Consider the following 55937-nt stretch of genomic DNA (forward strand, 5'->3'; position numbering starts at 1 on the left):
TCCCTCTTCGTATAAGGCGGAGACCAAAGAAACACCATTGCCGTAAGAACCGGCGTATCCTGGGAGACAGTATTGAGCAACGCCCACAAGTCGTTAATGGCCGGCAGGAGTTCGGCCATTGGGAAATCGATACCATTGTGGGAAAACGCAAAGCAGGGGAAGTCCTTCTTTCCCTAGACGAACGGATGACACGCTGCCGCCATGTCATCAAAATATCGGGAAAGACAAAAGAAGGTGTTAGGAAAGGACTTGAAATATTGCGACACCAATACGGCAGCTTATTCCCCAAAGTATTCCGGAGTATTACCAGCGACAACGGAAGTGAGTTCAGTGGTTTAAGCAAATTATTTAAGGAAGGAAAAGTCTATTTTGCCCATCCATATTCTTCAGGGGAGCGTGGAACGAATGAGAAGCATAACTCCCTGGTACGCCGCTTCATCCCCAAAGGGAAGGATATAAGTGCTGTACCAGAATACGTGGTACAAAAAGTGCAAGATTGGATTAACAGACTTCCACGGCGTCTACTTGGTTATCACACACCGGAAGAGCTTTTCAAGGAGCAGATTGCCCGATTTTCATCCGCTACATAATTTTTCTGTGTGACTGTCCGATTTGATATTGCAATTTAGTATATGTCCGTACGGTACTGGATTGCAAACGCATTATTATCTATCTTGATCATCCCTTCGATATGCATATCATTACCAAGCATTTCCTCATTTTTTACTTTTTCAAGAAATGCACCGTCTGCCTTGTCAAAGACGTAAAATAAATTATCAGACACTGCCACAATGAGATATTTTGGCAAGATATTTTGGCAAAGTCACAAGATGCGGTCATTGGAATCTATAATAAAATAAGATCTATCCCTATTTTTATCATACAGGAAAATAACCTGTAATAAGTTTACAGGCTTTCAATTTCGTAAATAACTATTTATATTATGAAATAAATTTTATTATTATCAAAATTATTATCTATTATCAAAAATAAGTATTCATTTTCTTAACCGATTTATTTCAATAGCTTTGTGGCAGGAAATACATGGGATCCACTGCTTCTCCATTAATACGGACCTCATAGTGGCAGTGAGGACCGGTACTGTTTCCCGTGCTCCCCATAAGGGCAATCATGCTGCCCTGGTCCACATGCTGTCCTTCATAAACCAGAACAGCGGAATTATGCCCATACCGCGTAACAATACCATCGGCATGTTTTACTTCCACAAGGTATCCGTAGCCGCCGACCCAGCCTGCCTGCGTGACAGTCCCCGCAGCAGTCGCAGAAATAGGTGTGCCGTAATCGCCGGCAATATCTACTCCTTCATGAAAAGTAGATCCGATACCGCCAGGGCTGGTTCTGTATCCGTAGTAGCTGGAAATAGGACCCGCAACTGGCCATATGTTCGGCGTTTCCGCCGTGGGATTCAAAACAGAGCTGACTGTTCCATAGGCTTGGTTCATAAATTCAGAACGGAGCGCGACGACAAGACGTATCTGCTTATCTAAACGTTCATCAAGGCGGCGCATTTCTTTCAAAAGTTCCCCCGGCGTTTCCGAAACAGCAATTTTCTCATCATCTTTTTTCTTATTGCCTGCCGTTTTTGCTATGTCAGGAACAGTGGAAGCGCCGCCAATACCGCCGGTCCCTGTATTTTCAGGCACGGTTCCGCCATTCGTACGAACGAGCTCCTGCAATTGTCCGCTGATTTTTTCTACGGTTTTGGCTTTATTTTCAAGGGCCTGCATTTTCTCATCCGCCATTTTAAGCTGGCTTCGATAAAGTTCATTTTCTGCGTGAAGCGCATTCGTGCTGTATCCCGCCCATCCCGCCAAACTGATGGAAAGAATGAGAAGTACCGCTGCCGCACCACCAAAAATTTTCAGTTTTTTAAATTCTTCAGATGAAAATATGACTTTCACTTCACCTGTTTCTTCGTTTTTTTCTTTAATCATCCACACACCTGCCAATCTATTTCAAGGAAATATCCCTATTGCCTTTCATTATTTCTTTTCTGTCCGGTCGATACGCCGGGCAGATGGATTTTCATCATTTTTCTCTTTGTCGGCATGGACTGCATCTTCTGCCTTTTTCGCCACATCAGGCATAAGCGTATTCAGCGCTATACCGATACTTTCCGCTTCTTCTGCGGAAAGTGCTTCCCTGCATTCACCACCGGTCACAGCTTTTGCATAAATGCGGGACGCATCATGACCAGCCAGAGAAGAAAGGACGACGCCATTATTTTTGCCGTCCAGAAGGGTAAGAGAAAAGGAAAGTTTATCTCCTGTTTCATCAAAAGCATCATACCGCACCAAACCAATTTTCTGAAAAGATTTCAGCTGCATCGTAGCCAGAAGCTCCTGCTGATGAAGCATACCCTGGGAAGATTCCACCATATCCCGAAGTTCCCGCACTTCTGTGGACAACTTCATTTCGATGGAACCGCCGTCTTCACCCATCATAAAATATTTATATTTCCTATACAGACGATTCACCTTAGCCCGGAGCCAAAAAAACTGGAGAATAAGAAATACCAGTAAAACCGCAAGAATCGTGCCGATTACGGAAAGTATGAGCTGATAATTGATATTGAATTCTAAGATATCCATGGATTCATTTATTCTCCCTGTTTGAGAAGTTTTGTAATACGTTCAAATTCTTTGTCACTTTTAAAAGAAATGGAAATGGTGCCTCTGTGACTGTTTTTCCCTTTTCCCACTTTAATTTTTACACGGGATCCTACGGCATTCACCAGATCTTCTTCCAGCGCACGGAGATACGCATCCGCTTTATCCGCAGGCTTCCGCTTTTGTCCGTCTTTTTCACGGCGGAGGATTTCCTCGATACGCCGTGCAGAAAGATCTTCTTCCACAATTCGGCGCGCAAGCGCGATCTGCTCGGCAGGTGTTTCCAATCCTAAAAGGGGACGCGCCTGTCCCGCCGTCAATTTCCGCTCCAAAAGAAGGCTTTTTACCTCTTCAGAAAGCTCCAGAAGCCGCATCATATTCGTCACATAGGAACGGCTCTTACCGATAAGGTTTGCCATCTTTTCCTGTGTAAAATGATATTCACTGATCATCCGCTGATAGGCAAGTCCTTCCTCAAGAGGATTCAGATCTTCACGCTGCAGATTTTCAATGAGGGCAATTTCCGCTGTTTCCTGATCGCTGTAATCGCGGACAAGAGCAGGTATTTCCACAAGCCCCGCCAGCTGGGCCGCTCTTAAACGACGCTCGCCGGCAATAAGTTCATATCCGCTGTCTTTTTTTCTTACAATAACCGGCTGGACGACGCCGTGTTCCTTGATGGATTCCGCCAGAGCATTTAAAGATTCCGGCTCAAATTCACGCCGCGGCTGCCATTCATTGGGAACAACAAGGGAAATGGAAATACTTTCGGTATTCTTTTCTTCCATCACTTCTTTCCCGAGCAGCTCTCCCAATCCTTTTCCCAATCTTTTGGTCTTAGACACGTTTAATCACCTCACGGCACAACTTTTTATATGCTTCCGCCCCCTTGGATTTCGGCGCGTATGTAAGTATAGGTTCACCAAAACTCGGCGCTTCCGATAACTTCACTGATCGGGGAATTACTGTACGGAAAACTTTATTTCCAAAATATTTCTTCACTTCATCAGCTACCTGAAGGGATAAATTCGTCCTGCCGTCAAACATCGTCAGCAATATCCCCAATATGGACAAACCCGGATTCAGCTTACGTGTCACGACCTGTACTGTCTTCACCAGCTGGGAAAGTCCTTCAAGCGCATAAAATTCTGCCTGAATGGGAATAAGTATTTCCTGTGATGCTACAAGAGCGTTCAGCGTCATAAGACCTAAAGAAGGAGGACAGTCAATCAAAATGAAATCATATTTATCGCATACCTGATCCAGTTTTCTTTTCATAAGAAATTCCCGTTTTTCCATGGAAACCATTTCAATTTCAGCCCCTGCCAAATCAATGGAAGCGGGGAGAATGGATAATTTCTTTATGTCTGTCTTGACGACGGCTTCTTCGATGGAGACATCATCTAAAAGCACATCATACAGCGTTTCCTCAAACTCCACATCTTTGCTGAGTCCGCTGGTGGCGTTTCCTTGGGAATCCGCGTCCACAAGCATCGTCTTATATCCTTTGTCCGCCAGGAACGCAGCCAGATTTACCGCTGTTGTGGTTTTTCCCACGCCGCCCTTCTGGTTAATGATACTGATGATCTTCCCCATAGCTTACATCCTTTCACAGATAGTTCATATTATTATACCATAAAGAGACGATTTATTTTATCTCCTTATGTTTCACGTGAAACATATAAAGCATTTTTCCAATCTTATTCTGTATTCTGTTATAATCTATCTATACTTTTGAAATAGGATTACAAAAATACTTACGAAAGGGCCGATTCTTATGTCTCTGACCTTTTTACATATACTGATCATCTCCGCCACGGTCTTTGCCGTCATTGGAAGCGGATTTTATGTTTCCCGTTCCGTAAGATCCTCTGCAGGGTACAGTGTGGCAGGACGAAGCGCCGGGGCCTCTCTTGTCGCCGGAAGCATCGCGGGAACGGTCGTCGGGGGAGGCGCTACGGTAGGTACGGCACAGCTGGCTTACTCTTTTGGCCTTTCTGCGTGGTGGTTTACCCTGGGAAGCGGTATCGCTTTCATCCTTATGGGTATTTTCTATGCCAAACGGCTTCGCAATACAGCACTGGAAACAATTCCTCAATATCTGGAACTTTATTACGGAAAGAAGGCCGAGATGCTTTCTTCCATTATTTCTTCCATCGGTATCCTTCTGTCCGCTGTTGCCAGTTCACTGCCGGGCATAGAGATCATTTCCGCCCTTTTCGGGCTGACGCCTTTTCTGTCCGCCCTTCTCCTTATGGCTCTCGTTATCGCCTATACTTTTTTCGGAGGCATGAAAAGCGCCGCCGTCAGCGGTATCCTGAAAATGGTAATTATCTGGATTTCTCTATTCATATCCGGCGCCATTGCTTTTCTGCTGTTACAGGAAAACAATACCCTTTCTTCATTTCCCGCTTCTCATTTTGATCTGATGGGGCAGGGCACAGATTCCGCAATGGCCCATTTATTTTCCGTCATCGTTGGCGTACTCTGCACACAGACTTATATCCAATGCATCTTTTCAGCAGGTACCCCTTTGAAAGCGGCTTCCGGCTGCTTCATTGCAGCACTTATCGTCATCCCCATCGGGCTGCCGTCAGTAGCTGTCGGTATGTACATGCACGCCGCAGAGCCCGGAACCTTACCGATCTTAGTCTTGCCCACCTTTCTGGTCAATCATGTGCCGGTCCTCATCGGCGGCCTTGCCATGAGCGGCATCATTCTTTCCCTACTGGGAAGTATCGGGGGACTGTCACTGGGTATCGGCACTATGATTTCCCATGATATTCTTTCACCCCTGCTGAAAATTACTGATGACAAAAAGTTTCTCCGCCTGACAAAGCTGACCGTCCTTGCCGTCATGATTCTGGCATCCCTTATCGCCATCATGAACAGGGGGACAGAAATACTTTTCTGGAATTATCTTTCTATGGGACTCCGGGGAGGAGGCATCTTTCTGCCTCTCACGCTTGCTGTTTTCTGGCCGGGCCATCTCAATGCGGACTGGGCAGTGTTCTCTATGGCGGGAAGTACCATTGCCGCTATCACCGCCGCATTGGTAAAGCTTCCTTTTGATCCGCTCTTCATAGGACTTGCCGTAATCTTCCTTTTCATCCTTCCCGGACTCCGTTTGAAAAAAACTTTCTAAACTCATATTTCACGTGAAACATTTATAAGGAGATAAAATGATCAAAGCTGCTGTTTTTGATATGGACGGTACCATTTTAAATACCATCGGCGACCTCACTGATTCTCTGAACTACGCACTTGTAGAAACAGGACATAAGGGGGGACACTCCGAGGAAACAGTGAAACTCTGCTTCGGCTGGGCCATGCGTCTCGACATGATCAAAGCCATCGCCATGGCAAAAGGATTTTCAGCAAAAGATCTGGAACTGGCGGGGAACACGATTCCGGTGGAAGACATTCCCGCCACTGAAGAAGAAATAGACGAACTCATGGACGTCTTTACTTCTTACTATGGAACCCATAACCAAATCAAAACAAAACCTTACAGCGGTATACCTGAAGTTATTCGCACCCTCCGGAAAAAAGGTATCCGCTGTGCCGTAGCATCTAATAAAGACGATGAACATGTGCAGAGCCTATCAAAAAATCTGTTCCCCGGTCTTTTTGATATTTCCATCGGAAGAAACCCGGAAATGGCCATTAAGCCGGATCCGGAAATGATTTTATCAATAGCCCGCCATTTAGGAATAAAGGCAAAAGAAATCGTTTACATCGGTGATTCGGAAGTGGATATCATGACAGGAAAGAAAGGGGGATTCCCAAGCATTTCCGTTGCCTGGGGGTTCCGCACCGGAGAATTTCTTAAAAACCACGGAGCGGAACGGATCGCTTTTTCACCTGATGAACTTATAGAAATGATTCTTTCTTTATAAGCCAAAAAGGGAGGTAATAATGACTATACAATATCTGAAACTGGAAATATTTATTCCCACTACCCATTTCCGCATCCTGCAAAAAGCACTCCAATCGGTGGATGCCGGGCATATAGGAAACTATGACAGCTGCCTTTCTTACAGTCCCGTCAAGGGAACATGGCGTCCTTTGGAAGGAACGACTCCTTACATCGGCAAAAAAAATGAAATCAGTGAAGAAGAAGAATATAAAGTGGAAGTCACCATAAAAAAAGAAAATTTGGAAAAAACGATGGCCGCTGTCAAAGAGATCCATCCTTATGAGGAACCGGTCATTAACATCATTCCGCTCTATGCCGCCGGGATCTGATCAGAGTTCTTATAAATGATCCAGCACAGACAAAAACAGCCTTATCCTATAAAAGATAAAGCTGTCTTTTTTCGTGCCGCAGAGAAAGGGGAGGGGATACTGCTGACAGTCCGTCATAGACACTCCGGGGCAAAAAGACTCCGCCCGGAAAAAACAGCCTTGCCCAAAGAAGAGCAAAGCTGTCGGCTTATCCCTTATTTATGTTCAAATATATCTACGCGTCTGTTGTTCGCACGGCCGGCTTCCGTATCATTCGTATCTACCGGTGCTTCTTCCCCTTTGTACATACCCACCAGATGACTCAGATCTACGCCGTGAGCCACCGCATAGTCCGCCACCTTCTTTACACGGCGGATAGCAAGATCATCATTGTACTCTTTAGACCCGTTGGAATCTGTCCGTCCTACAAGCTTGAAAGTATGACCTGTTTCTTTTGCCGCCTTGACAAAAGCATCCAGATTCGCCGTCTGATCAGCGCGGGGAGTATCGGAATCATTTCCGAAATGAATACTGATAAAGTAATAATCATTCTCCGGAACCGCCGTCTCTTCTTCTGCCGGAGTGATGGTCACCGTGTCCGCCTCTTTTTTATTTCCTTTATTGTCCAATGCGGAATAATCGATATCATCTCCAGAATAAGCGGCTTTTCTATCGCTGCCTCCGCCGAAGCGGTAGGAAACACCTGCCAGCCACCCCTGATAGGAAACATTTTTATCTCTGCTCCCTTCTGTATTCAGGTAACGGTATCCCGCATTAAGGTCGATGTTTTCATCAAGAGCGAAATTCACACCGGCTTCCCAGATGGATGTATTCTTTGAGCCGAGCGCGCCTTTTGCATATAAATCAAGAACTTCATTGATCGGCTGGCGGGCGATGATACCGATCTGGGCAATGTCATTTTCCCGTTTTTCCGCCCCGAAAACACCGGTAGGAAAATCGGACATAGTGATATGGTTATACCCGGTATATAAAGCCACCTGAGGATGAACACTGTAAAGCAGATTTAATTCATGGCTGCGGCCGTCCGTATCATCGCTGTTAAGACCATAGTACTGGAACTGCGCCGCCGCCTTGTCGTTCAGTCCGTATGTCACTCCGCCGTTGAAATTCCATGCGCCGTTATCTTTATATGTACGGGTCTTCGCTTTTGTATTCCACATCCCTGCATTAATTTCCCACTGCCCTTTTGCAAATTCTGTCTGAGGAGACGCATAGACACTTATAGTAAGCGCCATTGCAGCTGCCAGAACCGCCGCTGTCTTTTTCATATATTTTCCTCCTTCATACTAATCAACTTAATTTATTTCATTATAGCATAAACATTCTTTTCTTAATTAAAACGGAGATACCCTCTTTGTTCATATTCAAAAGTACTATTCTGTAGAAAAGGAGTATGCAAAGAAAGCCATGACAATGATAAGGAAAAACCTTCCCGACTTGAATAATCATTAAACAGCTTTCTCCTCGCTTTTTTGAACTGCTATTTATTTCCTCCTTTCATTACATCCTGCATTTCCTCAATCATTCCTATATTTCCGCTTTCAATCAGCTTTTTGAATTCTTCCAGCTGGTCCTTAATTTCTTTCGACATCTCGGGGAACTTCGGCGCGATATCTTTCATTGCTTTCAAAACGATCTGAGACACCACATACCGGGTGAACCATTTATTATCTGCCGGTACGATGTACCACGGCGCTTTTTCTGTTGATGTTTCTTCAATCATTTCACTGTACAGATCCTGGTACCTGTCCCAGAAACGGCGTTCATTGATATCGGCAATAGAAAATTTCCAATTTTTCTTCTTGTTTAAAATACGTTCCGCCAAACGGTCACGCTGTTCATCTTTGGAAACATGAAGGAAGATCTTGATTATATGGAATCCGTTTTCCGCCAGGTATCTTTCCCAGTCACGGATCTGGCGATACCGGGTTTTCCAAATATTTTTATTTACCAGATCCTTGGGAATCTTATCATTTTCAATCAGATCATGGACACGGGTAACCACCACATCTTCATAATGGGAACGATTAAAAATACCGATATTTCCCCGGCGGGGCAGTGCCTTATTGATACGCCACATGTAATCGTGATCCTTTTCTTCCGTTGTCGGCTGCTTAAAAGAAACGACATGGACACCGTTCGGATCAAGATGAGAGAATACATGCTTAATCGTGCCGTCTTTCCCTGCCGCGTCCATCGCCTGCAGTACGATAATAAGCCCATATGTATTCTGGGCATACAGCTTCGCCTGGTACAGAGACAATTCTTCCAGTGCTGCTGTCATAGAAACAGTCTTCACATACTCCTTGTCCACATCCATATCACAATTCGTGGGGAACTTTTTCAGACTGATTTTTTCTCCTTCTTTTGCACGATACCGGTCGATATCAATTTTTACTTTCTTTTCTGTTTTTTCAATTTTCTCCGTATTTATGCGTTCTTCTTCCATTTTTTCCCCCTTAAAGAAATACAACCGTTTCTTATTTTTCTTCTTTTTCCATTTCTTTTCTTATTTCTTCCAACGGCTTGTCTGTTTCCTTTTTTATCATATCCCTGAACCGTTCCAGCTGCTTCTGTTCCTCAGGAGATAATTTCGGAAACTTCGGATCTATCTTTTTCAGCACACCAAGAGTAATGAGCGCCACCACATAACGGGTAAACCATTTATTATCTGCCGGTACAATATACCAGGGAGACCTATCCTTGGACGTATTTTCCAAAAGCTCTTCATAAAGCTCCCGATATTCATCCCAATGTTCTCTTTCATGAATATCACCCATGGAAAATTTCCAGTTCTTTTCATGGTTAAAAATACGATCGATAAGCCTTTTCTGCTGTTCTTCCTTGGATACATGAAGGAAAATTTTAACCATGTAAAAGCCATTCTGGTGAAGATACTTTTCCCAGTTATTAATCTGCTCATACCGCTCCATCCAGATATTCCTGTCAATCAAATCTCTTGGCAGCTGGCCAGTGCTGATTAAATTATGAACACGCGTTACAATGACATCTTCATAATGGGAACGATTGAAAATACCGATATTTCCCCTCGGCGGAAGTGCTTTATTGATGCGCCACATATAATCGTGATCTTTTTCTTCCGTTGTCGGCTGCTTAAAAGATGCCACGGAAACGCCGCCGGGATCCAGATTCGCAAAAACATGATTGACCGTACCGTCTTTCCCTGCCGCGTCCATCGCCTGCAGTACGATAATAAGCCCGTATGTATTCTGGGCATACAGTTTTTCCTGATATAATTTCAATTGTTCAATCACTTCAGGAAAAAAGGCGCTCTTCACTTCTCCTTTATCGATATTCACATCCCGCTTCGTAGGAAACTTTTTCAAATTCACTTTTTCATTTTCCTTTACGCGATACCGATCAATATCAATTTTTCCTTTTTTTATGTTTTCCATGGCGTCCTCCTTTACGAAAGATATCTACATCTTTATTATATTCCTTTTGAAGCGTTTATATGAAATAAAATTGAATTATCTAGTATAATAGAAAAAACAGAAAAGGAGGATTGGATTGATGGAAAGAAAGAATAATGAAAAAAGAACAGGCCGTCTGTCAAACCTGTCGGAAGTATTCCAACTTTCAAAGGAAGGAAAAACTCTCTTTTCCAATCCGTCATTTCGTTTCTGGCAGCTGCAAAACAAATGGAAACATATCGCCGGTTCCATGATCGCACGGGAATCTTACATTTCTTTTGAAAGGAAACAGACACTTTATATTACCGTCACCAATTCCGTCTGGATGAACCACCTCTATATGATGAAAGCGGATCTTCTCAAACGGATCAGAGAAGACGATTACGGGAAAAAGTACACAGATATACGCTTCGTTGCAGGCCGGGCGAAAATCGAACGCCCCCCGGAATCCTCTCTTGCCCCTGTAAACAACCGGCGGGAAAAAGAAGAAAAGATATATTCCGTTCCCCTTTCAGAAGAAGAGCGGAATTCTATCGATAAATGGACCGGCTTTTACATCTCTGACAATAATACCCGCAACCTTTTTACAAAAATGATGAAAGCCGCCGCAGCAAAAAGGAAAGGAGAAATCCGGGCCGGCTGGCATCCCTGTGCCATCTGCGGTGACCTTATCCCTCCCGGCATAAATACCTGCACTGTCTGCGAAAATAAAAAAGAACAGTCCCAAATAGGAAAAATCATGCTTCTTTTAAAAGAAACCCCCCATCTTTCCTACAACGAAATTTACAAAAAGATTCCCTGTGAATATACAGCTTACGAAGAAGGCAGAGAAACACTCATACAGAGAATACGGGAAAATATTTACAGGAAAATTGACAGTTCTCTTAACAAACGGATCCTCCTTTCCATGATTCTTCACAAACCGCTAAAAGATATTTCCTTAAGAGAAGCGGAAACCGCCCTCCGCAATATGCCGGAAACAAAATTTGACATTATCAATAAAAAATAATTATTTGAAACATCTTTCTTTTCATCCCCTTTTCATCCCATAATCCCTGTTTCAAACAAAATAAAACTGAGTAAAAAAGATAAGCTTCCATAAAAGGCTTATCTTTTTTCTCAGTTTCACGTGAAACACATTATCCTTCTATTTTTATTTCTTTTCCATAAGCACCAAGAGATTCATCGGCCGTTGTGATGATAGTCTGAATTTCCTTTTCAATGAGATAAGAGAAAAGAGCATCTCTTCGTTCTTTATCAAGTTCGCTCCCCACATCATCCAATAAAAGAAGAGGATATTCACCTGTTTCCTTTTTCACAAATTCCAGTTCCGCCAGCTTCACGGACAGAATGGCTGTCCGCTGCTGCCCTTGGGAACCATAAGAAGAAATATCGTTTCCATTCATAAGAAAAATCAGGTCATCCCGATGCGGACCGATGGAAGTATGGCAAAAACGGCTGTCTTCTTCTCTGGAAAGAGCCAGTTTTTCCAAGTACCATTCTTCATCAAACCGTTCTTCCTGATTTCCGCTTTTCCTGTACTTGATTAAAATACTTTCTTTCTCATCAGTCAAAAGCGATTCCATGGAAGAAACGATTTCATTTATTTTTCCTATGGTTTCCATTCTTTTCTTTACGATATACGATGCTCCTTTGGCAATCTGCATATCCCATACATCCACATCCGCCGTAAATCCATGAAAACGAGCTTCTTTAAATGCCGCATTCCTCTGCTGTACGGCCCTGCCATAACGAAGTATTTCCTCATAATATCTCGGACTAACCTGGGAAATTTCCAAATCAATAAATCGACGGCGGTTTTGCGGCGCTCCTTTGATCAGCTGAAGATCATCCGGCGTAAAAAGCACCGTACGGAACATTCCCATAAGCTCTCTTTTTTTCGTGGCCGTTTCATTAATCAAAATTTTTTTGCCTTTGTTCCGGGACAATTTAATTTTGATTTCATGCGTTACACCGCGAACGCTAAAGTCCAAAAGAATCGTTCCTTCTTCTTTATTAAGACGGATCAATTCCTCATCATTGCTTGTGCGGAAAGACTTTCCCACAGAAGCAAAATAAATCGACTCAATGATATTCGTTTTTCCCGTACCGTTTTTACCTGTGAGAACAGTCATATTTTCGGCAGGATCAATAGAAAAATCTTCAAAATTTCGTATTTCAATGAGATGGGTCTTTCCGCATCTCATTTCTTCGCCTCAATTATTTTATAGACTTCTCCATCAAGAGAAAGGTCATCTCCAAGACGAATTTTTTTTCTTTTTTCCTGAATAATGATTCCATTCAAAAAAATTTCATGATTCTTTATAAAATCTCCTGTTTCACCGCCGGAAGAGATTATATTCTCCTTTTTCAAAAATTGATCTAGCTGAATATAATCTCCATATATTTCTATTTCTTTCATCAGCGGCCTCTCATGGGCGTTACAACATAGCGATACGCCTTATCTTCTTCCTGTTCTACCACCATAGGTCCATTTTTCTTTACATGAAGAATGATCTTTTCCCCTTTCGAATGTTTCAGAATATCTTCCACATAAGTGCAGTTAAAAGTAATCTTCACATCAGCACCGTCCAACTCTGCCGGAATGGATGTTTCAGAACGGCCGATATCGGGATCTTCCTCAAAAGCTTCCAGCGTTCCATTTTCAAATTTAAAATTAATTGTCTTATAACTCATATCCCTGGAAATCGGACTGACAAAACGGACAGCCTCTTCAAAATCCTTCAGATCCAAAGTCGCATTTAAATCGAAACTTGACGGGAATACTCTCTTATAATCGGGATAAACGCCATTAATAAGATTGGAAAGGAAATATGTCTCCCCGAAAGAAAAAGCAACATGCCGGCTCGCCCAGGATATTTCCATCATATCATCTTCCCCGACAGGAAGAAGACGGATCACATCCTGAAGTACAGAAGCGGAAACAATAAAATTCCCTTTTCCTGTCGGTATTTCTTCAAGAGATATCTCTCTTGCCGCCAAACGATGAGAATTCGTAGCGGCCATAGTAAATACGTTTTCATTAATATCACAGAGAATACCGGTAAAAATAGGATTTTTCGCGTCCGTAGAGGCAGCAAAGGAAACGAGATTTACCATTTCTGCAAAATCTTTGCATTTCATATTTACATGGAACGTATGATCAATTTCCGTAACCAGCGGAAATTCTGCCGTATCTCTTGTGGGAAAATGGGAATTATACTGGCCAGCCTTAAAGAAAACAGTACTTTCGCCTTTTTTCTGTTCCATAACAACCGGACCGGAAGGCATCATTTTTATGGTAGACAAAAGATGGGGTGATGAAATGAGAACGGATCCCCGCTCTTCCACATCAGCTTCGCAAAAAGTACGGATGCCAATGGAATAATCATTAGCTTGAAATTCGACTTTTCCGTCTTCAGCGGAAATAAAAAAACCATTATTTGTGTTTGATGTGACTTTTGTTTGTGCTGCGCGTTGTACTCTTTCTAAAGCGTGGCATAAGTCCTGCGTTTGGAATGTAACTTTCATGGTAGCTCCTTTACTAATATAAATTATAAAAAATAAAAGCAGTAGAAGTAGTTTGTGTGAATAAGTGAATAAGTCTGTGCAAAGGATATATTTTCTTTCTTTTTCGAAGGGAATAACTTTGTGAATAATGAAAATTTTTATTCACTGAATAAACAGTTTTTTATAAAAAATGATTTATTCACAAGTTATAAACAATTTATTTATCCAAAAAATTGTTTTTTAAACAAGTATTTTACCTTTTCCTTTTGAGAAGAGTTAATATATCTTTCAGTTCTTTTCTCGTCCTGTCATTATTTTTGAGTTCTTTTTGTACTCGTTCGTAAGCATGGACAATCGTACTGTGGTCTTTATTGAAATATTTTTCCAAAGAGGGAAAAGAATCATTCAGTTCTTCGCGGGCAATATACATTGCCATCTGTCTCGGAATGACCACATTTTTGGGACGGGATTTGCCTAAAACCTGTTCTTTCTTTACATTATAATACTTGCAGACAGTATCAATGATTGTTTCGGCAGATAAATGACTGTAAAGATCCACCTTGATAATATCGGCAAGGGCGTCCCGGGCGTTTTCCAAAGTAAGGGGAACATTCTTGATCTGGCAATAACCGACAACCTGTTTGAAAGCACCTTCCAGTTCGCGGACACTGGAATTGACATTTCCCGCAATAAAAGAAATTACTTCTTCAGACATATCGATATGGGAGCGTTCCGCCTTCTTCTGCAGAATGATGGAACAAATTTCAAAATCAGGAGGAGAAATATGGGCAATCATACCGCTGGAGAATCGTGTTATCAAGCGTTCATGAAAATCTTTCAGATCGCTCGGTGTACGGTCACTTGTCGTAATGATGTAGTTATCATTGTCAGCAATCGCGTTAAAAGTGTTGAAAATTTCCATACGGGATGATTCTTTCGTACCGTTAAAAAATTGAATATCATCAATAAGCAAGTAATCCACAGTGCGGTATTTTTCACGAAATTCCTGCATCTTTCCGCTGCGAATTGATTCAATGAGTTCATTCGTAAAGTTCTCGCTCGTTACAAAGAGAACGGAAAGATCAGGACGGTGAGTTTTTACATAATTGGAAATAGCAAGAAGAAGATGGGTCTTGCCCAAACCTGAAGGGCCGTAAATGAACAGTGGATTATAATTACTGGCTTCCGGCTTTTTTTTAGAATAATTAGTATCGGGAGAATCCGTATATTCTTCACAGGAAAGAGCGATGGCATGGGCTGATTGGAAAGCAATTTCATTACAGTTGCCATGGACAAAATTATCGAAAGTATAATCGTCGAATTTATAAGAAAATTTCTTTTCCGGAGATTTAACCGGAAGAGGAACGGCAGAATGCCTGATGGAAGATGGATTATCCAAAATACTGGGAAGTTTAACTTCTTCCGGATTTTGCGGTTTGATATTCATAAAATCAGGCACTGCAGGTTTATCATAAATCTCCATATTTTCTTCTGTTTTATGGGAGTCTACTGAAGCATGAGAGTTTTCCTTTTTTTCCGTATCGGACATGGAAGAAGGAGAAGGTATTCCAAAATTTTCGGAAACTTCAGTAACAACAGGTATTTCCGGTGTCGGTTCAGCAGTAGGAACGTCGCTGCTTTCCTGGGTTTTAAGAACAAGTTTTACCGAGACTCCACTTTTTTCAGAAAGAATTTTCTCTATTTTCTTCTTGTAGACAGCATTAATCCAGGGAATCATATAAGGAACGGTGGATATGGCTGTGAAAATACCATCGGAAAAAGAAATGGGAAAAATGAAACTATAAAAGTTATTATAATATTCGGGATTTTTAATTTTTATTTCCTCTAAGACATGTGTCCAGAGTTCAAAAATTTCCATTTGTACATCCTTTCATACTCGGTCTGTTTAAAAGATGGATAAATCTGTGAATAACTGTGAATAACTGTGCACAACTTTATAAATATGTACATGCTTATCAGATTTTATCGGATAAAGTAAGAAAAGGAAAAAATTAATATTCCTGTGAATAATTTTATTGTACCATGTTGTCTTATTGCTGTCATTTACAAGATGTACCCTCCTCGGGATCACTTTATACTATTCAACGGGCACTTATCTATAAGGAAAAGAGCCTGTTGAAGAAAGGAAGAAGAGGGATCATTTTAGAAAATTGCTTGCTTTTTCCGAAGATATTTGTTATTATATTGCAGTCACATAGATGGTATCTATGTAAAAATACAGGGGCATAGCGCAATTGATAGAGCAACGGTCTCCAAAACCGTAGGTTGGGGGTTTGAGTCCCTCTGCCCCTGCCATATACGGCCCAATAGCTCAGCTGGATAGAGCACTTGACTACGAATCAAGGTGTCGGGAGTTCGAATCTCTCTTGGGTCACCAACAACGCCACTTTTATTTTGTCGGGATAAACAGTTATGTTTTTAACGGCAAGCTCAAACAGGGTCTTGATAAATTCAGGACTCTGTTTTTGTTTGAGTTGTTTCTGGAACGTATCGATGATTTTATCAATATCAAAGGTTGTAGACTGTACGATAGCCTGTCTGTCTTCGGCTTCTTTAATTTGCGCCCTGAGCCGCAGTATTTCTTCCTTGAGTTGCGCCATTTTCGCGGATGTAAATTCATCTCCCCGATCGGTCATGTACAGATCGTATAATTTATCAAGTCGCTTAGACGCATCACTTTCCTGCTTTTTTAGCCTCTTTATCAGTTCTGTATAATCAGGAACTTTTACAGTCATGTTATTTTTAGCGATAATTCTTTTTATCTGATCGTGCGCATCCGGAGCCGTAAATAATTTGCGGATTAGCTGGTATACTGTGCTTTCGATATCATCGCGATTGATAAATTTCTGCGGGCACTTTTCTTCTCCGAGAAGACGTCCTTTTGGACATCTGTAGTAATAATTCTTTATACCGCGGCTGTTTTTCGTCGAGTGTGCGACCATAGCAGATCCACACTGCCCACAGTGTATAAGTCCGGACAATGCGTAGATTGCTTTTGCATTTCCTGCACCTGATCTTCTTTTATTCTGATCCAATTTAACCTGCACCTCCTCAAAAATTTCTCTTGAAACAGTGGCCGGAATAACATTTTCAAAATACTGTACATTATCGCTTGTTTGATGATTATTTCGCTTTCCTTTGCGGAATAACGTTTTGCCGAGATAAAGGTCTCCAACATACTTTCTATTCCGCAAGATTTCATAAATAGAAGCAATGGTAAATTCTTTCCCGGCGCGGTTTCGATAACCGGCATTGAAAAGTCGCTTGCGAATAACGCCGTAATGAACGCCTGCAGCGTACAAGTCAAAAATCATACGGACGGCAGGTGCTTCGTCTTCGTTGATGATTAACTTTTTATCAGCATCAACAGAAAAACCATACGGTGGACGACCACCTGTGCATTTACCTTGAATTGCGTTTTCACGCAGGCCCTTTTTGATTTCGTTTGAAAGATTCCGCGAATAGTAAGCGGCCATGCCGACCAGCATGGACTCCATCATCTGCCCTTCGGGGGACGTGCTGTCGATATCCTGCCGGCTGTAAGCGTATTTTACACCCGCTTCTTCTAATTTGTGCTTTGTTATGTAATAATCGAGTTCGTTTCGCGCGTTGCGGTCTATTTTGTGAAATACGACGATATCAAATTTCCCTTTTTGTGCATCTTTTAGCATAAGTTTATACTGTTCACGGCCGATAGTCGTAGTGCCTGATTTTGCTTCATCGGCATACTTTGCAACAATAGCGTAATTGTGCTTTTTGCAGTATTCAGTACTGTCTCTGAATTGCGCAAGAATAGATTCTTCACGCTGGTTTTCGGAAGAAAATCTGGCGTATAAAGCGGCTCTAAGCATTATAAAATCAGCTCCTTTGTTTAAAATGGGCTGATTATGCTATAATTATAGAGTAATCAGCCCGAGGTGGGTTATTACATTTTCCCGCTATCGTACGGCAATACGATAGCGGGATTTTTATGTTATAGTGAAATTATCCACTTTCATGAACCCCAATTCATTTTAAAAATTTTAGACCCTTTAATTTAATATCTGCTATCGATTTGTCATACACGATGAACATAGACTGCGAAACATCTTCCAATTTTCCGTTGTTTACATCTTCTGAAATTTTATATTTATATTCTCCAGAGTGGACATCTATAATCGTTAATACGGTTTGCCCTTTAAATTTCATTGTTGTATGAAATAATCCGGGGGCATTTATTTTATCAATATAAAATTGGCTATATACGACGTAGTCGGCATTCAGGAGTTTTCCGATATTAATTAAATCTGTTGTACTGAACGAAATATCAATCTTATTGTCTAAAATATAATCATTAGCGACCTGCGCTGTTTTTTCTTCCGGTATCATGGATCCTTGCATAGCATTCACAATCAACTGCTGCCTTGATTTTAGTTCATTCAACTCATTTTTATCTTTTGTAGATTGTCTTGCGCCAGCCATTAAAACTGCGACATTTGGAGCCGATGCATAAGCGATATTAAATGTAAATAAAGACATGATAGTAATCAATAGTGCAATCAACAATTCTACTTTTTTCATAATTTATCTCCATTTATAAATGACGTACTCCGTAAGAAATGGACTTAAGATAAACCAATTGATATGGAATACCGAACGTACGCGCCAGATTATAAATATCTATTTCCGGATGACCGGCTATCAATTCATCAGGGAACAGCAACTCTACGGCAAACTGATTCGCTTCTTTTTCAATCTTGCAGTTAGCAATAAAAGAATTTCGATTAAAAGCATGGGTGCCGGCGTGTGGATGAAGTAGTGCATGTCCGAGTTCATGAGCACAGATGAACGGCTTGAGAAACGGATCGGCATGATCATTTATCCGTATTGTTTTGATGCGAAACAAATTACTGAAATATCCTAAATTTTTCCCGAGCTCTTCGTATAAAATATAGATGTCATTTTCCGCAGCAATATGGAACGGATTCCTCGTGTCATGTATATTCGCTATATCATTTGCGAACTTTTTTATATTCATGATGTAATCCTTTATTTACGATGTTTCTTTGGAGTAAACTTTTCTTTTGCTTTTAATTTTGCAAAGCGGAGAGCGTTTTCAAGAGATGCTTTCATGTACTCACGTGTTTCGGGATCCATCGGTTCTCCGCCGTTATACATGGCGATAGCATCCTGACTGTCCATATCATTCAAGATATCGGACAGTCTTTTTTGGATGTCTTTTTCGTCTTTTTTGGTAAAGGAAAGATGAAAAGACGTGAGAGCAGACTTATCATCCTCGGTTAACCCCATCATATAAGATGGGGTAACTTGAAATAACTTAGCCAATTTTGAAATCAATGATCGTTTAGGATTAACAAGCAAGCCATGCTCATATTTGTATATAGCTGCTTTTTGCAACCCTACATATTCTGCAACTTCCTGCTGCGTTAGCTTATTCTTTTTTCTTAAAGTATAAAGGATATCTTTAAATTCCATGTGTGTCACCGCCTTTTTCGTATCTTGATTATACCATATATTTTTTTTAAAACAAGAAAAAATATCTTGACAAGACACAGAAACGGATATACAATCAAGGTATCCTAAGGAGATACTTAAAGAAAGCGGGGTGAAAAAATGAATAAACTATTGATGAGGGCCGAAATGATGAAATACGGAGATAGTCAAAAAGATTTAGCGACTGCCTTAGGGATAAGCCTATCCCGATTAAATCTAAAAATCAACGGTGGGGCAGATTTTCGACAAGCAGAAATACTTTTCATAAAAGATAGGTATAAATTAAAGCCTGAAGAAATAGACGCTATTTTTTTTGACGAAATAGTATCCTAAAAAGATACTAATGGTTTTCCAGAAAGTGAGGTAAAGAAGAAAATGAAGATCGAGTGCACTGTTGAAGAGTTTAAGAAACTCACAGAAAAAGAGCCCCGCGGCAACGGAGCTCTGAAGGTTCGTACAACTATAAATCTTCTTACTTGTAGTCGATTGATCCGACAGCACATGCAAGAACAGAATCATAGCGGACAAACAAAAACGGGAGTTTGGTAGGCTCATTCCCGATTACAACTGTGGCGTTTTGCAGTAAAAAGAAAGGCTCGCTCCCGCATAGAACGTGTTTCTTTGGCTGCGTAGATTCGGGCTTGCCGAAACACGCACGTAAAAAAGCTCTGGGTGCTTCTGTCTCAGGTGTCACTGGATCGTCGCTAAAAACAGGTGTACCAAAAATAGTACCAGTAGCCGTTAACAGAATTAATTGATTCTGAGTGAGATCTCCGGCCTGCGTAGTAACTGCCAATGCGCCCACTAAGGATCTAATATTCATCGCATTCACCTCCTCTCTAAAACAATTATAGAGAGGCGTGCGGAGTAAAGCAAAAAACATATCAATTTCTTCTCTCCGTTGAGCCGCCCGCAAATAACAAGTTGTTGTTATTGCTATATCCATTGTGAACTGTGTTATGCTCGACAACTAATAAGCCGGGCGGCTCAACGGAGAGAAGAACAGAAAAAATCGAGGTGATTAAATTTGAGAGTTTCAGACGAGCTTCCGTCGGTTATCGAAGTCAGCTATCAACCGCCGGGAGAAGAAGCAGATTTTCACGAGTACAAGCTGGCGAAGTGGATTATGAGTTTATCGAAAGAACAGGAGGGCTCGGCATGATTGACAGATTAATAATCTATTTATGGCTTTTCCTGTCCGTCGTACTGATTATCGCCGCAGCGGGGAAAATATCATGATTAAATATTTAACAGCTTTCATAGCAATTGTTTTCTTAGCCGGCTACGCAGTACAGCCGCCAGAAAAGACGGTGCCGTACAAAGTCACGGTAGCGCGCGGTGAAAGTGTGTGGGACGCTTGCGCAAGGGTCGCTAGTGATAAGGACCACATGCAGGAGCTGGTCTACAACGCACTGAAAGAAAACCGCATCAACGATCCCGGCAATGTTCAGCCGGGGACAGAAATCGTTATCAGAGTAAAGGAGATGAGGTAAAAATGGCGTGTAGGGGAGATGTCGATACCGAAGATGTAGATATGGTAGCACAAGTGGCCCGTAGCGGGGAGTTCATACTGTGCGGATATCTTAAAAACTTCGAACGCAGCATGTCTAGTGGTCAGAAAGAAAAAGTGATTGCAGCTATGGATTTCTTTGAAACGTTAGCTAATCACTTAGAGACATTAACGGTCGCCGTTGAAGACATGAATTATAGAGAGGAGATGTATGAATGCGGAGAAGACTATTAACTATTTTATTCACATTGTTAGCACCCTTCGCGGCGCATGCGGAATGGCTCATCGCAGAGTGCAGCGCTTATACACCGTATGACTGAGGGACTATTACCGCAACGGGCGAAACTGTCCACGTTGGCGGAGTAGCTTGCAACTTCCTGCCGTTCGGTACAGTCGTCGTTATTGACAGCGTGGAGTACATCGTAAATGACCGCTGCGGCATAGATAACTGCATAGATATTTTCATGGAAAGCTACGAAGACGCTATCGAATTTGGAAGACAGCACAAGGAGGTTTATATCAAGAGATGAATCCGATTATGCAACCAATCATTAATAAGTACGTTGTGCTGTATGTGGCGCACCCTTTCGGTGGAGATTTAGATAATGTTTCCCGCGCGGAAATTCAACTGTCAAAACTGCAAAAATTGTTGCCCCGGCATACCTTAGTATCGCCAATCCACAACTGGGGATATCTGGATTATGAGATGACGAATCAGGTAGCGGCAATCAGCGACTGCGTAAACCTGCTTCTCCGGTGTGACGCTCTCGTATTAACAGGCCTTTGGAATGATTCAGCGGGTTGCCGGGCAGAGTATATTGCGGCAAAAGTAAAAGGCTTACCGATTTTCACTTTCGACGGTGACGATCTGCAACGCATATAAAAGGAGGGTTTATGAAAAAGACAAAGATAAACAGATTATACGACCTGTACGTAGACAATCGCGCGATTAAAGATCAGGAAGCCGCGGAACTGCTGGACACGGATTACCGAGCCGTAGGCGTCATGAAACGACGGCTTAGAGACCACGGGTACATCCAGATCGAGGATAACAGCGAAGTAACCATTCTCATGCCGTATAAAGACCAATCAGAAAAAGGAATCGGCGGACTTCGACTCGAAGTTGTTCTGGAAATGCTGGAGTACTACCGGGAAGATTTCCGCGGGCAAGAAACTTTTGCTGAACGGATGAAAGTCGGCAGAGAAATCCGCCTGTTGTTAGACATGATCCGCTAGAGGGAAGGAGGCGATTATATTGTTTGAATGCACAGGATGCCCGCATTACGGATACTGCATACCCGACGATTGCGCGGACATGAAAAAGACCCATGAACAGCAGCCACTGGTCAAGGGTCAAAGAAGAAAAACTTCTATCTCAAGGATACTACAAAGAAAGCGAAAAGACAATGGACTACAAAACTTTTATTGACTCAAAAAGCCAAATAACCGAAAGTCACGGGTTTGAAATATCCGCAGAAGATCTTCATCCTAACCTGTTCGACTTCCAGCGGGATATCGTCCGCTGGGCACTTGCTAAGGGCCGCGCCGCTATTTTTGCCGATTGTGGACTTGGAAAAACTCTGATGCAGCTTTCGTGGGCATATGAGGTGACGCGGCATACAGGAAAACCTGTCTTGATTTTAGCCCCGCTGGCGGTTTCCGCGCAGACGGTAGCCGAAGGGCAGCGCTTTGGGATCCCTGTCCACCTTTGCGAAAAAGCAGAAGACGTAACCCCGGGAATTAATATTACGAACTATGAAAAGCTGGATCGCTTTGATACGTCAGTTTTTTCAGGAGTAGTGCTGGATGAGTCGTCTATTTTGAAATCGTTTACCGGCAAAGTCCGAAATCAACTAATCGAGTCGTTCAGCCGTACTCCATACCGTTTAGCATGCACAGCTACCCCCGCGCCGAATGACTTCATGGAACTTGGTAACCATTCTGAGTTCTTAGGGGTTATGTCACGGACGGAGATGTTGTCTATGTACTTCGTTCACGACAGCGGGGAAACGTCTAAGTGGCGGCTCAAAGGACATGCTGAAACCAGTTTCTGGCGATGGATGGCCAGCTGGGCTGTCGTTCTGGATAACCCGGCAAGCTTAGGCTACAAAGACGAGGGTTACACGCTTCCTGAAATCCGCATGCACGAAGTCGTTGTTGACGGCGATGCCCCGGTAACCGAAAAACTAACTCTGACGCAAAGGCGATCCGCGCGGAAAGAATCACTGCAAGACCGCTGCCAAGTGGCAGCGGAACTGGTCAATAACAGCACGGAGCAGTGGCTCGTATGGTGTGATCTCAACGCGGAATCGGAAGAACTTCACCGGGTGTGCAATTTGTCACAGGAAGTAAAAGGCGCAGATAAAGCTACGCATAAAATAAACGCTATGACAGGTTTTTCTGTGGGGCTGCTGAAATGTCTAATCACAAAACCGAGCATCGCAGGTTTCGGGATGAACTGGCAAAACTGCCGCAATGTCATTTTTGTAGGGCTATCCGACAGCTATGAACAATTTTATCAAGCGGTAAGACGATGCTGGCGATTCGGGCAAAAGAAAGCGGTGGATGTGTACATCATCATCTCCGCGAAAGAAGGCTGTGTGAAAGAGAACATCGAACGCAAAGAAGCAGACAGCCGTAAAATGCGAGACGCCATGATTACACTGACAAAGCAGGCCGTCAAGGAAGAACTAAAAGCAACTTGTCGCGTTATGGCAAAATACGAGCCCAGCGTCGATATGATTTTACCAAAATGGACAGAGATGGAGGTGGCGTAACCCTTGAAAGTAATTGATCAATATGTATCAAACAGAGTATCCCTGTACAACGGTGACTCTATAGAAATACTTAAGGGCTTGCCGGATCACTGCATACATTATGCAATATTTTCTCCGCCGTTCAGCAGCTTATATACGTATAGCAACAGCGACCGTGACCTGGGCAACAGCACGGGAGATGATCAGTTCTACCAGCATTTTCTTTTTCTAGTAAAAGAACTGGCACGGGTCATCATGCCTGGGCGGCTGGTGTCCGTGCACTGCATGGATATTCCGAAAATGAAAAGCCGAGATGGCGTTATCGGGCTTAAGGATTTTCCCGGAGAGCTAATTCGGGAATTTGAAAATGCGGGCTTTATCTACCATAGCCGCGTCGTCGTCTGGAAAGACCCATTAGTAGAGGCTACCCGGACAAAAGCACTGGGGCTTATGCATAAACAGCTGTGTAAAGACTCCGCGATGTGCCGAATGGGGCTGCCGGATTATGTATTGACTTTCCGGTTACCGGGGGACAATCCGGAACCAGTCAGCCACGAAGCCGGGCTTAGCCGCTTTTACGGTGAAGATGAACCGAAAGGTATAAAAGGTGCAAGACCAGAACCGGACGCAGATCTAGTAGCTAAGAAAGAAAAGTATAATACCGAACCCGTTTATAGCCATCAAGTATGGCGGCGGTATGCGTCTCCGGTGTGGATGGATATCCGGCAGAGCAACACGCTAAACCGAACCGCCGCCAGAGATGAAAAAGATGAACGACATATCTGTCCGCTACAGCTGGATTTAATAGCCCGCTGTCTGGAACTCTGGACAAATCCGAACGACATTGTTTTAGATCCGTTTGCCAGTATCGGCAGTGTTCCCATCGTAGCTTTACAGATGGGGCGCCGGACTATGGGCTTTGAATTAAAAGAATCTTATTTTAAGCAGGCAGTGCTTAACTGCCAGAAAGAGGAAAATCATGATGACCGTAACATTTGAAGGATCCGCCGCCGAAGTACTTAGCGAAATGCAGGTGTTTTTGAAAAACTCGGTAACACCAAAAGGGAGCACCGTAGAAGTTACACCGGAAAAAGTAACTCTTGCATGTACTGCGGCACCGCAGATCAGCAAGGTTAAAATACCTGATTCGGCGCCTAAGGCGGCTAAATCTCCCGCTGTCCCGGTACAACTCCCAACTGTCCCGGTAGCCCAGGCTAAAGAATACACGCAGGCCGAAATTCTTGCAGCCTGCGGACCGCTGATGGACGCCGGGAAAGTACCGGAACTGACACAAATTATACAAGAGTTCGGAGTAGCTTCCATGATGGAAATTCCACAGGAAAAGTACGGCGAATTGGCAGTTAAGCTCCGCGCGATGGGGGCTAAGTTATGACACAGCACGCCTTATTAAGCGCCTCAGGAGCGCATAAGTGGCTCGTGTGCACAGCATCAGCAAGGCTGGAGGCAGAGTTCCCCGACACAACTAGCGAATTTGCCCGCGAAGGAACACTGGCGCACTCGATCGCCGAACTGAAATTACGGCGGTATGCTATCGAGCCGATGAGCCCCGCCACTTTTACCCGGCGGATGAATAAACTGAAAAAAGATCCTCTGTATCAAAAAGAAATGGATGGCTATACGGAGGAATATCTGGACTGCATTAAGCAGATCATGCTGGCTTATGGCACAAAGCCCTACATAGCAGCTGAGAAAAAAGTTGATTTCAGCCAGTTCGTTCCGAAAGGCTTCGGCACTGCCGACTGCCTAATCATGACACCAGACGCCTTGCATGTTGTAGATTTCAAATACGGTAAAGGTGTACCGGTAGACGCCAAAGACAACCCGCAGCTGAAGCTATACGCTCTGGGGGCGCTGTCCGAATACGGGCTGCTGTATCAGTTTAAAACAATTCACATTCACATCGTGCAGCCGCGGCTGAAAATCTTAGGAACAGATACATTCTTACGCGCTGCGCTCACGGAATGGGGTAATTCCGTAGTTAAACCAAAAGCAAAAGAGGCATTTGAGGGGCCAGGGGAATTTCATCCGGGCGAACACTGCCGTTTCTGCCGGGCAAGGGCTCAATGTAAAGCAAGATCCGAGTATTACGCCGCTTTAGCAGAAACGGCCAAAGAAAACGCCAATCCCGCGTTAATTACAATGGCTGACTTAGGGGAATACCTCAAGAAAGCTGGGGCGCTCAAAAAATGGGCAGAAGATCTACAGGCTTATGCGTTATCCAGCTGCCTTTCTGGTAAAACAGTACCGGGATGGAAAGCCGTAGAAGGCCGCGGCAGCCGCGTATTCACGAGTACCGATGAGGCGTTTAAAGTCCTCACGGACAATGGGATTGATGAGTCCCTGCTGTACAGTCGTGTACCGGCTACTTTGGCACAGACAGAAAAAATCGTAGGCAAAAAAGTATTCGAAACTCTACTCAGTAAGTATGTAATTAAAAACCCCGGAAAGCCGACACTGGCACCGGAATCAGACAAACGAGAAGCAATCAGTAATGTGGTATCTGCAAAAGATATATTTAAACCTGTAGGAGGTAACTAATCATGGAAAACACAAACATCGTATTAAGAAATGTCAGACTCAGCTATGTACACATTTTAAAAGCCTATGCACGGATACCCGGCGCCGAGGCGAAGTACCAAACGACAATTCTCGTACCGAAAACGGACATTGCGGCAAAGGCGGAAATTGACCGTGCTATCGAAGCCGCTAAAGCAAACGGAATTACCGGTAAATGGAACGGCGTAGCCCCGGCTATCGTCGCCACCCCAGTACATGACGGAGATGGACTTACCCAAAATGGCGCCGAATACGGCCCTGAATGTAAAGGCCATTGGGTATTCACTGCGTCAAGTGCCGCCGATAAGCCCGTAGAGGTAGTAGACGCCAATTTAAATCCGATTATTTCACCGATACAGATCTACAGTGGTATCTACGCTAATATCTCCGTTAATTTCTTCCCATATAACTTTCAAGGTAAAAAAGGCATTGGCTGCGGGCTCGGCCCCGTGCAGAAAGTTGCCGACGGCGAACCTTTAGGCGGACAGGCGCCGTCTGCTAAATCTGTATTTGCTGCGCAGCCTGCCGCCGTACAGAAAGTGAATCCATTAACCGGGCAGCCGATGTAAATAGTGGAGGCCCTTAACCGGGCCTCTTTCATTATTATCTGAAAGGCTCATTATGAAACACCTTAGTATAGACATTGAAACTTTTTCAGACGTAGATATTAAAAAATCCGGTCTGTTTAAATACTGCGAGTCCCCCGTCTTTGAATTATTGCTTTTTGCATATGCCTACGACTTCGGAGATGTCCATGTCGTGGATCTGGCACAAGGAGAGAAAATCCCAGATTCTGTTATATCCGATCTGAATAATCCCGAGGTTATCAAACACGCATATAACGCGTCATTTGAAATCACAGGGCTCAACCGCTACGGATATGCTACTTCCCCGGAGCAGTGGCGCTGTACAATGCTTCACGGTTTATATCTTGGCTACCCGGCGGGGCTGGCTTTCTTAGGTGCTGCGTTAGGTATTCCCGAGGACAAACGGAAATTATCCACCGGCAAAGCACTCATCCGTTATTTCTGCGTACCTTGTAAACCGACAAAACGAAATGGGGGGCGAACCCGCAACTTACCGAAACACGATATAGATAAGTGGCATTTATTCAAAGAATACAACGCGCAGGATGTAGTTACCGAAATGGAAGATTACCGGCGGCTATCTGCCTACCCCGTACCGGGCTGGGTACAGGATGACTGGGTCATCGATTACGAACTAAATCGACGAGGCATTCAGCTTGACATGGATCTAGTTCGAGGAGCTCTGGCCATCGACGATCAACATAAGACAGAACTCGTGGAAAAAGCCATACAAATAACCGGACTTACCAATCCGAACAGTCGCAATCAGCTACTCACGTGGATTAACGATAACTCCGACCTGAAATTGGAAAAACTTACAAAAGAAACCGTGGCCGAGAGCCTGCAGATTGCAGAGGATCAAGTGGCCGAAGTACTGCATATCCGACGGGCTTTAGCAAAAAGCAGTATTTCTAAATATGAATCTATGAAGAATGCTGTGTGCGCTGACGGACGTATCCGCGGCGTGCTGCAGTTCTACGGGGCTAACCGAACAGGGCGTTGGGCAGGGCGGCTGGTACAAGTGCAGAATTTACCGCATGACGTGCCCGTGGCTATGGATACAGCCATCAGATTAGTTAAAAACGGAAATGCCCGCGGTGTCAAGCTTATGTACGGCCATATATCAACTTCTTTATCTCATTTGATCCGTGCGGCTTTCGTCGCTCCGGAGGGGAGCCTGCTCTGTGTATCGGACTTCTCAGCCATCGAGGCGCGCGTACTGTCATGGCTCGCTGATGAGAAATGGCGGCAGGATGTTTTCGCAAAAGGCGGAGATATCTATTGCGCTTCTGCGTCCAGCATGTTCGGCGTACCCGTCGAAAAACACGGAATCAACGGACACCTGCGACAGAAAGGAAAAGTGGCAGAACTAGCGCTGGGTTATCAAGGGGGGCCTCCGGCGCTTATTACAATGGGCGCTCTGAAGCAGGGACTTACGGAAGACGAACTGCCGGATATTGTCCATCGATGGCGCGGGGCTAATCCGCGCATCTGCGGCTTCTGGTATGACGTAGACGGTGCGGCACTTTCTGTCATGTCCGACGCTCGCCCGGTAGGTCTTCCGCACGGGATACTTATTTCGCGAGAATGTAATCTCTTATACGGGTATGACTACTTGACGATACGGCTGCCAAGCGGGCGAAAACTATATTACCCGCAGCCTTATATTAACGAAAATCAATTTGGTAAGCCTGCATTACATTACCGAGTACAGGCAGGAATCAAGTGGAGCCACACATCAACCTATGGCGGTAAGCTAGTAGAGAACATTACGCAAGCAATCGCGCGGGACTGTTTAGCGCTGGCAATCAACCGACTCGTAAAAGCCGGATACAAACCGCTTATGCATATTCATGATGAAGTGGTACTCGAAGTACCGAAAGATAAGATTCATGAAGATGAAATAGATAGGATTAACCAAATTATGTGTGCACCGATACCGTGGGCGCCGGGGCTGCTGCTTAACGCTGACGGCTTCATAAGCCCGTACTACACAAAAGACTGAAAGGGGGGGGGAGTACTTGAATTACGACAGAAAACTGACTATCAGCATCGGAAACAGCCGCATGTCTAAACAATGGACAGCGGCAGAGTGCATGTGGTCGGAATTTATCGAAAAGCTACGCACGCCGCAGCGAACAGCCGAGCTATACGAAGAATATCTCCGGATGGGCAAAGCACAGCAAGGGGCGCTGAAAGATATAGGTGGTTTTGTAGGGGGCGCATTAAAAGGACCGCAGCGTAAAGCATCGGCAATTACCGGTCGTGATCTGGTTACATTAGATCTGGACAACATCGCAACCGGAGAAACGGATAACGTTATCCGCCGGGTAAACAGCTTAGGAATCGGATATGCCATTTATTCTACACGGTCTCATGCGCCTTACCGTCCACGACTCCGGGTAATTATACCGCTGGATAGGACAGTAACCGCTGATGAGTATGAACCTATCGCACGGAAACTGGCCAGCTTGATCGGAATAGAACTTTGCGATCCGACGACCTTTGAAGCATCACGGCTTATGTACTGGCCCGGATGCAGCAAGGACAGCGAATACGTATTTGATTATGCTGACGCGCCATTTGTCAGTTCTGATGGAATTTTAGGGCAGTACGAGGACTGGCATGACGTAAGAACATGGCCGCAGGTACCAGGGAAAGAACTGAAAGCAAAGATACTGCTATCTAAGCAGGCAGACCCGACAAAGAAACAGGGAATCGTCGGCTCATTTTGCCGTACGTACGATATCCGAGGCGCCATACAAGCCTATATTCCGAACGCATACACAGAAACAGACCATACCGACAGATTGACATATACCGGTGGTACAACCGTAGCCGGGGCAGTGTTGTACGACGATGATAAATTCTTGTACAGCCACCACGCAACGGATCCATGCAGCGGGCAGCTGGTTAATGCCTTTGACCTTATCCGCATCCATAAGTTCAGCGGCAATGACGATAACGTCAAAGAAAACACGCCAATTAGTCAAATCCCGTCGTATCGGGCGATGAAGAAGCTGGCTATGCAAGACAGCGCTGTCATGACTGACCTGAACATGACTGCTGCAGTTCATGCGTCAGATGTGTTTTCCTCAAACACCGGCAAAAGTGATCAAAAACCAGCTGAGGGCGTCAACTGGATGCAAGAGGCGAAACTGGCGTATGACGACAACACCGGACGGCCGAAAAAGACGATGGATAATATTATCCGAATTTTAAACCACGACCCGGAACTGGCAGGGAAAATCGCCATCGATGAGTTCTCTACCCGGGGGCTGGCGCTGGACAGCTTGCCGTGGAATACCTGCGACCTGAAACGACAGTGGACAGACACGGACGACGCGGGGATCGCATGGTATCTGGAGGATAGATATGGTATTACGGGACGCGACAAAATCAGCGGAGCCCTTATGCTCGTATCAGAGCAGCAACGGTTTAACGATGTCAAGGATTATCTTCTTAGCGTGTCCTGGGATGGTGCTTATCGACTTGATACGGCCTTCCATGACTACTTAGGCAGTAAAGATACTCCGTACACCCGCGGGGCGGCCAGAAAGTCCTTTACGGCAGCTGTAGCCCGTGTCATGACGCCCGGGTGTAAGTATGACTACGTTCCGGTATTTATCGGGCCACAAGGGATAGGGAAAACCACGTTTTTGAGGACAATCGGAAAAGGCTGGCACAGCGACAGTCTGCAGAGTTTTCACGGGAAAGAAGCAGCGGAACTTATACAAGGTATATGGATCAACGAAATCGGAGAAATGACAGGATACAGCAAATCTGGGGACAACGAAATCAAGCAATTTCTTTCCCGCTGTGATGACGTATACCGGCAGCCCTACGGCCGGCACACGGGAAGATACCCCCGAAAAGGTGTATTTTTCGGTACATGTAACGACCATGATTTTCTGAAAGATCCTACTGGGAGCCGTCGATTCTGGCCGATTGACGTAGGCGTCGAACCAGTAACGAAAAGCATATGGCAGGATCTACCAGATGAAGTAGACCAGCTGTGGGCAGAAGCCGTGATGCGGTGGAAACAGCATGAACCGATATACTTTGAAGATCCCGCCATAGAAGCAATGGCTAAACAGGAACAAGACAGACACCGCGAAGACAGCGCAAAAGACGGACTGATTCAGGACTTTCTGGATCGGTTAATTCCAATAGAATATGATTCCATGTCACTGACAGCCCGGAGGATGTACTGGTCCGGCAACGCCACGGGGATAACTGGCACAAAGCTGCGAGATAAGACTTGCGCGCTGGAGATCTGGTGCGAGTGCCTCGGCGGCGAGCCCCGCAGCATGAAACGGGCGGACGCCCGGGAAATCAATCAAGTGTTATGCCAACTTCCGGAATGGAAGAGAAATGTATCCCGGAGGCGTTATAGCTATTGTGGAACACAGCGAGGCTTTGAAAGGATATTTATTCAGAATAGTAAATAAATATCCTTAATAATCCGTTAATGTGTCGTGAACATTCAATGTGCACAATCAAGGCCGTATTGAGAATAAAACACAGCCTATTTGAGAACTAAAGAGGATTTTAAGAAAAGCCAAAGAGAGTTTTAATCATTAGGGAATACCTAAAACGTGAACATTAAAAAAGTTTGTTCACGCCTAAAGTTCACGGCAGTTAAACGACTATATCTATCTAAACTAACTAACGTGAACAACGTGAACATAGTTATGAAGAGTTTAGAAAAACAAGGAGTATTGAACAAGGTGTACGGTAATTGTGCCTTACGCGCCAGAAATAAAAATAAAATGTTGACCCCTGCGCGCGTGCGAATAAAAATTTTATATACATATATAGGCGAACACAAAAAGTATTTTCATGCAAGGAGGGTAAATCATGCAAGTAGTTAAACATTCGGAAAGAGATGCTGAAAAGTTATTAGTTAGCAAGATTAAAAAACTGGGTGGCAGGGCCTATAAATTTACGTCACCCGGCAGCGCCGGGGTACCCGACAGGATTATTATTCTCCCGGGAGGGTACGTAGAATTTGTAGAAATGAAATCTGAAACGGGGATGCTTAGTGTTCTTCAGAAGATATGCATATCGCATTTAAGATCGTTGGGGTGCCATGTTGAAGTGTTATACGGGGCGAAAGACGTAGACACTTATGTAACTCGCGTGAAGAAAATGATAAAAAACGGAGGCGCAGTATGAATTTTGTGCCGCATCAGTACCAGCAGTACTGCATGAATCGAATTGTGCAAGATCCAGCTGTCGGGCTATTTCTTGATATGGGTCTTGGAAAAACGATTATCACGTTGTCCGCGATTAACGAATTAAAGTACGGGCGGTTTCAGGTAAAGAAGGTATTGATTATAGCCCCGAAAAAGGTAGCCGAGGCAACGTGGCAGCGCGAGGCGGCAAAATGGGATAACGTAAGCCATTTAAGGATTTCCACTGTACTCGGCAGCACATCTAAACGTATTCGGGCATTACATACGCCGGCGGATGTTTATATTATTAATCGGGAAAATGTGGTGTGGCTGGTGGATTACTATAAAAACGACTGGCCTTTTGACATGGTGGTAGCCGATGAAATGAGTAGCTTCAAAAACCATCGTGCAAAGCGATTTAAGGCCTTAGCGGCTATCAGGAGTCATATTACTCGTTTGGTGGGCTTGACAGGCACTCCTAGCCCGAATGGGTTATCAGATTTATGGAGTCAGGTGTATCTTTTGGATCAAGGTGAACGATTGGGTAAATATTTTACACATTTCCGGGAACGATACTTTGAGCCCGGGCGGCGGTGCCGCGAAGTGGTGTACTCATACGATCCGAAAGAAGGAGCCGAAAAAGCAATTATGGATGCCATTTCCGATATCTGTGTGTCGATGAAGTCAGAAGATTATCTAGAGTTGCCGGAAATTGTTTATCACGATGTTCCGGTAGCCCTTAGCGCCAAAGCACAAAGAGATTATAACGAGCTGGAGAAAAAAATGGTTTTAGATTTAGGCGATGACCACGTACTTGATGTTACCAGTGCGGCAGCACTGTCCAATAAACTGCAGCAGCTGGCTAATGGAGCTGTGTACACAGACGATGGCGGATGGCAAGAGATTCATAATGATAAGATAGAGGCCTTTATGGAGTTGATAGAACAGCTTAACGGGAAGCATGCGATCGTGTTTTATAACTTCCGGCATGACTTAGATCGTCTAAGAGCCGCATTGCAGAAAACCAATTTACATATACGTCAATTACAGACGTCAGCGGACGAGCTGGATTGGAACGCGGGCAAGGTGGATATTTTACTGGCCCATCCCGCTAGTACGGCTTATGGTTTAAATCTTCAGGACGGCGGAAACCATGTTGTTTGGTTTGGATTGAACTGGTCTCTGGAATTATATCAGCAGGCTAATAAGCGATTACATAGGCAAGGTCAAAAAAATAGAGTCATTGTTCATCAGTTGATCTGTGAGGGTACTCGTGATGAGGATTTGGCTAGGGCGTTACTCATGAAAGATGCGGCACAGCAGTACGTAATGGATAGCTTGAAAGCCAGAGTAGATAAGTATAGGAGGCAACAATGACAGAGATTTTGATTTTCGTAATTGGCGCTATCGTCGGTGTCGTAACAGTAGCGTTGTGCGTCGCGGCAGGCAGGAGGAGAAATGACGGTTAAAGAGTTTTTGAGGTCGGTCAGAGAACAGGACAGATTGTTACGTGCATACGAGCAGGAGTTAGAGGATTTAAGGCGCAGAGCGTATAACATCTCAAGTCCGAAACTTGGCGATAAAATACAGTCAAATCATTTAGCTACTCTTGATGAAATCGTCGATAAGCTGGATTCACAAATTGAAAAAGTAAATGCCGCATGGGACGAGTTGATCGATAAACGAGATCAGGCTAAAGCATTGATTGATAGCGTGGATGACAAGAGCGGCCGATGCGTACTGTATCGGTATTACATATTGATTCAGACGTGGGAGCAGATAGCCGTGGATATGAATTATACAATCAGGTGGGTTTATAAGCTGCACGGAAGATCTTTGCAAATTTTAGAAAAAGAGTTCACTAAAATTCATTATAATTCACTATAAGACGTGTTATTATGGTAAAGGGAAATTTAAGGATGAACCTCCTTTCCGCAAAAAGCACACGTCAGGGATTGGCGCGTGCTTTTTGTTTGTAAAAAAAATATAAAAACGCTTGACAATACATAAGAAAAGATGCATAATAAATACAGAAAGGAGGTGAGAATGCGGATATGAATAATAAAATAAGCCTTGTAACAGCAATAATCAATTTGATAACAGCGATTATATTACTTTACAAGGCTCAATGACCGAAGAGGGTGGAACACCCACCCTCCACCCTCTGGGTGGTTCATTTATAATATATCATATTCGCAAAAGCTATGCAAAAATTAACATTATGGATTTCTGTTATAGCATTGCTTGTTTCGTTGATGGCATTAGTGAAGGCGGCTGGGATGTAATGAAATTAATTGAAAAGGTTATGACAACAGCAGAAGCGGCAGAATTGTGGAACATACCTGTTGTAACAATAAAACAGGCGTGTTCCGGTCAAAGAGGGTATCCACCGCGGTTTACGAGCGAAGAGTGCCGCAAGTCGGGGCACATCTGGCTTGTAACCCGTGCGGGGATGGAACGGGTTTATGGAAAGATTTAATCAAAGCACAATAAAAAATGCCTTGCAGCCGTTCAGAAATGGGCGGCTTTTGTATTTCCGGCGGTGTACAACTGCCTGATGGGGGCAATATGAGAAGAGCATTGCGAGAATGCGGACATCCCGGATGCCGCGCATTAACGAGAGAAAACTATTGCGATAAACATAAACAATTGCACATAAGAAATCCGAAAGAGTTTGAGCGGGAGTCACCGACTAAACGGGGATACAATTACAAGTGGACGAAAGCGCGCAAGGCTTTTTTGGCACAGCATTCGTTCTGCGAATGTCCAGCTTGTAAAGAATCAGGACATCCGCTGCCGGCTAATGTGGTTGACCACATCGTTCCGCACAGAGGCAATCAAGATTTGTTTTGGGATGAAAGCAATTGGCAGGCGATGAACAAGAGATGTCATGACAAGAAAACAGCGAAAGAAAACGGCGGATTCGGAAATAAAATTAAAGCTTGATAGACTACCCCCGGGTCAAAAATGTTTTGACCGGATGCGACAGTACCGTGCGCCTCCTCTTTTGTGAAAAAAGTTCGGGAAATGGACCTTACATTAAACTCATGCGATGAAATGTCAATTATGCGCAAATAGCAACGCTAAAAAGAAAGGAGGAATAGCATGGCTGGGCGTCCGGCAAAACCTATCGATTTGCATATAGTTTCAGGCAATCCGAGTCACTTGACGAAGGCGGAAATCGAACACAGAAAAAAATCAGAAATACACTTGGGCGAACAGAAATTAGTATGCCCAGCTTATGTAAAATCTAACAAAGAAGCGTACAAAAAATGGAAAGAAATCAAGAAACTTTACACCGGTTTCAAGTTCGTTTCTTCGGCAGACATCGGAATGATTTCAAGATACTGTATGGCGTTTGCGCAGTACATAGATTTGATAGAACGCCGAGACATGATCGCCCGAATAGAATTAACCGGTGAAGAAACGACGGCAACGCAGGAAACTCTTGAAGTAGAGTACAGTCAACGCAAGGCCGCCAAACTCTATGAAAAAATAGAGTATATCTTATCTACCGGCGGCATAATGGCGATGGATAAAGCAATTAACGCGAAAATGGCGGCACTCGTACAAATGGAAGACAGATTATTCTTGTCACCGCTTGCAAAAGTAAAAAATGTACCGAAAGAGCCAGAAAAGAAAGATGAAGACCCGCTAAGTAAAAGGGGTTTTGATGTATGACGCTGAAACAAGAACTGATCAAGTATAGTAAGAAATGCATAAAAGACAAAACGCATATATGTCAAAAGCACAGATGGGCATGTATGCGTTTTTTGCGGGATATAGAAATGGCGGGTACGAAGAAATTTCCGTATGTATTTGATGAAGAAAAAGCGGAGCGATTTTTTGCGTGGGCAGCTATGCATAAGCATACAAAAGGAATCTTAGCCGGGCAGCCTATTATTTTTGAGCCTATCCGGCGGTTTATCTTCGGAAACATCTATGGGTGGGTCAATAAAGATACGGGGCTTAGACGTTTTAAAAAAGCATATTGGCAGGTCGGGAGGAAAAATGCGAAATCACAATCACTCGCCATAGTCGGTGACTATGAAATGATGGCCCTGGGGGAGCCGATGTCAGAAGTCTACATCGGAGCTACGAAAAGCATCCAGTCAAAAATCATTTACAATGAGATCTTGGCAATGCTTAGGCGATGGCCAGAGATGAAAGGAAAGTGGAAAGAAAGTTATGGTACCATCCGACATCTGAAAAGCGATTCGATTATCCGGGCGCTGTCAAAAGATGACGGAAAGACCGGGGACGGTCTCAATCCGCAGTGCGGTCTGATTGACGAGTATCACGCGCATCCGACGTCCGAAATATTAGATGTCATAGACACCGGTATGATGGCCAGAAAACAGCCGCTGCTGTTTATCATCACTACCGCCGGGACAAACTTCGGGGGACCGTGTTACAGAGTGGAATACCCACTGGTAGAAAAGATCCTTAATCCGGACATTGATTATGACGTACCGGATTATTTCTGTATGGTCAATGAGCTGGACAAAGATAAAGAAGGAAACCTAATTGATGATGTTAAAAACGAAAAATGCTGGATAAAAGCAAACCCGATTGTAGCGACATATCCGGAGGGCATTGCGAATATAAGGAGCGCGTTGAAAGTGGCAGTTGAGACACCAGAAAAAATGTCATCATTTCTCACGAAAAACATGAACATCTGGAATCAGCAATCCGGGGCATCTTATATGGATATGGGGAAATGGAACACTCGGGGGCGGATAGAAAGCTACGATTTATACGGACTGGACGCATATGTCGGCATGGACTTATCAAGCAAAGTCGATTTGACGTCGATCGGACTGGTTATTTCGGTCAAAGAGGATGACGGGACGAAGTATATCGTCATCGGCCACAGCTTTATTCCGGAAGAAACGCTGCAGAGAAAGATAAAAACAGACAGAGTGCCGTATGACTACTATGCTCATGGTGGCTGGCTGACGGTCAATCCAGGAGAGGTAGTCGATTATCGCTACATGACAAAATGGATGATAGAAACTGCGGAAAAACTGGGACTGAACATTAAAGAAATTTGCTACGACCCGTATAATGCGACTTATTATGCGCAAGAACTTGAAAAACTGGAGTATACATGTGTAGAAGTCCGGCAGGGAATGATGACATTATCCGAACCGACAAAATCATTTAGAGAAAATGCGTATCAGGGAAACATTTTACATTTTGAAAATCCGCTACTCGATTGGGCGATCAGTAACGCGGTCACTAAAAAAGACCAGAACGAAAATATCATGCTTGACAAAGAAAAATCAACAAACAGAATTGACCCGATAGCATCTGTAATCAATGCGTTTACACGTGCGCGGATTACAGAAGAAGACGATATGAGTGATTATATTTTGAGTGACGATTTCAGCTTATAAGGAGGACATGTGAAAAAGATATTATATGTGATTGATGACATTTTCCTGTTCGTCGGGTGCATTCTGATGATTGCCGGCGGTGTATTGATATCTCCCGTAGTCGCGGTATATACCGCGGCTATAGAGTGCCTGCTTTTAGCGTTTATCTTTGCAAAAGCACAGAAAGGCGGTGGTAAATAATGCTTTTAAGACAGCTTTTCTCAAACCCGACGGATTCAGGTACACTGCTTAGCCCCGCGGACTGGCTGATATCCGCTATTAACGGTGACGGCGTAACGGCGGCAACGGCAAGTAAAAACAGCAACATTTATACGTGCGTCAATATTTTAGCCGACGATATCGGTAAACTGCCGATCCACACGTTCAGGACAGGCGGGAAAAAGACAGAAGGAATGAAACACCCGGTCGCTAAGCTGCTGTATAAACGGCCGAATCCGCTCATGACACCGCTTGCTTTTAAGCGGACTTTGCAGTATCACATGGGATTTTACGGAAACGCTATCGCTTATATAGAATGGGGGACAGACGGCTATCCGAAATCACTATGGCCGCTTGATCCAACGAAAACGACAATCCGATTAAACGTGGTAACCGGAGCGCTGACGTATACGACAAGCGATGCGAAAGGGGCGATGTATCATCTACAGCCGCACGATGTCTTGCATTTTTATGAAATGTCAAAAGATGGACTTATCGGTGTGCCGAAATGGCGGACATTGATTGATGAGCTGGACAGTCAGAACGCAATCAAGAAATTTCAGAGTCAGTTCTACAAGAACGGAACACTGACACACGGCGTACTGCAGGCGGCATCGAAAATCAATCCGGAAGCTAAGAAAAAACTTCGGCAGGAATGGGAGAAAATCAACGGCGGCATAGATAATGCCGGACGAGTAGCTGTTCTTGACCTGGGGATGGAGTATAAGTCACTGGGCATGCAGCTGGACCAAGCGCAGTTCATTGAAACACAGAAATTCGGTATTAACGAAGTTGCCAAAGTCTACCGGATACCGCCGCATAAACTGGCACAGCTGGACCGCGCGACGTATGCTAACGCCGAAGCGATGAGTCTTGACTACATCAAAACAACGCTTCTTCCGATATTTACGTCGTGGGAACAGGAAATCAACTATAAACTGTTCACCGAACCGGAAAGAGAAAACTATTATGTGAAATTCAATGCTGCTGCGGAACTCAGAGGCGACAGCAAAGCAAGGGCTGAATATTATAAAGACATGCTCTATGCCGGTATTTATACGCTTAATGAGATCCGAGACATGGAAGAAATGGAATGTATAGGCGATGTAGGGGATATCCATCTCGCATCGCTAAATTATACAGACATTACCGTTCTGAAAGATTTGCAATTAGCAAAAGCGAAGAGCGGAACACTGAAAGGAGGTGATGATAATGGGGAAAAGGGAAAGAAGAATCAATCAGATTCAGTTTGAAATTCGGACACTGGACGATGGTAAAACTATCATCTTGGAGGGGTATGCCCTCAAATTCGGAAAACGGTCAGAAGACTTTGGAGGCGTTGATGAAATATTAGAACGGGGATGTCTTGATAAAACGGACATGTCTAACGTTGTGGCGCTGATTAATCACGACCCGAACTATCCACTGGCAAGAAATACCGTCCGAGAAGGACCCGGGCATCTAAGTCTGTCAGTAGACGATACCGGGCTGCGGTTTAGCTTGATTCCGACGGATACGGCATATGCTAAAGACCTAATGACGAATATGACAGCCGGCGTTGTCAATCAGTGTTCTTTTGCATTTACGCTGGCAGAAAACGGCGCAGACTGGTCATATGAAAGTGAAAAAGAAATGTACCACCGGGCGGTCAAGCATATCGAAAGACTGTGGGATGTGTCAATCGTCACAACGCCGGCATACCCGGATACAGAAGCACAGGCCGTACAGAGGTCGATGCAAGAATCGAAAGAAGCATACGTTAATTCTTTGAAAGAAGAGCAGGAAAACATCAGAAAAAGGAAGCTCGATATAGAGCTGGAATTGTTAAATCAATAATTGCTGCCGAACGGCGGCTTTTTAAATGGAGGTAGAAGAAATGACTGAAAAAGAAAGAGAATTGCGCCAGAGAATGGCAAAAGTAACGGAAGAAATCCGCGCATTGATGGCCGATAAAAAACTTGACGAAGCGGAAAGTAAAACAAATGAATTGAGAGAACTTAAGCGGCAGCTGGAAATTGAACAGACGCTGGCAGATGTTCCGGCGGCAGTTCCACCCGCGGCACGTGCGGCAGAAATCACCGACGAAGAAAAAAGAGAGCTTATGTTCAGCGGACTTGTGAAAGAGATTAAGCGCCAGATGCCGACAGATGCGGAAGCGGAAGTACTGAAAGAAGCTAGAGCGGGCATGAAAGCGGGGGTTGACGCCGACGGCGGGCTTATCGTTCCGCAGGACATCTCAACTAAAATCAACGAACTCAAGAGAGCGTTGAATCCGCTGGACCAGCTTGTCACGATTACACCTACGACTACTATGACAGGGTCTCGCGTCATGGAAAAATGGGCAGAAATGACGCCGCTTGAAAGCGTTGATGAAATGGCAACAATCAAAGAAATCGACGGTCCGAAGTTTGAAAAGATTTCATATGCGATCAAAAAATATGCGGGCATACTTCCAATTTCAAAAGAAATGTTGTCTGACACGGACCAGAATCTCATTTCTTATGTGAGTGCGTGGTTTGCTAAGAAAGATGTGGTCACAAGAAACAGCTTGATCATCGCAATCATGAAAACACTGGCGAAGAAGCCCGTCGCCAATGTAGACAGCTTGAAAGACATTTTGAACGTGGATCTTGACCCGGCGATTTCTCTGACAGCCAGCATTGTCACCAATCAGGACGGTTTCAATTCCTTAGACAAATTGAAAGATTCAGAAGGGCGCTACCTGCTTCAGCCGAATCCGCTCAATCCGACACAGAAACTGTTGTTTGCTCATCCGGTTACCATTGTCAGCAATAAGTACCTGCCGAGTGCGACATCTCCGAAGAAAGTGGCGCCGATTATTGTCGGGTCTCTGGCGGATGCAATCGTACTCTTTGACCGCCAGCTTATTACACTCGAAGGCACGGGTATCGGCGGGAACTCATTTATTCGCGATTCTTACGACATTAAAGCAATTACAAGGCTTGACGTTAAAGCGTTTGACAGCGCCGCAGCCGTATACGGCGAGCTAACGCTTGCATAAGAAGGAGGTATTATGAGCATTCTGGATGGCGTTAAAGCGTATCTCCGAGTTGACGGAAACCAGGAAGACGAGGTCATCCGGACACTCATCGATACCGCTAAAACGTTTATTTTGCAGGGGACGGGCGTCGAAGTCAAAGAGACTGACGCCCAATCTATCCTTTGTATGCATATGATCGTAGGGTACTGGTACGAAAACAGAAACGCAGTAGGACAGGGGGCAGAATTACCGTTCACAATTACTGCACAACTACTGCAATTAGAAACGAGAGGTGAATGACATGCTGATAAAAGCACTGGAGAAAATTATTATAAACGGAACAATCGTTGATGTCGGCGAGACGTACGACGGAACAGCGGAAGAATTAACTGCCTACATTTCCGGCGGATATGTAGAAGTACTTGAACAGGATGAAGACGCGGAAGATGATTCTGCGGACAATCAGAATGAAGAAGTAGATCAGGAAGTAGATCAGGAAGATGAAGAGCCGGAGGAAACACCAAAGGAAAAACCAAAGACAACGAGAAAGACTGTCAGGCGCACGAAGAAAACCGGAGCGTAAAGTATGAATATCGGGAAGATGCGCCACAGGATAGCGCTTAAAAAGCCTATTATCGGTGAGGATGTAGGATTTGGCTCCGTTATCGAATGGAAAAATGTCGGATCCGTGTGGGCGGAATTCTTGAAACAACGTATTACCCCAAGCGCGATTATAGGAGACGGCACGGCTGTCTTGATAACGCAAGGGATAAGAATACGGCCAAGAGAAATCGAAAAAGGATGGCATGTTGAAGAAAACGGACGGACGTATAAGGTAATAGACGTAGATCGTTCGGATCCTGCCGTTTACGTATTAACAACAGAGGCGGTAGAAACATGAGCAGGTGCGGAATCGATATCAAGATGTTTTCAGGAGAGGTAGTCAAAAAAGCGGCTAACGACATCAAACGCTACGATAAGGAAACGCAAGGGAAAATCAGGAATGTCATTGCGAAAGGAACGATAGCAGTTATGAAAGCGGCTATTATAAAAGCGCCGATGGGGCCTACCGGAAGCCTGAAAGCAGGAATCCATTCCGAAATGGAACGAGAAAAGCCGCAGGGAATAGTGAAGAGCGACGCCCCGCATTCGCATCTCGTAGAATTCGGGACAGTTGAACGTATAACATCAAACGATCCGCGCAAAGGCAAAAAAGCAATGCGAATAAACGATAAATTCGTAAGCGGAGTTATTCGCACAGGGAAGATGCCGAAGCGTCCGTTTATGCGGCCGGCAATGATGCAGGAACGGGGCAAGATTGAAAATGAAATGGAGAAAATATTTCAATGAGACTTATCAGAGACGTACCGTCAACCGTTCTCAGGATGGCGGTTTTTAAATTGCTGAAAGAAGGTCAAACGATACCAATTCACGGCTCAGTTCCTAAAGGTGCAAAACTTCCTTATATCACCTTAGGTGCGGCTACGTTCAAACCACTGTCAAATAAAGATCTGATTATCTGGGACGCATCCTTGAATGTAGAAGTATGGGCGGGAGAGGATGGGAAAAAACAAGTCAATGAAACGCTAAACGATATATGTGCGTTGATATCTGCATACGGATGCGATATGGAGCTACCGCAATATCGGATTAATAGTACACAAATTGATCTAGTAGAGGACTTTCCGGAAGTATCCACGGGTTATCACGGCACAGTAACAATATTATTTACTATTCAGAATTTTAACAAGAAAGAGGTATAAAAATGGCTAAATTATCAGCAGAAGAACTTAAAAAACTCCCAGTATATGATGGGACGTCTATGGCTACGGCGGGGAAAGACACCTTGCTGTATATAGACAAGGCAACAACCACGGGGAAAAAGCCGACATGGGTACTTGTCGGAGGACAGAGAAACTCCCCCGTAGAATACAAAGCGGATTCTATTGATGGATCTCATAAGACTTCCGGCGGATGGGGAGAAACGCTCGCGGGTCCAAAGTCTTGGAGCATCAGCTATACAGGCTTGCTTGTAATGGATGACGCAGCACTCTCAATCATGGAATATGCATTCCACCACGACATCCCGATTCATGTAAAAATCGCATATCCGGATAAGACATGCCAGATCGGATGGGTTACGATTTCCGATTTCACAAAAGACGTATCTCATGACGGGGTAGCTACCGTTGCTGCTACGTTAAACGGAAAGGGACCGATTTCTGAAATTGCCGCAGATGATGTCACCGGAGGCTAATTATGCGTAAATCGGTAGAAATCAAAATCGGAGAGTCAAGGTATCAGCTGCTATATACAGTAAGAAGCCTTGAGAGATTTGAGCAATATCTCGGAACGTCTCTCTTTTCAGTTATAAGTTCCGTGCTTGTTAACGGTGCAGTCGGAATGGTACAGAGTGCTACAATACACTTTATCATTTCCGGCTTGCGGGCCGGACTTTTAAACCAGCCGAAGAATTTCGATGCTTATGATTTCGTGGATATGTACTGTGAAAATGGCGGAAACATCGGAGAACTCGCAAAATACATCGTAGATGCGGTGGTTGAATCCGGACTTTTTACACAGGGGACGCCGAAAAAAGAGGCGCCGATGAAAAAGAAGAATCGCCGATAAAGACAATTGAAGACTGGATGCGGTATGCAGAACCGATAGCATACCGCATCGGTTTCAAACCGTCTGAATTTCCGCGGTTAACGCCGCTTGAATTCTATAGATATCTTGAAGCGAGTGACGAACGTCGACGCTTGCAGGATTACCGCGTGGCGTACTTCATTTCATGGCTAATGTCCCCGCAGCTGAAAAAGCCGATAGAACCGCATGAAATTGCGGACCCGTTGTGGATTACGGAAGAAGATAAAGTGAAAAATGCAAAAAAGGAAATGGAATATTTGAAAAAAGTATTCAATTTGGAGGGAGGTGCATAAATGTCTACTATTTCTGATTTACAGCTTAAGATTGGCGCGGATTCGTCAGGACTGCAAAAAGAATTAAATAAAGTACCGGGGACTGTCAAGACAGCGTTTAAAGTTAATCCAGTAAGAGACATGCAGTCTGCACTGGAAGGAACCACGGGAAGTCTTGAAACGCTAATTGGTAAGTTCGGCGGAATGGCGGCACTGGCCGCATCGGGATTCGGACTGACGAACCTGATAAAAGGAGCCGTTGAGGCGGGAAACAGAACATACGAACTCGCACAAAGGCTGCAAATAACTAACGCTGAAGCTGCTAAATTCTCAAGAATACTCAAGCTAACCGGCGGTGACAGCGAACTTGCAGGGAAAGCATTTATGCGTCTCGACTCAACAATCAAAGGCAGTGGAGAGGCGGCCGAAAAGACAAGAGCCGTCTTAAGTGCCGTAGGTGTTACTCTGACAGACCAGAATGGTAAACTGTTGCCTCTTAACGATCAGCTCGCACAATTGGCGGCAGGTTATCAAAAAGCGTCACAAGCGGGATATGCTCAGGAATTTATCATGAATACACTGGGCGCTCGCGGCCTGACGCTTGTTAAAACACTGCAAAATTACAATGAAGCATCGGAAAATGCGGCAAAGATAAAAGGATTAGGGCTTGACGCAAAGCAGATGCATGAAATAAGCGTAGAGCTTGATGTAGTGCAGGCACAGCTCGGACAGCTCGCTATCGCAGGTGGCGCTATACTTGCGCCAGTAGCGAAAGAAGTATTGCCACCGATTTTAGAGGGTTTGTCATCAACTGCTAAATATATAGCGGAAAACAAAGAAAATCTACTGTCGCTGACTAAGACACTGGTAGCTTTTACGGTGGCGTATAAGACACTGCAGGCATTGCAAAAAGCAAGAGCAGCGATGGGGTCGCTTGCGTCGATTGGAACCGGAGACGTTTCAGAAGATGCGCTAACTGTACAGCAGGAAAAAAGCATTGCACGCCGGATAAAAAATATTGAAAAAGCGGCAATAGCAGAAGAAAAAGCATATTTGAAGACACTTAATACAGCGCAGATGACAGACGCTGAAAAAGAAGCAAGTTATTCAAAATACTGTGTCATGCGAGAAGCTAAAGCGGCTGAAACCGCAAGAGTAGAAGCAGCACGCATGACAGCGGCATATCAGGAAATCAATATGCAGGCCCGGCAGTCGGCAGCAGTGCAGGCGAGCGCGGCAAATACAGTAGCTGGGGCACATAAAGCCGCAGCAGGGAAGATGGTTGCGGCTAATACGGCGGCCAGTGCGTCGAGCAATATGCTGGCGGCGGAACAGACCGCGGTTACCGTTGCTACACAACAGACCGGAAAAGCCGCTGTGGATACCGGTATCAGAATGAGCACAGCAGCGAGAGGGTCACTCGGTCCGTTGCGTCAGGCGGCAAATGCGGTATGGGCACTGGCTGGAGGATGGCTGGGTGTGGCTGCTGCTATTGTAGCCGCAACGTATAAGCTGTATGAATTCCATCAGGAAGAAAAAAGAGAAGCCGAAAATGCTCAGTATGTCAACGTAAACGGTAAAGATTACTACTACAGCGAAAAAGACAATACAATGATCCGTGTCAAAGAAAATGGAACACGGATGAATGTTTATAGCCAGGAAGAAAATGATGAAGCCAAAGCGGCATGGAATAGGAAGTATGCTGCCGCTAACGAGAACTCTAAAAAACTTCACGAAAAATATGGTGACGGAACCAACATTGATAGAGGGGCTATAAATTCACAAATTGAGGCGTTAAAAGCCGCTTTTGAATCGGGAACATCTGCAACAAAAGATAATACAAAAGCGATTAAGGAAGCAAAAACGTATCAAGTAGAGGCGCCAATAGGTCAAGAAGTTGTAAATATAGCATCGAGGCATCCTGAAGGGGAACAATGGATGTCGCCGCTTGTTGAAGATGCCCGTGTGCAATGCGCCGCTTTTGTTTCCGCGTTGTATCAGGAAGCAGGTATACAGGGGCTGAACTCAATTAACGGGAATCAGCTTGTAAATCAGTTCGGCACGGCCTATCACACAGCGGGAACGGGATACGTACCGCAGGAAGGCGACATGATAGATTGGAAAGACCATGTCGGAATCTATGCGGGAAACGGTGAGTACATAGCAAGAAACTCGACCGGCGGAGTGCATCGCGGAAGTATGTCGGAAGCAAATCAATGGTTCGGTAATCCGCTTGGCTACGGATCGATAGGTGAATACACCGGAGGCAAAACAGTAACACTTACGACTGATGAAATCGGTAAAAAAGCCAATGAGGCGCTAAGACGGTTAAATCAGGCTAAAGAAGAGGCGATCCGGTTGTTTTCGACGATGCAGGAAGCTATAGACAGCGAAACCGAAGGTGCCTACATGTCAGGTATGAATAAGCTGGCGGAAGACATCAGACAGAAGCAGGAAGAGATTAACAAGCTATCTAATGCCGGTATTCCTAAAGACGCGGTAGAACAACTGCAAAAACAGCTCAGTACATACGGAACGGTTATGAAGCAGAAGCTGACCGACACGTGGACAGAAAGCTGGAACAAAATCAAGACCGAAACAAAGCAGATAGGTGCAGAGCTCACTGGAGACTTTAAAGCACTTGCCGATGCTGAGTATGAGGCTACAGTTAATGCGCTCAACAAAGAGAGAACGGAACGCATAAAAGAAGTTTCTAAAAACAAAGAAGACAAGGAAGCGATGGTAGCTGTCGAAGAATGGTATACTGCTAAGACCGCCGAAGCCGTAAAGAAACGTACAGATGCATATAGAGAGTCGTTTGAAAAACAGGCAAAATACGCAATAGATAACCATCGTTCAGATCTGCTTAGGGCATTAACGAGCAGCCGCGACGGACAAGATTATATGAATTGGAAAGGGCAGACAGAAGCCCTCGAAACGTATCTGAGTATATGGAAGACGGGGCATGAGTCAATGCAGTCGCAGATTGCAGAACTTGCGGAGAGCTCAACTGATAAATTCCAAGAATTTTTTCAAAACATTTTGACGGGATCAGAAACACTTGGAGACTCGCTGTATAATCTCATCACAGGAATCGGAGAAACAATATTACAGCAGATTACGCAACAGTGGGCGGGACGGTTGACAGAATCTCTATTCGGCGGCAGCCTGCTCGGTGGAGGAAATAATAACAGTAACGGCGGAACATACGACAATGGTATGAATACGATGTTTGACGCGTTCAAAAACAACCTAAGCGCGTCTAATGTAGCACTGGGACTTTTCTCCGGCAGCACACAAAAAGGCGGAATGGTCATGGGTGCATACAACGTCATCCAAAATGCCATTAATACGGGCACAAAGCCGACAGAAGTCGGGGCAACCGTTACTGCTACAGGTGCTTTAGCAGCATTTACTACAGCAGTCGGTGCGGCTACTGTAGCACTGCAGCTTATGTCTGCAAAGTCAGGGTTCGGATTTGGCATGTTCGGATTTGCGACCGGCGGACCTATTAGCGGTCCGGGGACGGCTACATCAGATAGTATTCCGGCTTGGTTGTCTAATGGTGAGTACGTTCTCAATGCTGACGCTGTCAGAAAAGTGGGATTGCCGCTGCTTAGCGCAATTAATTCGGGGCGCATGCCGCGTTTTGCAAAAGGCGGGGCGGTAAAGACTGCAGACATCCGGAATATAGAGTCAACAACGATCACGAAAGGCGGAAACAGATCAGTACATTTAGACATTAATACTCTTGATGCCGCATCGTTTGCTGATTTCTTGCGTAACGGTGCTGTAGACGAAATTCGGAAAGCATTTTTTGAAGAAGATTTGAATTTTGCAGGAAGTAGCGGGGTGTTCTGATGACACTTAGGAAATTCCCGGAAGATCTTAACGGATTAGCCTGGGAAAGTATAAAATCAATGGACTGGAATACAAAAGTACAAAAATCGGGAAGCGGTAAAGTACGTACACTCACGACACAGCTATTGCCGAACTGGACGATAGAAACGAAATTCCAGATATTGACCGATGAACAATATAGAAAGCTGTTGGGATTTGTAGCGCTGTTAAAAGGCGCACATATCCCTTTTTTATGGCTTGATCCGGAAGACTACGAGGAAAAAGGAATACAGCTGCCGCTGATCACGAACGGAACTTATCAAGCCGTCATGAAAATGGGCGACTATGTAGAGCCGGTCGAATACATCGAAAAAGTAACAGTATATATTGACGGCGTGAAACAAGCAAGCAGTACATACACAGTTACCGGCGGGACGGTGAAGTTCAAAACTGCACCAGTGAGTACGGCAAAAGTTACAGCGGACTATACGTATTACTGGAAAGTTATGTTTGCAGATGACGGAATAGATATCGAGCGGCAGTATCTTAACATCAACAAGTCTAAAACATTTAAGTTGGAGGTAGTCCGATGAAAACAGTGGATAAAGCTCTTGAGACTTATCTTGAGACAGAAAAGAAGATTACTTCTTGCGATCTATACGATCTTGTCTTAGATAACGGAAATAAGTATTACTATGCCGATACCGATATAGACATATCGTTTAACGGGCATACGTACTTACATAACGCGCTGTTGATTAAGCGGCAGCAAGTCAAGATTCATGATCGTGTGGTAGTTGACACGATGACCGTCACCGTCCAGGCGGATAAAAACGACAAACTGGAAGGACTGCCGTTTTTGCAGGCGGCGCACAGCGGGGTGCTTGATAGAGCTAAGCTGTATCTCCGCCGCTGCTTCTTCCGCGATCAATCTGTCGTAGGCGCAATCGACCTGTTCGGTGGAAATGTAGAAGTCAAATCAGCAGGCGGCATAAAAATTGAATTGTCCGTCAAAGCTGAAACACAAGGTCTCAATATGGAGTTCCCTGTCCGCAGGTACTATCCGCAGGGAAGTTACACGACGAATGAAGACGGTGTTATTTACAGCAAAGAAACCGACGCCGCGACGTTGATTGCTCCGTTCGTGCCGCGAAGAGAGGTGCTCATATGACAGACGGCGAAAAAATAGCTAAAGCTGCTGCAGCATGGCTGGGGACGCCGCACATCAACGGCGCTAAAATAAAAGGTCGCGGTGTAGACTGCGGCATGCTCCTAATCGGCTGCGTAGAAGACGCTGAACTGCTGAAAAAAGACAGTGTCCAGATTGAACCGTACTCTAATGAATGGCACTTGCATCACAGCGAAGAATGGTTTTTGAGTTATGTACAGAAATATTGCGACGAAGTAGAGACCATGCAGCCTGGGGATTTTCTGCTGTATCAATTCGGACGGTGCATTTCCCACGGCGCTATCTATGTCGGCAAAGGACGGGTTATTCACGCTTACATCGACCGCGGCGTGGTCATGACAGACCTTTCCGACGTGATGTTTTTCGACGCAAAAGGCAGGAGCCGCTTGCGCGGCATATACCGATTTAACAAAAAGAAGGTGAGACGATGAGCTTTTTTCGCGGAAGAACAACGACAACACGGGCAAATAAGATAAGTGAATTTACGGTCAACACCGCGGAATACGGCGCTGTCGTACCTGAAATTATCGGCACTGTGCGCACCGCGGGAAATGTGATCTATTATGACGATTTCACCGCCCACGAGCACCGCGAAACGCACAAAGCGGGGAAAGGCGGCAAATCTAAGCAAGTCAGCATTACTTATACCTACACGGTAGCGGTCATTTTGGGACTTTGCGAGGGTCCTATTTTCGGAATCGGTAAAGTGTGGATCGGTAAAAATGTACATAACTATCCGGCAGATGACATTCAGCTAACACTGTTCGACGGGAAAGAAAATCAACAGCCCTGGGCATACACGCAGGGTAAACACCCGGAAAAAGCATTACCGTATCCCGGATTAGCGTATATGGCGGGCGTTATCGATCTGGGTGATTCGGGATCTATGCCGTCGTACAATTTTGAAGTTAAGGGCAGGCTATTAGAGACAGGCGACGGTATTGATGTAAATCCCGCCGACTATATCAGATATGTCTTAGATAAAATCGGTAAAAAGGACATGCAGATTATCGGGCTGGACAACTACCGGAAGTACTGCAAAGAAGCAGACCTCTTAATTTCCTCACCGCCTGATGAGGACGCGAAAGCCGCCCGGGAAGTTGTTAATGAAATCGCAAAATTGACCAATGCTTATGTGTTCTGGTCAAATGACAAGCTGAAGATCGTACCGCTGGCTGATAGACCGGTCGGAAACTGGGTGCCGGATAAAACAGGCATTACAGACCTGACAGCGGATGATTTCCTGCCGCAGTCCGGCGGAGCTCTTGTAACTTACAAAAGAAAAGACAGCTCTGCGATCTATAATCAGTTCCCTGTAGAGTTTATCAACCGCGCAAACGGCTATGAAAAAGAATCCGTCAGCTACGAATTTACCGAGGACATCAAGAACTACGGCGTAAGAGCCGCCAGCGTAACGAACGCCCGTTATGTCTACACAAAAGAACGGGCAGTTAAAATTGCCGAACAATTAGCAAGAAACAACAAATACGAAAGAACGCAGTATACGTTTAAACTCGACTGGAGCCTGTGCCGGCTGGAAGTCGGTGACTTGGTAAGATTGACGGATGAAAATTCGGGTATTTTTGAGCAGGTAGCAGTGGTCAACGGCATCACAGAAGGTACCGATGGGTGCTTAACCGTAACGGCAATATCAAGAGCGCCGGGAGATTATCCTGCGGCAAAATACAACGTACATGCTAACGATAGGCCGTACATTGACTACAACAAAACCGCGCCGGATACTGTTCCAGTTATTTTCCAGCCGCCAGCAGATCTCACCGCAGACGGACTGGAGTTGTGGATAGCTGCCAAAGGTAAAGAAGACGGTTGGGGCGGCTGTACTGTATACGTCTCTGACGATAACACGAACTACCGGACGGTCGGGCAAATTGCAGGATCCGCACGGTGCGGTAAATTAATGCAGCCGTTGTCACTGATGCCGAACCATCCAAGTGGCAATCAAGCAATAGTAACATGTAATGATCAGTTAATTAGCGGTACTCTGCAAGACGCAGAACGCAAGAATACGCTCTGCTGGATAGACGGGGAATGTATGAGCTACACGACCGCTACGCTGCAAGCAAGCGGGGCGTGGTTATTATCAGGATTAATCCGCGGGCAGTGTAATACGGCTGTCCGAACGCACGCTAAAAATACAGACTTTGTCCGGCTGGACAACTCTGTTTTTAAAGTACCGTTTACGAAAGACGACATCGGCAAGAAGATTTACCTGAAATTCTGCTCGTATAACATTTTCGGCGCGGGCAATCAGGATCTATCCGAAGTTAAAGCTTATGAGTATACATTAGCTCCGTACTACATCCCGCCGGTTACGAATTTAACCGCATATAACCGTTACAGACAGCTCGCGGACGGCGTGTCTCGCTATGATATCGTTGTCAGCTGGACACCGCCGGAACTGCAGAGTTACATGCAAGGCGATATCTGGTATAAGACCAGCAACGCACAGGCAAAAGATATCGTTATCAAAGAAGGTACGAAAGGCTCTGAACTCGGATTCGACGGTGAATGGACGTTTGGTGGCAGCGGTAAAGACCAGGTCGTTATACCGCAGGCAATCGTTGGAGATACCTACTTAATCGCAGTCTGTACAAAAGACGAATGGGGCGAAACGACAAGTCCGGACACATCTCCACAGATGAAGATACTTGTCGCGCTTAAAACGGAAATACCGAATACGCCCGACGGATTCGGTGTAGATTTTGGAACAGCGTGCACTGCCAGCTGGAAAGAAGTTACGAATACCGATGTTGCGTTTTACGAGATCCGAACAGATGAAAACGCAGGTGCTGAAACGGCGAGACTGTTAGCACGAACGAATAACTTGTCCGCTATACTGCCGCTGACTGAACGGAGCGGGAAACTGTATCTATATGCTAAGTCCGCAATCGGTAAATACTCCGCCCCAGCTATTTTGCAGTATAACAAGCCGGTACCGAAAAAACCGAATCCGCCCGTGCTTACGAGTACTATCGGCGGTTTCGGGCTGACAGCTGAAGCAATCCCGAAAGACTGCGCAGGAATGAACATCTACATCAGTGGCACGGACGGGCAGAAGACCATCAAGACCGAAAACAACAGCTACAGTCACACTTGCGGCGCGGGTATCTATGACGTATCCATTGCTTACTATGACTTGTTCGGAGAGGGCGAGAAATCCGAAGCAAGCCGTGTCGTTGTCAAAGTATCTATCTCAAAGGATATGCTTGAAGACGAGGCGGTCAGCATTGCGAAAGTAGACGCGTTAGTTAAGCAAAAGCTCAACGACGGCGCAATCGCAAAACAAGATGTTACAACGATCGTCTCAAACCTCGGCAATCTTATGCTTGCAAAAGCAAATTACAGCGCCATTGCACAGATGACAGACGCCATCAATTTGAGGGTGCAAAAAGGCGATGTCATTAATCAGATCAACTTGTCACCGACGACAACGACGATAAATGGAAAGTATTTACATGTTACCGGACAGACCGTTTTTGACAATAACGTTATTGTATCAAGAATGCTTGCGGCAAAAGCCGTAACGGCGGATAAGTTGGCAGTTACATCGTTATCCGCAATTTGCGCGACAATCGGATTACTAAGAACGAAGACAAGCGGAGCAAGGACGGAAATTAAAGATAATTTGATTGAAATATACGACAATAACAATTTCCGTGTTATAGCGTTAGGGGTGAACGTCTGATGGCTATCGGATTAAAAATTTATCATCCGCAAAAAGGATTGATACTTGATATCACAGATTCACTGACCCGCATTCTCGGCAGTTTTACAGCCGACACACCGACAGGAAGCCAAACTATCGATATTCGAGGTAACGACCGGCTATTTGTGTTTTTCGTTCCGGAAACTACGGAATATACAACACCGCTGCAAATTACGACATCGGGCAATCAAATTAGATGGGTATACCGCGGTGACTTCGACGGAAACAGAAAGCAGAGGATCTACTATGGCACTTATTAATTTTTTAGAAATTTACAATGCTGACAGGCACCTTATTATTAACAATAAGTATAAAAACTTAAGGTTATTAAGAGTAGATAAACTGCCCGCGCCGTCACAAATAGCCGAGGGCGGTAGTAATTGGAAATGGTTCGAATACGAAATTGCTTTTAATATGCAGTACATTCCGGCGATCTATTGTAGTAACCCTCAATACTACGTTACCGCCGAAGCAAACGGCGGGAAAATGACGTTGCGAGTACACGCTCCCGTATCGGTGTCGATGATACAGACACAGGTACATGAATCGATTACTTTATATATTTTCACGCAAGAGTCCGATCCGAATACATTAGGAGCAGGACTGTTTATATGGGACCCCGATACGAAGAAATTAGTATTTAATAGTAAAACGCCGTACTTGAGAGTTGTAGGTAGTCATATCAAATCCGAAATATCAAGTAATGATTCAGCAGGGCTTGCCGCGGTCATGCCGGAGACTTCCTTTCCGTGCGGTAAGGTGGCGGCAATTATGTTTTCGATGCACGAATTTCAAAGAAGCACACCACAAGCAGTAGTTCATAGCTCGCTAAAGCTAAATTGGGTCAATTCAAATAGAATTAAATCACAATGGCTTGCGGATAGTGCGATTGTCAATCCTGGCGGCGATATACACATACCGGGCGGTGTTTTAAGAGCTACATGCATTTTATTCGTAAATGTAACAAATTATTAAAAAGGAGCAGAACAATGAAAAGAAATTACAGTGTCAACGGTAAAGTGTCATATCCGCAGAACGACGGAGTTTTAACGACATTCAGCTTTCACAACCCAGAGACTGGAGAAATGCTGACGATACAGACAAATTCTCCAGAAGAGACCGACGAGCTTAACTACGGAGACACGGTCACGCTGGAGATTAAAAAAGCCGAGGTATCCGAATGAGACCACAGACATTTCAGCACCCGGAAATAAGAGATGAGAATGACAACATCATACAGCCCGGGGCGTTTGGCAAAAACACGCCGTTTTGCACGAAGGGGAATGACGGCATTTTAGACTATATTGCGAATGATCTGGAATATCTATATGAAAACGGGGGCAGCGGCGGTAGCGGAGCAGGTCCGAAAGGTGACCCAGGTCCTAAGGGCGACCCCGGACCAAAGGGTGACCCGGGTCCTAAGGGTGCCGACGGGAAGAACGGACAAGACGGGGCAGCGGCAACGATAAAAGTCGGAGAAGTGACGACAGGTACCTCCGCTTCGGTGACAAATTCCGGCAATAGTACAAATGCTGTATTTGATTTTGTCATTCCGGTTTCCGGCGGCGGACAGGGTATTCAAGGCCCCAAAGGAGATCCCGGGCCTAAAGGAGACCCCGGACCGAAAGGAACAGACGGAAAAGACGGAGTCGCTGCAACAATCAAAATCGGAACGGTAACAACAGTGGCACCAGGCACAAATGCTAAGATCACAAATACCGGAACGGCCAACGCAGCAGTGTTTAATTTTTCAATTCCGAAAGGCGAGAAAGGGGAAAAAGGAAATACGGGGATACAGGGTCCGCCGGGTCCCGCCGCAGATTTATCTCAATACGTAAAGAAGACAGAAATTTTTGATGGAAATATGATTAAATTGCCGAATGGGGCAAAGATAGGAGTAGAATAATGGACAAGCTTAAAATCATCAGACCGAATGGCGAAGAAGAAATCGCAGAATTGACGACGGATAAATCATTAGTCGGAAGCAATTACTTGAAACTGGATATCGGCGGCGTGCCGCATTACGCAAAAGTCGGAGATGTTGTTGACACGCACATGTACACATTTAGCGGCGTTGACGGTAAAAAATATTATGTGCAGAAGAAAATTGCAGCAGAAGCGCTTACAGGCAGCATTGAAGTTAAAGGAAATTCAGAATTTATTGTACCGGAAAGAGTTACAGTCATTGAAATAACAGCCGGCTCCGAAATGAAACCCGAAGTGAAATATGTCAAAGTAACGCCCGGATCAACTCTTAGTATTGAGTTTTCTCATATACATCCGTGGGATTACGGGTGGTTTATAGAGAGTGAAAGCGATAGAGTTTATGGAACACAGCTTTTAATGACTGATAGTATTACAATCAGATGGTCGAGTGAGATAAACGAGCATGAAACGGAAGCGGATTTAACAACATAGCAGGAGGCCGAAAATGACATTTTTTCAAAATCTCAAAAGAAAAATAAAAAAATATAACAAGCCTCCTATCTGGTGGGGTGGATTTGTTACATGCGTTTTCGTCTTAGATTTGATTGATTTTGCAGAATACTTCTGCCGAACAAGCATTAATCTCTTAGACAAATGGGAATCAAAGACAGTCGTAAGCGTTGTGCTGATGTACATCTTGTCATTTATTAACAGTGCATACGGCGTAGTGCTTAATGCGTATTTCTGGCTGATTATCATTGACATCAGTACACGCTGGCTGGCGATCGGGTATCAGTATCTTGTAGATAAAGGGATGGATCCGAACTACTTAACGACACGAGAGAAACTGTACGGCATTGTTCTTGCGTTCAGCGCAAAACGCTTAAAATCGAAAATCATGCTGTGGGGGTTTCTGACAAAATTTATTCTCTTCACAATTCTCATTCTTACTGCTTCGCAGATTGATACGGTTTTATCGGCAATAGAGATACCGTTGTCGTGGCCGGTACTCAAATTCATGTTCGGATATATTTGTTACAACGAGATATTGTCGATTTGTGAGAATTTGAGAGACGCCGGCAATCATCATATAGACAAGCTAATAACACTGCTTGATAACAATATTTTTGCAAAACTCAAGAAATAGCCGCTATTTAGCGGCTATTTTAGATAGGAGGTATTTATGACAATAGCCGAATTTAGACAAGAACTCATCGATAAAAGAGATTATTTTTATCAATTCCCGTGGCCCGCAACGACTTATGGGCACTGGACGGCTGGACGGTATTTTACGACATTTAACGATTATCATTTTAACGTTGACGGCGACGGAGAGATTATCTACACAAGACCGCTTGATGAAGTGCCGAAAGCAACTTGGCACAGGAACACAGGTAGCATTGCCATCGCTCTATGCTGCTGTTACAATGCACGCCCAAATGACATGGGCGAATATCCGCCAACGGAAGCACAGATTGAAACGCTGGCGAAGATGTTTGCGGTTATTGCCGAGGTTTTTGACAATCCGATTGATCGCGAACATTTCATGACGCACGGCGAGGCCGCTAATGACGACGGCTATGGATTGTACAGCGGAGAGCCTGACTGTCGCTGGGATTTAGAGCAGCTCTGTGATCAGGACGAAATCGGGACCGGCGGAGATATTCTCCGCGGAAAAGCGCAGTGGTATTTAGAGAACGGGGTGTAAAATGTATGAGAAGAAAAAGATTATCACTATTGCTTGCGCTGTCGTTGCTATCTGCGCCGTGCTCATATATCTCATATTCAGCGGC

At 44.6% G+C, this 55937-nt stretch carries 66 protein-coding genes and 2 tRNA genes (2 of these 68 running past the window's edge); 52 read left to right on the forward strand and 16 right to left on the reverse strand.

Annotation, left to right across the window (positions count from 1 at the left end):
- A protein-coding gene (locus GCWU000321_RS06110; RefSeq protein WP_007070269.1) for an IS30 family transposase crosses the window boundary here: on the forward strand, positions 1–590 show its 3' portion. Its footprint begins 451 nt before the window's first position; the window shows 590 of its 1041 coding nt (coding positions 452–1041); its start codon lies beyond the left edge, outside the window; its stop codon occupies positions 588–590.
- Between the two features lie 429 nt (positions 591–1019).
- On the opposite strand, the gene GCWU000321_RS06115 is transcribed toward GCWU000321_RS06110, so the two are convergent.
- The 4 genes from GCWU000321_RS06115 to GCWU000321_RS06130 are packed head-to-tail and all read right to left on the reverse strand — an operon-like array spanning position 1020 to position 4226.
- Complete coding sequence (locus GCWU000321_RS06115; protein ID WP_007070271.1) at positions 1020–1955, reverse strand: M23 family metallopeptidase; 936 nt, start codon at positions 1953–1955, stop codon at positions 1020–1022.
- A gap of 48 nt (positions 1956–2003) precedes the next feature.
- On the reverse strand, positions 2004–2612 hold the full coding sequence (locus GCWU000321_RS06120) for a DUF4446 family protein (RefSeq protein ID WP_007070272.1): 609 nt from the start codon (positions 2610–2612) through the stop codon (positions 2004–2006).
- An 8-nt stretch (positions 2613–2620) separates the two neighbouring features.
- A complete protein-coding gene (locus tag GCWU000321_RS06125; protein WP_007070273.1) occupies positions 2621–3475 on the reverse strand; it encodes a ParB/RepB/Spo0J family partition protein in 855 nt (284 codons plus the stop codon).
- Complete coding sequence (locus tag GCWU000321_RS06130) at positions 3468–4226, reverse strand: ParA family protein (RefSeq protein ID WP_007070274.1); 759 nt, start codon at positions 4224–4226, stop codon at positions 3468–3470. Before GCWU000321_RS06130 ends, GCWU000321_RS06125 begins: the two co-directional genes overlap by 8 nt.
- A 181-nt stretch (positions 4227–4407) precedes the next feature.
- Here GCWU000321_RS06130 and GCWU000321_RS06135 point away from each other — a divergent pair, with 181 nt between their 5' ends.
- The 3 genes from GCWU000321_RS06135 to cutA are packed head-to-tail and all read left to right on the forward strand — an operon-like array spanning position 4408 to position 6878.
- The gene (locus tag GCWU000321_RS06135; RefSeq protein WP_007070275.1) at positions 4408–5775 is read left to right on the forward strand and encodes a sodium:solute symporter family protein; all 1368 of its coding nucleotides are present in this window, start codon (positions 4408–4410) and stop codon (positions 5773–5775) included.
- Positions 5776–5812: 37 nt separating this feature from the next.
- Complete coding sequence (locus GCWU000321_RS06140; RefSeq protein WP_007070276.1) at positions 5813–6529, forward strand: HAD family hydrolase; 717 nt, start codon at positions 5813–5815, stop codon at positions 6527–6529.
- A gap of 19 nt (positions 6530–6548) precedes the next feature.
- Positions 6549–6878, forward strand: a complete 330-nt coding sequence (gene cutA, locus GCWU000321_RS06145; protein ID WP_007070277.1) for a divalent cation tolerance protein CutA — start codon at positions 6549–6551, stop codon at positions 6876–6878.
- Between the two features lie 194 nt (positions 6879–7072).
- On the opposite strand, the gene GCWU000321_RS06150 is transcribed toward cutA, so the two are convergent.
- The 3 genes from GCWU000321_RS06150 to GCWU000321_RS06160 form a co-directional block, all read right to left on the reverse strand.
- Positions 7073–8146, reverse strand: a complete 1074-nt coding sequence (locus GCWU000321_RS06150; RefSeq protein WP_007070278.1) for an OmpA family protein — start codon at positions 8144–8146, stop codon at positions 7073–7075.
- Positions 8147–8358: 212 nt separating this feature from the next.
- A complete protein-coding gene (locus tag GCWU000321_RS06155) occupies positions 8359–9327 on the reverse strand; it encodes a polyphosphate kinase 2 family protein (RefSeq protein WP_007070279.1) in 969 nt (322 codons plus the stop codon).
- 31 nt (positions 9328–9358) lie between these two features.
- Positions 9359–10294, reverse strand: coding sequence for a PPK2 family polyphosphate kinase (locus GCWU000321_RS06160; RefSeq protein ID WP_007070280.1), 936 nt, complete (start codon positions 10292–10294; stop codon positions 9359–9361).
- 118 nt (positions 10295–10412) lie between these two features.
- Between GCWU000321_RS06160 and GCWU000321_RS06165 the strand changes: the two genes are divergently transcribed.
- The gene (locus GCWU000321_RS06165; RefSeq protein WP_007070281.1) at positions 10413–11321 is read left to right on the forward strand and encodes a DciA family protein; all 909 of its coding nucleotides are present in this window, start codon (positions 10413–10415) and stop codon (positions 11319–11321) included.
- Positions 11322–11451: 130 nt separating this feature from the next.
- On the opposite strand, the gene recF is transcribed toward GCWU000321_RS06165, so the two are convergent.
- From recF to dnaA, 4 genes are all read right to left on the reverse strand, one after another.
- Positions 11452–12519, reverse strand: coding sequence for a DNA replication/repair protein RecF (gene recF / locus GCWU000321_RS06170; protein WP_007070282.1), 1068 nt, complete (start codon positions 12517–12519; stop codon positions 11452–11454).
- Positions 12516–12734: an RNA-binding S4 domain-containing protein gene (locus tag GCWU000321_RS06175; RefSeq protein ID WP_007070283.1), complete on the reverse strand. Its 219-nt coding sequence runs from the start codon at positions 12732–12734 to the stop codon at positions 12516–12518. Before GCWU000321_RS06175 ends, recF begins: the two co-directional genes overlap by 4 nt.
- Positions 12734–13843 (reverse strand): DNA polymerase III subunit beta, encoded by a 1110-nt coding sequence (gene dnaN, locus GCWU000321_RS06180; protein ID WP_007070284.1) that lies wholly within the window; start codon positions 13841–13843, stop codon positions 12734–12736. Before dnaN ends, GCWU000321_RS06175 begins: the two co-directional genes overlap by 1 nt.
- 232 nt (positions 13844–14075) lie before the next feature.
- On the reverse strand, positions 14076–15701 hold the full coding sequence (gene dnaA, locus GCWU000321_RS06185) for a chromosomal replication initiator protein DnaA (RefSeq protein ID WP_007070286.1): 1626 nt from the start codon (positions 15699–15701) through the stop codon (positions 14076–14078).
- Positions 15702–16062: 361 nt separating this feature from the next.
- Here dnaA and GCWU000321_RS06190 point away from each other — a divergent pair.
- A tRNA-Trp gene (locus GCWU000321_RS06190) sits at positions 16063–16138 on the forward strand.
- Positions 16139–16143: 5 nt separating this feature from the next.
- Positions 16144–16220 (forward strand) — tRNA-Arg (locus GCWU000321_RS06195).
- Here GCWU000321_RS06195 and GCWU000321_RS09380 read toward each other — a convergent pair.
- The 4 genes from GCWU000321_RS09380 to GCWU000321_RS06220 all read right to left on the reverse strand — a co-directional run bounded on the left by GCWU000321_RS09380 (position 16183) and on the right by GCWU000321_RS06220 (position 19318).
- A complete protein-coding gene (locus tag GCWU000321_RS09380; protein ID WP_007070287.1) occupies positions 16183–17694 on the reverse strand; it encodes a recombinase family protein in 1512 nt (503 codons plus the stop codon). The genes GCWU000321_RS06195 and GCWU000321_RS09380 overlap by 38 nt on opposite strands.
- A gap of 157 nt (positions 17695–17851) precedes the next feature.
- On the reverse strand, positions 17852–18403 hold the full coding sequence (locus GCWU000321_RS06210; RefSeq protein ID WP_007070288.1) for a hypothetical protein: 552 nt from the start codon (positions 18401–18403) through the stop codon (positions 17852–17854).
- Positions 18404–18416: 13 nt separating this feature from the next.
- Positions 18417–18860, reverse strand: coding sequence for an ImmA/IrrE family metallo-endopeptidase (locus GCWU000321_RS06215; protein WP_007070289.1), 444 nt, complete (start codon positions 18858–18860; stop codon positions 18417–18419).
- An 11-nt stretch (positions 18861–18871) separates the two neighbouring features.
- Positions 18872–19318, reverse strand: coding sequence for a helix-turn-helix domain-containing protein (locus GCWU000321_RS06220; RefSeq protein ID WP_050754526.1), 447 nt, complete (start codon positions 19316–19318; stop codon positions 18872–18874).
- A gap of 165 nt (positions 19319–19483) precedes the next feature.
- On the opposite strand from GCWU000321_RS06220, the gene GCWU000321_RS06225 reads away from it, so the two are divergent.
- The gene (locus GCWU000321_RS06225; protein ID WP_156777749.1) at positions 19484–19669 is read left to right on the forward strand and encodes a helix-turn-helix domain-containing protein; all 186 of its coding nucleotides are present in this window, start codon (positions 19484–19486) and stop codon (positions 19667–19669) included.
- A 139-nt stretch (positions 19670–19808) separates the two neighbouring features.
- Here GCWU000321_RS06225 and GCWU000321_RS06230 read toward each other — a convergent pair whose 3' ends face one another.
- A complete protein-coding gene (locus GCWU000321_RS06230) occupies positions 19809–20159 on the reverse strand; it encodes a hypothetical protein (RefSeq protein WP_040381421.1) in 351 nt (116 codons plus the stop codon).
- A gap of 204 nt (positions 20160–20363) precedes the next feature.
- Here GCWU000321_RS06230 and GCWU000321_RS09855 point away from each other — a divergent pair, with 204 nt between their 5' ends.
- From GCWU000321_RS09855 to GCWU000321_RS06440, 44 genes are all read left to right on the forward strand, one after another.
- Positions 20364–20498, forward strand: coding sequence for a hypothetical protein (locus GCWU000321_RS09855; protein ID WP_277352335.1), 135 nt, complete (start codon positions 20364–20366; stop codon positions 20496–20498).
- A 73-nt stretch (positions 20499–20571) separates the two neighbouring features.
- A complete protein-coding gene (locus GCWU000321_RS06235; RefSeq protein WP_007070294.1) occupies positions 20572–20829 on the forward strand; it encodes a hypothetical protein in 258 nt (85 codons plus the stop codon).
- Between the two features lie 2 nt (positions 20830–20831).
- Positions 20832–21080 carry a hypothetical protein gene (locus tag GCWU000321_RS06240; protein WP_007070295.1) on the forward strand — a complete coding sequence of 83 codons (249 nt, stop codon included), beginning with the start codon at positions 20832–20834 and terminating at the stop codon, positions 21078–21080.
- Positions 21081–21372: 292 nt separating this feature from the next.
- Entirely contained in the window at positions 21373–21729 is a 357-nt protein-coding gene (locus tag GCWU000321_RS06245; protein ID WP_007070297.1) for a DUF4406 domain-containing protein, read from the forward strand.
- A gap of 11 nt (positions 21730–21740) precedes the next feature.
- Positions 21741–22082, forward strand: coding sequence for a hypothetical protein (locus GCWU000321_RS06250; RefSeq protein ID WP_007070298.1), 342 nt, complete (start codon positions 21741–21743; stop codon positions 22080–22082).
- A gap of 92 nt (positions 22083–22174) precedes the next feature.
- Positions 22175–23623 carry a DEAD/DEAH box helicase gene (locus GCWU000321_RS06255; protein WP_007070299.1) on the forward strand — a complete coding sequence of 483 codons (1449 nt, stop codon included), beginning with the start codon at positions 22175–22177 and terminating at the stop codon, positions 23621–23623.
- Positions 23624–23626: 3 nt separating this feature from the next.
- Positions 23627–24601 (forward strand): DNA-methyltransferase, encoded by a 975-nt coding sequence (locus GCWU000321_RS06260; RefSeq protein ID WP_007070300.1) that lies wholly within the window; start codon positions 23627–23629, stop codon positions 24599–24601.
- Positions 24582–24995, forward strand: coding sequence for a hypothetical protein (locus GCWU000321_RS09205; protein WP_007070301.1), 414 nt, complete (start codon positions 24582–24584; stop codon positions 24993–24995). The genes GCWU000321_RS06260 and GCWU000321_RS09205 overlap by 20 nt, the downstream gene beginning before the upstream one ends.
- Complete coding sequence (locus GCWU000321_RS06270) at positions 24992–26161, forward strand: DUF2800 domain-containing protein (protein WP_007070302.1); 1170 nt, start codon at positions 24992–24994, stop codon at positions 26159–26161. Before GCWU000321_RS09205 ends, GCWU000321_RS06270 begins: the two co-directional genes overlap by 4 nt.
- A gap of 2 nt (positions 26162–26163) precedes the next feature.
- The gene (locus GCWU000321_RS06275) at positions 26164–26748 is read left to right on the forward strand and encodes a DUF2815 family protein (RefSeq protein ID WP_007070303.1); all 585 of its coding nucleotides are present in this window, start codon (positions 26164–26166) and stop codon (positions 26746–26748) included.
- A gap of 52 nt (positions 26749–26800) precedes the next feature.
- On the forward strand, positions 26801–28771 hold the full coding sequence (locus tag GCWU000321_RS06280; protein WP_007070304.1) for a DNA polymerase: 1971 nt from the start codon (positions 26801–26803) through the stop codon (positions 28769–28771).
- Positions 28772–28787: 16 nt separating this feature from the next.
- Positions 28788–31217, forward strand: a complete 2430-nt coding sequence (locus tag GCWU000321_RS06285; RefSeq protein WP_040381426.1) for a virulence-associated E family protein — start codon at positions 28788–28790, stop codon at positions 31215–31217.
- A 409-nt stretch (positions 31218–31626) separates the two neighbouring features.
- Positions 31627–31944: a VRR-NUC domain-containing protein gene (locus tag GCWU000321_RS06290; RefSeq protein WP_007070306.1), complete on the forward strand. Its 318-nt coding sequence runs from the start codon at positions 31627–31629 to the stop codon at positions 31942–31944.
- On the forward strand, positions 31941–33320 hold the full coding sequence (locus tag GCWU000321_RS06295) for an SNF2-related protein (protein WP_007070307.1): 1380 nt from the start codon (positions 31941–31943) through the stop codon (positions 33318–33320). Before GCWU000321_RS06290 ends, GCWU000321_RS06295 begins: the two co-directional genes overlap by 4 nt.
- Positions 33321–33401: 81 nt before the next feature.
- Positions 33402–33830, forward strand: coding sequence for a DUF1492 domain-containing protein (locus tag GCWU000321_RS06300; RefSeq protein ID WP_007070308.1), 429 nt, complete (start codon positions 33402–33404; stop codon positions 33828–33830).
- A gap of 397 nt (positions 33831–34227) precedes the next feature.
- The gene (locus GCWU000321_RS06305; RefSeq protein ID WP_040381975.1) at positions 34228–34422 is read left to right on the forward strand and encodes a helix-turn-helix domain-containing protein; all 195 of its coding nucleotides are present in this window, start codon (positions 34228–34230) and stop codon (positions 34420–34422) included.
- A gap of 89 nt (positions 34423–34511) precedes the next feature.
- Complete coding sequence (locus GCWU000321_RS06310; protein WP_040381978.1) at positions 34512–34889, forward strand: HNH endonuclease signature motif containing protein; 378 nt, start codon at positions 34512–34514, stop codon at positions 34887–34889.
- A gap of 159 nt (positions 34890–35048) precedes the next feature.
- Positions 35049–35624: a P27 family phage terminase small subunit gene (locus tag GCWU000321_RS06315; RefSeq protein WP_007070312.1), complete on the forward strand. Its 576-nt coding sequence runs from the start codon at positions 35049–35051 to the stop codon at positions 35622–35624.
- A gap of 83 nt (positions 35625–35707) precedes the next feature.
- A complete protein-coding gene (locus GCWU000321_RS06320; RefSeq protein WP_244835076.1) occupies positions 35708–37342 on the forward strand; it encodes a terminase large subunit in 1635 nt (544 codons plus the stop codon).
- Positions 37343–37351: 9 nt separating this feature from the next.
- The gene (locus GCWU000321_RS09660) at positions 37352–37522 is read left to right on the forward strand and encodes a hypothetical protein (RefSeq protein WP_007070314.1); all 171 of its coding nucleotides are present in this window, start codon (positions 37352–37354) and stop codon (positions 37520–37522) included.
- A complete protein-coding gene (locus GCWU000321_RS06325; RefSeq protein WP_007070315.1) occupies positions 37522–38793 on the forward strand; it encodes a phage portal protein in 1272 nt (423 codons plus the stop codon). Before GCWU000321_RS09660 ends, GCWU000321_RS06325 begins: the two co-directional genes overlap by 1 nt.
- The gene (locus tag GCWU000321_RS06330) at positions 38753–39376 is read left to right on the forward strand and encodes an HK97 family phage prohead protease (RefSeq protein ID WP_040381428.1); all 624 of its coding nucleotides are present in this window, start codon (positions 38753–38755) and stop codon (positions 39374–39376) included. Before GCWU000321_RS06325 ends, GCWU000321_RS06330 begins: the two co-directional genes overlap by 41 nt.
- A 40-nt stretch (positions 39377–39416) precedes the next feature.
- Positions 39417–40562 carry a phage major capsid protein gene (locus GCWU000321_RS06335; protein ID WP_040381980.1) on the forward strand — a complete coding sequence of 382 codons (1146 nt, stop codon included), beginning with the start codon at positions 39417–39419 and terminating at the stop codon, positions 40560–40562.
- Between the two features lie 12 nt (positions 40563–40574).
- Positions 40575–40841: a head-tail connector protein gene (locus GCWU000321_RS06340; RefSeq protein WP_007070318.1), complete on the forward strand. Its 267-nt coding sequence runs from the start codon at positions 40575–40577 to the stop codon at positions 40839–40841.
- A 1-nt stretch (position 40842) separates the two neighbouring features.
- Entirely contained in the window at positions 40843–41124 is a 282-nt protein-coding gene (locus GCWU000321_RS06345) for a hypothetical protein (protein WP_040381430.1), read from the forward strand.
- Between the two features lie 3 nt (positions 41125–41127).
- The gene (locus tag GCWU000321_RS06350) at positions 41128–41442 is read left to right on the forward strand and encodes a phage head completion protein (protein ID WP_007070320.1); all 315 of its coding nucleotides are present in this window, start codon (positions 41128–41130) and stop codon (positions 41440–41442) included.
- Entirely contained in the window at positions 41439–41891 is a 453-nt protein-coding gene (locus GCWU000321_RS06355) for an HK97-gp10 family putative phage morphogenesis protein (RefSeq protein ID WP_007070321.1), read from the forward strand. Before GCWU000321_RS06350 ends, GCWU000321_RS06355 begins: the two co-directional genes overlap by 4 nt.
- Complete coding sequence (locus GCWU000321_RS06360) at positions 41888–42304, forward strand: DUF3168 domain-containing protein (protein ID WP_007070322.1); 417 nt, start codon at positions 41888–41890, stop codon at positions 42302–42304. The genes GCWU000321_RS06355 and GCWU000321_RS06360 overlap by 4 nt, the downstream gene beginning before the upstream one ends.
- Before the next feature lie 2 nt (positions 42305–42306).
- Positions 42307–42798, forward strand: coding sequence for a phage tail tube protein (locus GCWU000321_RS06365; protein WP_007070323.1), 492 nt, complete (start codon positions 42307–42309; stop codon positions 42796–42798).
- A 2-nt stretch (positions 42799–42800) separates the two neighbouring features.
- Positions 42801–43172 (forward strand): hypothetical protein, encoded by a 372-nt coding sequence (locus GCWU000321_RS06370; RefSeq protein ID WP_007070324.1) that lies wholly within the window; start codon positions 42801–42803, stop codon positions 43170–43172.
- A 17-nt stretch (positions 43173–43189) separates the two neighbouring features.
- Positions 43190–43483 carry a hypothetical protein gene (locus GCWU000321_RS06375; protein ID WP_007070325.1) on the forward strand — a complete coding sequence of 98 codons (294 nt, stop codon included), beginning with the start codon at positions 43190–43192 and terminating at the stop codon, positions 43481–43483.
- Positions 43484–47323 carry a hypothetical protein gene (locus GCWU000321_RS06380; RefSeq protein WP_007070326.1) on the forward strand — a complete coding sequence of 1280 codons (3840 nt, stop codon included), beginning with the start codon at positions 43484–43486 and terminating at the stop codon, positions 47321–47323.
- On the forward strand, positions 47323–47895 hold the full coding sequence (locus GCWU000321_RS06385; protein WP_007070327.1) for a DUF2460 domain-containing protein: 573 nt from the start codon (positions 47323–47325) through the stop codon (positions 47893–47895). The genes GCWU000321_RS06380 and GCWU000321_RS06385 overlap by 1 nt, the downstream gene beginning before the upstream one ends.
- Positions 47892–48473, forward strand: a complete 582-nt coding sequence (locus GCWU000321_RS06390; RefSeq protein WP_007070328.1) for a baseplate hub domain-containing protein — start codon at positions 47892–47894, stop codon at positions 48471–48473. The genes GCWU000321_RS06385 and GCWU000321_RS06390 overlap by 4 nt, the downstream gene beginning before the upstream one ends.
- Complete coding sequence (locus tag GCWU000321_RS06395) at positions 48470–48922, forward strand: NlpC/P60 family protein (RefSeq protein ID WP_007070329.1); 453 nt, start codon at positions 48470–48472, stop codon at positions 48920–48922. The genes GCWU000321_RS06390 and GCWU000321_RS06395 overlap by 4 nt, the downstream gene beginning before the upstream one ends.
- A complete protein-coding gene (locus tag GCWU000321_RS06400; protein ID WP_007070330.1) occupies positions 48919–52197 on the forward strand; it encodes a phage tail protein in 3279 nt (1092 codons plus the stop codon). The genes GCWU000321_RS06395 and GCWU000321_RS06400 overlap by 4 nt, the downstream gene beginning before the upstream one ends.
- Positions 52197–52478 (forward strand): hypothetical protein, encoded by a 282-nt coding sequence (locus GCWU000321_RS06405; RefSeq protein WP_007070331.1) that lies wholly within the window; start codon positions 52197–52199, stop codon positions 52476–52478. Before GCWU000321_RS06400 ends, GCWU000321_RS06405 begins: the two co-directional genes overlap by 1 nt.
- Positions 52465–53193, forward strand: a complete 729-nt coding sequence (locus GCWU000321_RS06410) for a hypothetical protein (RefSeq protein WP_007070332.1) — start codon at positions 52465–52467, stop codon at positions 53191–53193. The genes GCWU000321_RS06405 and GCWU000321_RS06410 overlap by 14 nt, the downstream gene beginning before the upstream one ends.
- A 14-nt stretch (positions 53194–53207) precedes the next feature.
- Positions 53208–53402: a hypothetical protein gene (locus tag GCWU000321_RS06415; protein WP_007070333.1), complete on the forward strand. Its 195-nt coding sequence runs from the start codon at positions 53208–53210 to the stop codon at positions 53400–53402.
- Positions 53399–54124 (forward strand): collagen-like domain-containing protein, encoded by a 726-nt coding sequence (locus GCWU000321_RS09595; protein ID WP_007070334.1) that lies wholly within the window; start codon positions 53399–53401, stop codon positions 54122–54124. Before GCWU000321_RS06415 ends, GCWU000321_RS09595 begins: the two co-directional genes overlap by 4 nt.
- Positions 54124–54636, forward strand: coding sequence for a hypothetical protein (locus GCWU000321_RS06425; RefSeq protein ID WP_007070335.1), 513 nt, complete (start codon positions 54124–54126; stop codon positions 54634–54636). Before GCWU000321_RS09595 ends, GCWU000321_RS06425 begins: the two co-directional genes overlap by 1 nt.
- 13 nt (positions 54637–54649) lie before the next feature.
- Positions 54650–55291 (forward strand): phage holin family protein, encoded by a 642-nt coding sequence (locus GCWU000321_RS06430; RefSeq protein WP_007070336.1) that lies wholly within the window; start codon positions 54650–54652, stop codon positions 55289–55291.
- A gap of 36 nt (positions 55292–55327) precedes the next feature.
- Entirely contained in the window at positions 55328–55852 is a 525-nt protein-coding gene (locus GCWU000321_RS06435; RefSeq protein ID WP_007070337.1) for a peptidoglycan recognition protein family protein, read from the forward strand.
- A 5-nt stretch (positions 55853–55857) separates the two neighbouring features.
- A protein-coding gene (locus GCWU000321_RS06440; protein WP_169303247.1) for a coiled-coil domain-containing protein crosses the window boundary here: on the forward strand, positions 55858–55937 show its 5' end (the start). 403 nt of this gene lie beyond the right edge of the window; 80 of the gene's 483 nt are visible here — the first part of the coding sequence; its start codon is at positions 55858–55860; its stop codon lies beyond the right edge, outside the window.

It is taken from the genome of Dialister invisus DSM 15470 (assembly GCF_000160055.1).
Lineage (GTDB): Bacteria > Bacillota > Negativicutes > Veillonellales > Dialisteraceae > Dialister > Dialister invisus.

Coding starts and splice junctions, on each gene's coding strand:
- dnaN (WP_007070284.1), bottom strand. CDS start 13,843: ATGAAAGTTACATTCCAAACGCAGGACTTATGCCACGCTTTAGAAAGA.
- GCWU000321_RS06350 (WP_007070320.1), top strand. CDS start 41,128: ATGAATATCGGGAAGATGCGCCACAGGATAGCGCTTAAAAAGCCTATT.
- GCWU000321_RS06140 (WP_007070276.1), top strand. CDS start 5,813: ATGATCAAAGCTGCTGTTTTTGATATGGACGGTACCATTTTAAATACC.
- GCWU000321_RS06435 (WP_007070337.1), top strand. CDS start 55,328: ATGACAATAGCCGAATTTAGACAAGAACTCATCGATAAAAGAGATTAT.
- GCWU000321_RS06380 (WP_007070326.1), top strand. CDS start 43,484: ATGTCTACTATTTCTGATTTACAGCTTAAGATTGGCGCGGATTCGTCA.
- GCWU000321_RS06310 (WP_040381978.1), top strand. CDS start 34,512: ATGAGAAGAGCATTGCGAGAATGCGGACATCCCGGATGCCGCGCATTA.
- GCWU000321_RS06120 (WP_007070272.1), bottom strand. CDS start 2,612: ATGGATATCTTAGAATTCAATATCAATTATCAGCTCATACTTTCCGTA.
- GCWU000321_RS06290 (WP_007070306.1), top strand. CDS start 31,627: ATGCAAGTAGTTAAACATTCGGAAAGAGATGCTGAAAAGTTATTAGTT.
- GCWU000321_RS06220 (WP_050754526.1), bottom strand. CDS start 19,318: ATGGAATTTAAAGATATCCTTTATACTTTAAGAAAAAAGAATAAGCTA.
- GCWU000321_RS06370 (WP_007070324.1), top strand. CDS start 42,801: ATGCGTAAATCGGTAGAAATCAAAATCGGAGAGTCAAGGTATCAGCTG.
- GCWU000321_RS06235 (WP_007070294.1), top strand. CDS start 20,572: ATGATTAAATATTTAACAGCTTTCATAGCAATTGTTTTCTTAGCCGGC.
- GCWU000321_RS06320 (WP_244835076.1), top strand. CDS start 35,708: ATGCGTTTTTTGCGGGATATAGAAATGGCGGGTACGAAGAAATTTCCG.
- GCWU000321_RS06165 (WP_007070281.1), top strand. CDS start 10,413: ATGGAAAGAAAGAATAATGAAAAAAGAACAGGCCGTCTGTCAAACCTG.
- GCWU000321_RS06175 (WP_007070283.1), bottom strand. CDS start 12,734: ATGAAAGAAATAGAAATATATGGAGATTATATTCAGCTAGATCAATTT.
- GCWU000321_RS06160 (WP_007070280.1), bottom strand. CDS start 10,294: ATGGAAAACATAAAAAAAGGAAAAATTGATATTGATCGGTATCGCGTA.
- GCWU000321_RS06270 (WP_007070302.1), top strand. CDS start 24,992: ATGACACAGCACGCCTTATTAAGCGCCTCAGGAGCGCATAAGTGGCTC.
- dnaA (WP_007070286.1), bottom strand. CDS start 15,701: ATGGAAATTTTTGAACTCTGGACACATGTCTTAGAGGAAATAAAAATT.
- GCWU000321_RS06415 (WP_007070333.1), top strand. CDS start 53,208: ATGAAAAGAAATTACAGTGTCAACGGTAAAGTGTCATATCCGCAGAAC.
- GCWU000321_RS09380 (WP_007070287.1), bottom strand. CDS start 17,694: ATGCTTAGAGCCGCTTTATACGCCAGATTTTCTTCCGAAAACCAGCGT.
- GCWU000321_RS06305 (WP_040381975.1), top strand. CDS start 34,228: ATGAAATTAATTGAAAAGGTTATGACAACAGCAGAAGCGGCAGAATTG.
- GCWU000321_RS06365 (WP_007070323.1), top strand. CDS start 42,307: ATGGCTAAATTATCAGCAGAAGAACTTAAAAAACTCCCAGTATATGAT.
- GCWU000321_RS06345 (WP_040381430.1), top strand. CDS start 40,843: ATGCTGATAAAAGCACTGGAGAAAATTATTATAAACGGAACAATCGTT.
- GCWU000321_RS06330 (WP_040381428.1), top strand. CDS start 38,753: ATGGGGAAAAGGGAAAGAAGAATCAATCAGATTCAGTTTGAAATTCGG.
- GCWU000321_RS06335 (WP_040381980.1), top strand. CDS start 39,417: ATGACTGAAAAAGAAAGAGAATTGCGCCAGAGAATGGCAAAAGTAACG.
- GCWU000321_RS06115 (WP_007070271.1), bottom strand. CDS start 1,955: ATGATTAAAGAAAAAAACGAAGAAACAGGTGAAGTGAAAGTCATATTT.
- GCWU000321_RS06425 (WP_007070335.1), top strand. CDS start 54,124: ATGGACAAGCTTAAAATCATCAGACCGAATGGCGAAGAAGAAATCGCA.
- GCWU000321_RS06325 (WP_007070315.1), top strand. CDS start 37,522: ATGCTTTTAAGACAGCTTTTCTCAAACCCGACGGATTCAGGTACACTG.
- GCWU000321_RS06315 (WP_007070312.1), top strand. CDS start 35,049: ATGGCTGGGCGTCCGGCAAAACCTATCGATTTGCATATAGTTTCAGGC.
- GCWU000321_RS06130 (WP_007070274.1), bottom strand. CDS start 4,226: ATGGGGAAGATCATCAGTATCATTAACCAGAAGGGCGGCGTGGGAAAA.
- GCWU000321_RS06400 (WP_007070330.1), top strand. CDS start 48,919: ATGAGCTTTTTTCGCGGAAGAACAACGACAACACGGGCAAATAAGATA.
- GCWU000321_RS06430 (WP_007070336.1), top strand. CDS start 54,650: ATGACATTTTTTCAAAATCTCAAAAGAAAAATAAAAAAATATAACAAG.
- GCWU000321_RS06355 (WP_007070321.1), top strand. CDS start 41,439: ATGAGCAGGTGCGGAATCGATATCAAGATGTTTTCAGGAGAGGTAGTC.
- GCWU000321_RS06155 (WP_007070279.1), bottom strand. CDS start 9,327: ATGGAAGAAGAACGCATAAATACGGAGAAAATTGAAAAAACAGAAAAG.
- GCWU000321_RS06230 (WP_040381421.1), bottom strand. CDS start 20,159: ATGAATATTAGATCCTTAGTGGGCGCATTGGCAGTTACTACGCAGGCC.
- GCWU000321_RS06410 (WP_007070332.1), top strand. CDS start 52,465: ATGGCACTTATTAATTTTTTAGAAATTTACAATGCTGACAGGCACCTT.
- GCWU000321_RS06255 (WP_007070299.1), top strand. CDS start 22,175: ATGAACAGCAGCCACTGGTCAAGGGTCAAAGAAGAAAAACTTCTATCT.
- GCWU000321_RS06390 (WP_007070328.1), top strand. CDS start 47,892: ATGAAAACAGTGGATAAAGCTCTTGAGACTTATCTTGAGACAGAAAAG.
- GCWU000321_RS06275 (WP_007070303.1), top strand. CDS start 26,164: ATGGAAAACACAAACATCGTATTAAGAAATGTCAGACTCAGCTATGTA.
- GCWU000321_RS06395 (WP_007070329.1), top strand. CDS start 48,470: ATGACAGACGGCGAAAAAATAGCTAAAGCTGCTGCAGCATGGCTGGGG.
- GCWU000321_RS09595 (WP_007070334.1), top strand. CDS start 53,399: ATGAGACCACAGACATTTCAGCACCCGGAAATAAGAGATGAGAATGAC.
- GCWU000321_RS06295 (WP_007070307.1), top strand. CDS start 31,941: ATGAATTTTGTGCCGCATCAGTACCAGCAGTACTGCATGAATCGAATT.
- GCWU000321_RS06375 (WP_007070325.1), top strand. CDS start 43,190: ATGCGGTATGCAGAACCGATAGCATACCGCATCGGTTTCAAACCGTCT.
- GCWU000321_RS06340 (WP_007070318.1), top strand. CDS start 40,575: ATGAGCATTCTGGATGGCGTTAAAGCGTATCTCCGAGTTGACGGAAAC.
- GCWU000321_RS06210 (WP_007070288.1), bottom strand. CDS start 18,403: ATGAAAAAAGTAGAATTGTTGATTGCACTATTGATTACTATCATGTCT.
- GCWU000321_RS06360 (WP_007070322.1), top strand. CDS start 41,888: ATGAGACTTATCAGAGACGTACCGTCAACCGTTCTCAGGATGGCGGTT.
- GCWU000321_RS06250 (WP_007070298.1), top strand. CDS start 21,741: ATGAAAAAGACAAAGATAAACAGATTATACGACCTGTACGTAGACAAT.
- GCWU000321_RS06405 (WP_007070331.1), top strand. CDS start 52,197: ATGGCTATCGGATTAAAAATTTATCATCCGCAAAAAGGATTGATACTT.
- GCWU000321_RS06135 (WP_007070275.1), top strand. CDS start 4,408: ATGTCTCTGACCTTTTTACATATACTGATCATCTCCGCCACGGTCTTT.
- GCWU000321_RS06300 (WP_007070308.1), top strand. CDS start 33,402: ATGACGGTTAAAGAGTTTTTGAGGTCGGTCAGAGAACAGGACAGATTG.
- cutA (WP_007070277.1), top strand. CDS start 6,549: ATGACTATACAATATCTGAAACTGGAAATATTTATTCCCACTACCCAT.
- GCWU000321_RS06385 (WP_007070327.1), top strand. CDS start 47,323: ATGACACTTAGGAAATTCCCGGAAGATCTTAACGGATTAGCCTGGGAA.
- GCWU000321_RS06150 (WP_007070278.1), bottom strand. CDS start 8,146: ATGAAAAAGACAGCGGCGGTTCTGGCAGCTGCAATGGCGCTTACTATA.
- GCWU000321_RS06240 (WP_007070295.1), top strand. CDS start 20,832: ATGGCGTGTAGGGGAGATGTCGATACCGAAGATGTAGATATGGTAGCA.
- GCWU000321_RS06225 (WP_156777749.1), top strand. CDS start 19,484: ATGATGAAATACGGAGATAGTCAAAAAGATTTAGCGACTGCCTTAGGG.
- GCWU000321_RS09205 (WP_007070301.1), top strand. CDS start 24,582: ATGATGACCGTAACATTTGAAGGATCCGCCGCCGAAGTACTTAGCGAA.
- GCWU000321_RS06215 (WP_007070289.1), bottom strand. CDS start 18,860: ATGAATATAAAAAAGTTCGCAAATGATATAGCGAATATACATGACACG.
- recF (WP_007070282.1), bottom strand. CDS start 12,519: ATGAGATGCGGAAAGACCCATCTCATTGAAATACGAAATTTTGAAGAT.
- GCWU000321_RS06280 (WP_007070304.1), top strand. CDS start 26,801: ATGAAACACCTTAGTATAGACATTGAAACTTTTTCAGACGTAGATATT.
- GCWU000321_RS06245 (WP_007070297.1), top strand. CDS start 21,373: ATGAATCCGATTATGCAACCAATCATTAATAAGTACGTTGTGCTGTAT.